The sequence below is a fragment of the Novosphingobium profundi genome, from assembly GCF_018491765.1.
In the GTDB taxonomy this organism is placed as follows: Bacteria; Pseudomonadota; Alphaproteobacteria; order Sphingomonadales; family Sphingomonadaceae; genus Novosphingobium; species Novosphingobium profundi.
In genome coordinates, this window is record NZ_JABWCU010000005.1 from 283,443 (window position 1) to 341,113 (window position 57,671).

General features: G+C 66.4%; 45 protein-coding genes (2 of these 45 cut by a window edge). 21 read left to right on the plus strand and 24 right to left on the minus strand.

Annotated elements, in window-relative coordinates; translation table 11 throughout:
* The 3 genes in view from HT136_RS06465 to HT136_RS06475 are tightly spaced (at most 1 nt apart) and all read right to left on the minus strand, a layout consistent with a single transcriptional unit that may run on beyond the window.
* On the minus strand, positions 1-1,279 hold the 5' end (the start) of the coding sequence (locus tag HT136_RS06465; protein ID WP_214198741.1) for a DUF3131 domain-containing protein. 1,433 nt of this gene lie to the left of the window's left edge; only the first 1,279 of its 2,712 coding nucleotides appear in the window; it begins with the start codon at positions 1,277-1,279; its stop codon lies off the left edge, out of view.
* A 1-nt stretch (position 1,280) separates the two neighbouring features.
* Entirely contained in the window at positions 1,281-1,649 is a 369-nt protein-coding gene (locus HT136_RS06470) for a hypothetical protein (protein WP_214198742.1), read from the minus strand.
* Entirely contained in the window at positions 1,646-3,130 is a 1,485-nt protein-coding gene (locus HT136_RS06475) for a glycosyltransferase family 2 protein (RefSeq protein ID WP_343222121.1), read from the minus strand. Before HT136_RS06475 ends, HT136_RS06470 begins: the two co-directional genes overlap by 4 nt.
* Positions 3,131-3,553: 423 nt before the next feature.
* Here HT136_RS06475 and HT136_RS06480 point away from each other — a divergent pair, with 423 nt between their 5' ends.
* From HT136_RS06480 to HT136_RS06495, 4 genes are read left to right on the plus strand one after another with little or no spacing between them, the layout of a single operon-like run.
* Positions 3,554-4,519, plus strand: coding sequence for a hypothetical protein (locus tag HT136_RS06480; RefSeq protein WP_214198744.1), 966 nt, complete (start codon positions 3,554-3,556; stop codon positions 4,517-4,519).
* Entirely contained in the window at positions 4,516-5,850 is a 1,335-nt protein-coding gene (locus HT136_RS06485; protein WP_214198745.1) for a DUF3131 domain-containing protein, read from the plus strand. Before HT136_RS06480 ends, HT136_RS06485 begins: the two co-directional genes overlap by 4 nt.
* The gene (locus HT136_RS26480; protein WP_214198746.1) at positions 5,847-6,374 is read left to right on the plus strand and encodes a GAF domain-containing protein; all 528 of its coding nucleotides are present in this window, start codon (positions 5,847-5,849) and stop codon (positions 6,372-6,374) included. The genes HT136_RS06485 and HT136_RS26480 overlap by 4 nt, the downstream gene beginning before the upstream one ends.
* A complete protein-coding gene (locus HT136_RS06495; RefSeq protein WP_214198747.1) occupies positions 6,371-7,597 on the plus strand; it encodes a sensor histidine kinase in 1,227 nt (408 codons plus the stop codon). Before HT136_RS26480 ends, HT136_RS06495 begins: the two co-directional genes overlap by 4 nt.
* A gap of 16 nt (positions 7,598-7,613) precedes the next feature.
* Here the strand turns inward: HT136_RS06495 and HT136_RS06500 are convergent, their stop codons facing one another.
* The 3 genes from HT136_RS06500 to HT136_RS06510 are packed head-to-tail and all read right to left on the minus strand — an operon-like array spanning position 7,614 to position 9,569.
* A complete protein-coding gene (locus HT136_RS06500; RefSeq protein ID WP_214198748.1) occupies positions 7,614-8,048 on the minus strand; it encodes an ATP-binding protein in 435 nt (144 codons plus the stop codon).
* Positions 8,032-8,355 carry an STAS domain-containing protein gene (locus HT136_RS06505; protein ID WP_214198749.1) on the minus strand — a complete coding sequence of 108 codons (324 nt, stop codon included), beginning with the start codon at positions 8,353-8,355 and terminating at the stop codon, positions 8,032-8,034. Before HT136_RS06505 ends, HT136_RS06500 begins: the two co-directional genes overlap by 17 nt.
* A complete protein-coding gene (locus tag HT136_RS06510) occupies positions 8,352-9,569 on the minus strand; it encodes a PP2C family protein-serine/threonine phosphatase (RefSeq protein WP_214198750.1) in 1,218 nt (405 codons plus the stop codon). The genes HT136_RS06505 and HT136_RS06510 overlap by 4 nt, the downstream gene beginning before the upstream one ends.
* 160 nt (positions 9,570-9,729) lie before the next feature.
* Between HT136_RS06510 and HT136_RS06515 the strand changes: the two genes are divergently transcribed.
* From HT136_RS06515 to HT136_RS06525, 3 genes are read left to right on the plus strand one after another with little or no spacing between them, the layout of a single operon-like run.
* Positions 9,730-12,267 carry an ATP-binding protein gene (locus HT136_RS06515; RefSeq protein ID WP_214198751.1) on the plus strand — a complete coding sequence of 846 codons (2,538 nt, stop codon included), beginning with the start codon at positions 9,730-9,732 and terminating at the stop codon, positions 12,265-12,267.
* Positions 12,264-12,635, plus strand: a complete 372-nt coding sequence (locus HT136_RS06520; RefSeq protein WP_214198752.1) for a response regulator — start codon at positions 12,264-12,266, stop codon at positions 12,633-12,635. The genes HT136_RS06515 and HT136_RS06520 overlap by 4 nt, the downstream gene beginning before the upstream one ends.
* A complete protein-coding gene (locus HT136_RS06525) occupies positions 12,619-12,909 on the plus strand; it encodes a hypothetical protein (protein WP_214198753.1) in 291 nt (96 codons plus the stop codon). Before HT136_RS06520 ends, HT136_RS06525 begins: the two co-directional genes overlap by 17 nt.
* Positions 12,910-12,930: 21 nt before the next feature.
* Here the strand turns inward: HT136_RS06525 and HT136_RS06530 are convergent, their stop codons facing one another.
* The 4 genes from HT136_RS06530 to pdxR all read right to left on the minus strand — a co-directional run bounded on the left by HT136_RS06530 (position 12,931) and on the right by pdxR (position 18,599).
* Positions 12,931-13,605 (minus strand): hypothetical protein, encoded by a 675-nt coding sequence (locus HT136_RS06530; protein WP_214198754.1) that lies wholly within the window; start codon positions 13,603-13,605, stop codon positions 12,931-12,933.
* Between the two features lie 109 nt (positions 13,606-13,714).
* The gene (locus HT136_RS06535; RefSeq protein ID WP_214198755.1) at positions 13,715-14,668 is read right to left on the minus strand and encodes an alpha/beta hydrolase; all 954 of its coding nucleotides are present in this window, start codon (positions 14,666-14,668) and stop codon (positions 13,715-13,717) included.
* 84 nt (positions 14,669-14,752) lie between these two features.
* Positions 14,753-16,906 (minus strand): TonB-dependent receptor, encoded by a 2,154-nt coding sequence (locus HT136_RS06540; protein ID WP_246543404.1) that lies wholly within the window; start codon positions 16,904-16,906, stop codon positions 14,753-14,755.
* A 229-nt stretch (positions 16,907-17,135) separates the two neighbouring features.
* Positions 17,136-18,599 (minus strand): MocR-like pyridoxine biosynthesis transcription factor PdxR, encoded by a 1,464-nt coding sequence (gene pdxR / locus HT136_RS06545; protein WP_214198757.1) that lies wholly within the window; start codon positions 18,597-18,599, stop codon positions 17,136-17,138.
* Positions 18,600-18,789: 190 nt separating this feature from the next.
* Between pdxR and HT136_RS06550 the strand changes: the two genes are divergently transcribed.
* From HT136_RS06550 to HT136_RS06560, 3 genes are read left to right on the plus strand one after another with little or no spacing between them, the layout of a single operon-like run.
* Complete coding sequence (locus tag HT136_RS06550; protein WP_214198758.1) at positions 18,790-19,434, plus strand: FMN-binding negative transcriptional regulator; 645 nt, start codon at positions 18,790-18,792, stop codon at positions 19,432-19,434.
* A 17-nt stretch (positions 19,435-19,451) separates the two neighbouring features.
* Positions 19,452-20,633 carry a PepSY-associated TM helix domain-containing protein gene (locus tag HT136_RS06555; RefSeq protein ID WP_214198759.1) on the plus strand — a complete coding sequence of 394 codons (1,182 nt, stop codon included), beginning with the start codon at positions 19,452-19,454 and terminating at the stop codon, positions 20,631-20,633.
* Entirely contained in the window at positions 20,630-23,851 is a 3,222-nt protein-coding gene (locus tag HT136_RS06560) for an amidohydrolase family protein (protein ID WP_214198760.1), read from the plus strand. Before HT136_RS06555 ends, HT136_RS06560 begins: the two co-directional genes overlap by 4 nt.
* A gap of 31 nt (positions 23,852-23,882) precedes the next feature.
* Here HT136_RS06560 and HT136_RS06565 read toward each other — a convergent pair whose 3' ends face one another.
* The 5 genes from HT136_RS06565 to HT136_RS06585 form a co-directional block, all read right to left on the minus strand.
* Complete coding sequence (locus HT136_RS06565) at positions 23,883-24,977, minus strand: MlaA family lipoprotein (protein WP_214198761.1); 1,095 nt, start codon at positions 24,975-24,977, stop codon at positions 23,883-23,885.
* 230 nt (positions 24,978-25,207) lie between these two features.
* A complete protein-coding gene (locus HT136_RS06570; protein WP_214198762.1) occupies positions 25,208-26,371 on the minus strand; it encodes a glycosyltransferase family 4 protein in 1,164 nt (387 codons plus the stop codon).
* Positions 26,372-26,451: 80 nt separating this feature from the next.
* Positions 26,452-29,232 carry a M14 family metallopeptidase gene (locus HT136_RS06575; protein WP_214198763.1) on the minus strand — a complete coding sequence of 927 codons (2,781 nt, stop codon included), beginning with the start codon at positions 29,230-29,232 and terminating at the stop codon, positions 26,452-26,454.
* 219 nt (positions 29,233-29,451) lie between these two features.
* Positions 29,452-30,741, minus strand: a complete 1,290-nt coding sequence (locus HT136_RS06580) for a M20/M25/M40 family metallo-hydrolase (RefSeq protein ID WP_246543405.1) — start codon at positions 30,739-30,741, stop codon at positions 29,452-29,454.
* 24 nt (positions 30,742-30,765) lie between these two features.
* Positions 30,766-33,123 carry a TonB-dependent receptor gene (locus HT136_RS06585; RefSeq protein ID WP_214198765.1) on the minus strand — a complete coding sequence of 786 codons (2,358 nt, stop codon included), beginning with the start codon at positions 33,121-33,123 and terminating at the stop codon, positions 30,766-30,768.
* A gap of 341 nt (positions 33,124-33,464) precedes the next feature.
* Between HT136_RS06585 and HT136_RS06590 the strand changes: the two genes are divergently transcribed.
* From HT136_RS06590 to HT136_RS06600, 3 genes are all read left to right on the plus strand, one after another.
* On the plus strand, positions 33,465-34,127 hold the full coding sequence (locus HT136_RS06590; RefSeq protein ID WP_214198766.1) for a response regulator: 663 nt from the start codon (positions 33,465-33,467) through the stop codon (positions 34,125-34,127).
* The gene (locus HT136_RS06595) at positions 34,127-35,668 is read left to right on the plus strand and encodes a sensor histidine kinase (RefSeq protein ID WP_214198767.1); all 1,542 of its coding nucleotides are present in this window, start codon (positions 34,127-34,129) and stop codon (positions 35,666-35,668) included. Before HT136_RS06590 ends, HT136_RS06595 begins: the two co-directional genes overlap by 1 nt.
* Positions 35,669-35,763: 95 nt before the next feature.
* Positions 35,764-37,065, plus strand: a complete 1,302-nt coding sequence (locus HT136_RS06600; RefSeq protein WP_214198768.1) for a dicarboxylate/amino acid:cation symporter — start codon at positions 35,764-35,766, stop codon at positions 37,063-37,065.
* Positions 37,066-37,327: 262 nt separating this feature from the next.
* On the opposite strand, the gene HT136_RS06605 is transcribed toward HT136_RS06600, so the two are convergent.
* Genes HT136_RS06605 through HT136_RS06625 form a run of 5 tightly spaced genes read right to left on the minus strand, consistent with a single transcriptional unit; the run spans position 37,328 to position 44,449 of the window.
* Positions 37,328-38,197 carry a kinase gene (locus HT136_RS06605; RefSeq protein ID WP_214198769.1) on the minus strand — a complete coding sequence of 290 codons (870 nt, stop codon included), beginning with the start codon at positions 38,195-38,197 and terminating at the stop codon, positions 37,328-37,330.
* A complete protein-coding gene (locus tag HT136_RS06610; protein ID WP_214198770.1) occupies positions 38,197-39,165 on the minus strand; it encodes a 2-hydroxyacid dehydrogenase in 969 nt (322 codons plus the stop codon). The genes HT136_RS06605 and HT136_RS06610 overlap by 1 nt, the downstream gene beginning before the upstream one ends.
* Positions 39,166-39,174: 9 nt before the next feature.
* On the minus strand, positions 39,175-40,089 hold the full coding sequence (locus tag HT136_RS06615) for a TauD/TfdA dioxygenase family protein (RefSeq protein ID WP_214198771.1): 915 nt from the start codon (positions 40,087-40,089) through the stop codon (positions 39,175-39,177).
* Between the two features lie 14 nt (positions 40,090-40,103).
* The gene (locus tag HT136_RS06620; RefSeq protein ID WP_214198772.1) at positions 40,104-41,525 is read right to left on the minus strand and encodes an MFS transporter; all 1,422 of its coding nucleotides are present in this window, start codon (positions 41,523-41,525) and stop codon (positions 40,104-40,106) included.
* A 23-nt stretch (positions 41,526-41,548) separates the two neighbouring features.
* A complete protein-coding gene (locus HT136_RS06625) occupies positions 41,549-44,449 on the minus strand; it encodes a TonB-dependent receptor domain-containing protein (RefSeq protein ID WP_214198773.1) in 2,901 nt (966 codons plus the stop codon).
* Positions 44,450-44,657: 208 nt separating this feature from the next.
* On the opposite strand from HT136_RS06625, the gene HT136_RS06630 reads away from it, so the two are divergent.
* The 4 genes from HT136_RS06630 (at position 44,658) to HT136_RS06645 (ending at position 47,202) form a co-directional block, all read left to right on the plus strand.
* Positions 44,658-45,188, plus strand: coding sequence for a MarR family winged helix-turn-helix transcriptional regulator (locus tag HT136_RS06630; RefSeq protein WP_214198774.1), 531 nt, complete (start codon positions 44,658-44,660; stop codon positions 45,186-45,188).
* 242 nt (positions 45,189-45,430) lie between these two features.
* On the plus strand, positions 45,431-45,934 hold the full coding sequence (locus HT136_RS06635; protein ID WP_214198775.1) for a sigma-70 family RNA polymerase sigma factor: 504 nt from the start codon (positions 45,431-45,433) through the stop codon (positions 45,932-45,934).
* On the plus strand, positions 45,924-46,568 hold the full coding sequence (locus HT136_RS06640; RefSeq protein WP_214198776.1) for an NrsF family protein: 645 nt from the start codon (positions 45,924-45,926) through the stop codon (positions 46,566-46,568). The genes HT136_RS06635 and HT136_RS06640 overlap by 11 nt, the downstream gene beginning before the upstream one ends.
* 136 nt (positions 46,569-46,704) lie before the next feature.
* The gene (locus HT136_RS06645) at positions 46,705-47,202 is read left to right on the plus strand and encodes a hypothetical protein (RefSeq protein ID WP_214198777.1); all 498 of its coding nucleotides are present in this window, start codon (positions 46,705-46,707) and stop codon (positions 47,200-47,202) included.
* Between the two features lie 136 nt (positions 47,203-47,338).
* Here HT136_RS06645 and HT136_RS06650 read toward each other — a convergent pair whose 3' ends face one another.
* The 4 genes from HT136_RS06650 to HT136_RS26485 all read right to left on the minus strand — a co-directional run bounded on the left by HT136_RS06650 (position 47,339) and on the right by HT136_RS26485 (position 51,198).
* Positions 47,339-49,309, minus strand: a complete 1,971-nt coding sequence (locus HT136_RS06650) for a thioredoxin domain-containing protein (protein WP_214198778.1) — start codon at positions 49,307-49,309, stop codon at positions 47,339-47,341.
* A 15-nt stretch (positions 49,310-49,324) separates the two neighbouring features.
* The gene (locus HT136_RS26595; RefSeq protein ID WP_343222122.1) at positions 49,325-49,615 is read right to left on the minus strand and encodes a ferredoxin family protein; all 291 of its coding nucleotides are present in this window, start codon (positions 49,613-49,615) and stop codon (positions 49,325-49,327) included.
* Positions 49,616-49,712: 97 nt separating this feature from the next.
* Complete coding sequence (locus HT136_RS06660) at positions 49,713-50,192, minus strand: ferritin-like domain-containing protein (RefSeq protein ID WP_214198780.1); 480 nt, start codon at positions 50,190-50,192, stop codon at positions 49,713-49,715.
* Between the two features lie 88 nt (positions 50,193-50,280).
* On the minus strand, positions 50,281-51,198 hold the full coding sequence (locus HT136_RS26485; RefSeq protein WP_214198781.1) for a 2Fe-2S iron-sulfur cluster-binding protein: 918 nt from the start codon (positions 51,196-51,198) through the stop codon (positions 50,281-50,283).
* Between the two features lie 273 nt (positions 51,199-51,471).
* On the opposite strand from HT136_RS26485, the gene nifA reads away from it, so the two are divergent.
* The 4 genes from nifA to istA form a co-directional block, all read left to right on the plus strand.
* A complete protein-coding gene (nifA, locus tag HT136_RS06670; protein ID WP_214198782.1) occupies positions 51,472-53,253 on the plus strand; it encodes a nif-specific transcriptional activator NifA in 1,782 nt (593 codons plus the stop codon).
* Positions 53,254-53,686: 433 nt separating this feature from the next.
* Positions 53,687-56,248: an arylsulfatase gene (locus HT136_RS06675; RefSeq protein WP_246543406.1), complete on the plus strand. Its 2,562-nt coding sequence runs from the start codon at positions 53,687-53,689 to the stop codon at positions 56,246-56,248.
* Positions 56,249-56,344: 96 nt separating this feature from the next.
* On the plus strand, positions 56,345-56,893 hold the full coding sequence (locus HT136_RS06680; protein ID WP_214198783.1) for a DUF3604 domain-containing protein: 549 nt from the start codon (positions 56,345-56,347) through the stop codon (positions 56,891-56,893).
* Between the two features lie 104 nt (positions 56,894-56,997).
* A protein-coding gene (gene istA, locus HT136_RS06685; RefSeq protein ID WP_214198784.1) for an IS21 family transposase crosses the window boundary here: on the plus strand, positions 56,998-57,671 show its beginning. The gene runs 847 nt beyond the window's last position; only the first 674 of its 1,521 coding nucleotides appear in the window; its start codon is at positions 56,998-57,000; its stop codon lies beyond the right edge, outside the window.

Sequence of the window (57,671 nt, forward strand, 5' to 3'; positions counted from 1 at the left end):
TGCCGTTGTTGTTGGCGGTGAAGGCGGGGATTCGCTCGCCATTGCTCTCGAGCAGGCCCTCGTAGAAGCCCTTTTCGGGATCGAAGGCCGAGCGAACGTGGGCGAACAGGGCGTCGGTATAGGGGGTGTCCCAAAGCGCCCAGAGGCCAAGCGCGCCTTTCAGCGAGACCGAGGCGTACTGGGGATAGCTCTCACCGGTGTCGGTGATCGTGGCCCAGGGCACGCCGTCGCTGAACACGGTGTCGTAGACGAAGTAGGGCGCGCCCGCGAGCTGGTGCTCGGTGCGCGCGGTGAAGATGCCGGTGCGCGCGTAGCGCTCTTCCTGCGCCTGGTAGACGCGCTGGGCCGAGCGTGCGATCCAGCCGTTGGTGAAGGTGAAGGGGCCGCTGGTGGCGTCACCCGGAAGGTCCCAGCCCATCTCGATCCCGTCGAGCGCGTAGCTTTCGGTGACGACGTAGTTGTGCGCGCCGAACAGCTTGGGGTCGCGCGCATCGTAGGGCAGCTTGACGCCGTAGAGGGAGACGAGGCCGTAAGGCGCCGCCGCCGCCGCCTTGGCGGTGTCGTAGCCCCACAGGCGAAAGGCACTGGCGGCATACTCCTCGTAGCCCAGGCGCCCCTCCTGGAGGAACTGGATCTGCCCCTTGTCGTCGAGCGCGGTGCCGTAAAGCTCACCGGCGCGCACCAGGCTCGGCACGTTCCAGTGCGCGACGGCAGCCCCGACGGCGGGGGCAAGGTCGGGATAGCGCTGCTCGAGAATGCGCATCCACAGCAGCAGGCGCCCGACGTCGAGCGCCGAGCAGCCGATCTCGCCCGGCTCGTTGGTATAGGTCACGCGCTGCGCGGTCTGCGTGTTGTAGGCCTTGTTCGGGCAGGTCTGGCGGAACAGTTCGATGCGCGCGAGCGTGGCGAGGATCGCGGAGAGGCGGCCTTGGGCCTCGTCCGGTCCGATCACGCCGAGCTGGTTGGCCGAGACGATGGCGGCGATCGAGCTGCCGATGTCCCACAAGGTGGTGGAGGGGAAGGCGTCGACCGCATTGACGAGGCCGGTCGCGCCTTGCGTGTTGTTCTGGAAATAGCGCCAGGCGGTGCGCGCCATGGCCAGCTCGTCCTCGCTGAGCGGTCCGCTACGGCCCGGGTGGGCCTGTGCGGCGGACTTGGGGGTGAGCGAGAAGGTCCCGGCCACGACCGGATCGGAGGCGGTTTCCGCCTGCGCCGGGGCGATCGTGCCCAGCGTCAGGAAAATGGCGAGGAGACGCAGCAGCACGCGAGAAGGGGACATCTCAGTGGGCCCCGACCTTCGCCTTGGCCCCGGCTTTCGCTTTGTCTTGCGCCTCGCGCACGGCGAGCGTGCGCAGCAGCGCCTCGGCTTCCTTTGGGCCGAGTGCCGGGGCGGGCGCGGTCTCGGCCCCGAGCCGCGCGGCGATCTGCTCGAGCTCGGGGGTGCGCTGTTCGGCCGGGATCTGCGCCCAGGCATAAGCGGCGGCCCGCTGCGTCGCAGGATCGAGCGCCGAATGCCCGAAGGTGCGCAGCGCCAGCGTGCCTGGCTCGTTCGCCTCGATCGAGGCGATCAGCGCGCTGGCGGTGATCAGTCCGGCGACGATGACGAGGTGGCTGCGGGCCTTCACGAGGTTGGCGGCAAAGGACATCATTCGCTCTCCCAATCGGGCTTCCAGAACGCGGCGCGTACCATGATCGCCATCGCCGCGATATTGTTGAGACCCCAGAAGCCGTTCGCGATCAGGCCGCCGAGGCTGTAGGTGGGGTTGGCCAGGGCCACTTGCAGGCCCGCCCAGGCGAGCCCGGCCAAAGTGGCCAGCGCCAGCGCGAGCTGGGGCCAGACGAGGTGCACGAAATTGCCCGCCTGGCGCTCCTTGGGGGTGACCGGGAACTTGATCTGCTTGCCCCGCACCACCGCCCAGAGCGCGCGCAGGTTGAGCGGGAACGAGGCCAGGTAGGTGACTTTGCCCTTGTAGCCCGAGACGCCCCAGGTGCCGACCATGAAGGCCAGCTCGTTGAACACCAGGAACGGCAACGCGTGCGCGAAGAAATCGCTGGTATAGGCGCTGACCGGTGCGACGCCGAAGAACAAATAGATGAGCGGCGCCACCAGGAACACCAGGTTCCACACCGCGCCAAGGTACGACCAGAAAGTGGTCAGGTACATCAGGCGCTGGGGCAGGGTGAGGCCGGGCTTGGTCACCGGGTTGTCGTTGAAGAAGATGTCGAGGCTGCCGCCGGCGTACTTGAAGCGCTGGATCGTCCAGGTCAGCAAGTCCTGGGGCGAGAGCATCTTCGATTCCACCTCGGGGTGCAGCACCGACTTCCAGCGGCGTTCGGTGTCGCGATGGAGCACGATCGAGGTGTAGATGTCTTCCGAGACGTGGAACTTGTAGGGGGTCAGTTCCTCGGCCTGGGCGGCCTGCCAGCGCGCGAGTGCGAGCGCGGCCGGATCGGACTTGCGGCCCCGGATGCGGTCGAGCAGCGAACGCTTCTCCGCGCTCGCCCCGGCGATGCTCTGGGCATAGGCGCGAAGCGCCACGAACATCACCGCCTCGCGCCGGTGGAGCGAGGCCGCGCCGCAGCAGAACGCCGCGTTGGCGCGGTTGCGACGGCGCTGGATGACGTCGTAGAACATCGCAGGGTCGTTGACGAAGGGGTCCTCGCCGACGCGGATCTCGCCGAAGATGCGCTCGATCCCGCGGGCGAGCAGGCGTCCGGGGGCTCCCGCCGCCGCGCCCCAGGTCTCGGTGAGGGTGCGTCCCTCGGGCAAGTCGTAAAACCACTGCGGGGTCTGCACGAAGGCGACGTCGGGATCGCGAAAGTAGCCCAGCGTGCGTTCGAGCAGGGTCGGGAAGGGGCGCGTGTCGGCGTCGCAGATGACGATGAAGTCGCCGCTCGTCTGCTCCATCGCGTTGCGCAAGTTGCCCGCCTTGAAGCCGACGTTGTTGGTGCGGCTGATGTAATTGACGCCTTCCTCGTCCGCGACCGCGCGCATCGTCGCGCGCCGTCCGTCGTCGAGGACGTGGACGGTGAGGGTCAGCGGATGGGGGTAGCGCATCGCCTTGGCGTCGCGAATCGAGAGCCGGACAAGCTCCTCGTCCTCGTTGTAGGTGGCAATGAAGATGTCCACGCTGAGCGGGCGGGTGTCCTCGGCGCTATCAGTACAGTCGCCGATCGTGGCTGGCGGCGGGCGCCTTTCGTAATCGTTTGTAGACCAGAGATTATATGTAAAAAGCACCAGGCCAACAAAGGCGAGGCTTTCGGCAAGTACTAGGGGTAGGGAAAACCACAGCGCATCATAATTGAGCGAGTGCATCCAGCGCCACCACAAGTACCAAATGCCTAAGATCAAATTTATCGTCGCCAAATACTGCCACGATACTTCATTGAATGCAGACTTGGGTAGCGGTTCGGGAGGGCGACGACCTTCGAACCGTTCAAAGTAAAATGTCATTAACCCTACCTATGACATCTTGAGTGCGTCTAAACTGTGGAGACACCTTGCGGGCGACGCAAGATTTAATAGGGTGGGAAGATGATTATTTACAGGGCCTTGAAGTGGCCCCTTGTGTCGGCTTGTGCGCTTGGCGTCGGGAGCATCGCTTCCGGCGGACCTCTGGCTGCGCAAGAGGCGTCCCCGCCCGTCGCGGCGCAGGACGGTGTCCTGGGAGGCGACGTCCAGGCCAGCGTGGAGGGCGATCCGGTGGTGCGCGGCGCCGAGAGTTCGTTCGCGTTTCCGCTCGACGACCTCTACGCGCGCAAGCACGACAGCGAGGCGCGCGAGATGCTCGACGGCCTAACCGTCACGCCCGGCTTCTACATGCCGTTCAGCTCGCGCTCGGTGGGGCAGGGCGCCAATGGCGTCGCCACCTCGACCAGCCCGGTCGCGCGGCTGGACCTGCGGTATCAGCCGGTCGGCTACTGGTTCGCCCAGATCGCGCTCAATCGCTATCTCGACAGCTCGCGACGGCAGGATTGGGACCCGGACTTCACCTATAGCTTCGGCTACGACGACTGGCACCCCTACACCTTCAGCCTGGTCTATTCGAACTACACCAACAACCGCTTCGATCCCGCGCCGGGCGAGCCGGTCACCCGGCTCGATTACGGGACGGTGGCCTTTGGCTACAAGGCCCCGCTGCCGCGTGCGCTGGCCGAGCCGCTGCTCCTCGACGACACGCTTTCGATCGACTGCCGGGCCAACCTCAACGTCACCCCGCGCTACGATCGCAACGACGGCGGGGTGGGGCACTGGAAGAACAATGTCTCGCTGGGCTGCCGCTATCCCTTTACCCGGCGGCTCTACATCGATTTCACCGCCTATGCCTGGGGTCACGGCCAGCAACCGTGGGATCCGGACTTCACTTATGGTTTCGGGCTTTTCGACTACCGCTCGAACCATGTATCCCTGCAATACGCCAACTATTCGGGCAATCGCTTCCCCTGGCGCACGGCGCGCGAGGGCACGGGGCGGTTCCGCAACGGCGGATTGCTGCTTTCCTGGAGCCACGCGTTTTGAGCCCACTTGCCACTCGCCGCGCTAGCCTCACCCGGTTGGGAGCGCTTGGATTTGCCGGGACCGCGCTGGCCACGCTCGGCGGCTGCGGCACCGTGGTGCGCGCGCTGCGCGAGGAAACCCGCGGCATGGCCTCGCCCGGCCCCAGCGACCGGCGCCGGGCCGAGACCGCCTGGCGCTATTTTCGCAGCACCCGCAATGGCGCGACCGGCCTTTGCGAGGCGGTCGCCGGCGCCGGTTTCGCTTCGGCCACCAGCATCGCCGACCAGATCGCGGCGGGCCTTTGTGCCTATCGTCTGGGCGTGGTGTCGCGGGTCGATTTCGACGCAGCCATGAGCGCGCTGCTCGCCTTCCTCGCGCGTGCACCGTTGGCCGGAGGCGCACTGCCGGGTCGCTTCTATGCGGTGGCGACGGGCGCGCTGATCGATCCGCCGGCGGCCTCGGGCGATCCGGGCTGGTCGGGCATCCAGCTCGGACGGCTGCTGCTGTGGCTGCGCGCGCTGACCGACCGTTTCGAACAGTACCGCGTGCCGGTCGCCACGATCGTCGCGCGCTGGCGGATTTGCGATGCGCTCGACGACGAAGGCCGGATCTGCGAAGGCCTGCCCGGCAATCCGCAAGGGCTCGCCCGCCAGCCCGAGATTGGCGCGGGCTATGCGATCTACGCCGAGCAGGGCTACCGCGCCTGGGGGCTCTCGCCCGCGCGCACGGTGCCGCTTGCCAGCGATTTCGCGGTTACCGTCGAAGGCCAGGACTTCGCGATTGGCGGTCTGGGTTCGAAGCGTCCGCCGCTTCAGATCATGCCCTATGCGCTGCTCGGGCTGGAGCTTGGCTGGAAGGGCGTTTCGGGCAGCGATCTCTCGGCCGAGAAGGCGCTCCTTGCGCGCATGTTCGACGTCCAGGACCGCCGCCGGGCGCGGACCGGCATCCTGACCGCGCGCGCCGATTTCAAGCGCACCAGCGCGCCCTATGCGCTGATCGGCGGCATCGTCGCGGGCGGCACGCCCTGGGGCACGGTGGGTGAGGACGGCACCGCCTTCCCCGAATTCGGCCTGCTGGCGACCAAGGCGAGCTTCGCGATGTGGGCGCTGGGCGCGCCTGGCGCCAAGGAGACCATGGCTGCCACCGATACGCTGTTCGACGGCGGAGGCGGATGGCTGGAAGGGCGCTATGAGACGAGCGGAGCGCAGGAGTGGACGCGCAGCGCGGCGACCAACGCCGTGGTGCTCGAGGCGCTGCTCTACCGCGAGCTCGGTCCGGTGATCGACAAGGCCGAGCCGGCTGCGCTGACCCCCGACGGCACGGCCGGCTTCGCCTGCCCGCAGGCGCGATGAAAGTCCGCACCTTCACGGTTCCCGGCGAGGCCGGGGGGGAGGCGGGGGAGGAAGCCCGGCGCCTCGCGATCGTGGACAGCTTTCCCGTGCTGCACGAGCCCGTCTCGCTTGACGTGCAGTCGCTCGTGGCCGAGACCGCCGAGATTTTCGAGGTTCCGATAACGCTCATCTCGATCGTCACTCGCGACGAGCAGTGCTTTGCCGCGAGCCGCGGCCTCGACGTGCCTTCCACCCCGCGATCGATCTCGTTTTGCGGGCACGCGGTGGCGGCCGGAGCGACGCTGGTGGTCGAGGATGCCCTCGAGGATCCGCGCTTCGCGGGCAACCCCCTGGTGATCGGGCCGCCGCATATCCGCTTCTACGCGGGCGCGCCGCTGTTCGCGGCCGAGGGCCTCGCGATCGGGACCTTGTGCGTGATCGACACCGCGCGTCGCCGTTTTTCGGTGGACGACATCGCGCGCCTCGAACTCCAGGCTTCGCGGGTCATGCGCCGTCTCGAAGCGGCGCGAAAGGCGCATCCGTGAGCCGCGTGCGCAGCCGGGCGGTGCACGCCGTGGCGTGCTTCGTCATGCTGCTGGCGCTGGCGAGCGCGATCGGGCTGCTGCGCGCCGGGCATCCGATGCTCGCGCTGGGGCTGGGCATGACCCTGGCCTCGCTGGCGATCATGGTCTGGCAGGTCGAGGCGCGTGCGAGTTTCGCCTCCGAGGCGCGGGCCAACGCGGCGCTGCTGCGCGCCACGCTCGACAACGTCGATCACGGCATTGCCCTGATCGATGCCGAGGGTGGCTTGCTGGCCTGGAACGCCCGGCTCGCCTCGTTGCTGGGCGTCATTCCCGAGCCGGGCATGCCGATCCACGCGATGATCGAACAGGCGCCCGGCTGGGCGGGCGAGCTCGAGGAAGTGCGCGCGGTGCGCAGCCGCAACCCGCTTCGTCTCGAGCGCGCGCTCCCGCTCAGCGAACGCTTCGTCGAAGTGCGCGGTGCGCCCGTAGAGGACGGCCTATACGCGCTGACGTATACCGACATCACCGAAAGGCGCGCGCAGGAGCGCCTGACCAGCGATTTCATCTCCAGCGTCAGCCACGAATTGCGCACGCCGCTGACTTCGATCCGCGGCGCGCTGGGGCTGATGCAGGCGGCCGGGGAGGAACTGCCGCCGCGTGTCGCCAGCCTCGCCGCGCTTGCCGGTCGCAACGCCGAGCGCCTGCTCACGCTCGTCAACGACCTGCTCGACGTCGAGAAGATCGAGAGTGGACGGCTCGATTTCGATTTTGCGCCGGTCGACCTTAACGCGATCGCGCTTGAGGCGGCGGAGGTGAACGCCGCCTACGCCCAGCGGCGCGGGGTGACCCTGACGCTGGGACGCGAGGTTCGCCCGGTGATGGTCCGTGCCGATGCCGGACGCCTCCAGCAGGTCATGGCCAATCTCATTTCCAATGCGGCCAAGTTCTCGCCGCAGGGCGGGATCGTGACGATCACCGTGGAACTGCGCCTGGGCGAGGCGCTGATAACGGTGCACGACCACGGCGAGGGCGTGCCCGAAGCCTTCCGTTCGCGCATCTTCGGCAAGTTCGCGCAGGCGGCGAGCGGCGACCAGCGCCAGACCGGGGGTAGCGGCCTGGGCCTCAACATTTCGCGCGCGATCGTCGAGCGTCACGGCGGCACGATCGGCTTCACCAGCGAGCCGGGCAACACCAGCTTTCGCGTCGTCCTGCCGATCATGGCGGCGGCCAGCCAGGCCGCCTGAGTCCTCGCCGGTGGCTTCAGCCGCCCTTGGTGAGCACGAGCCGATTGACGCCGTCCCGGCTTTCGTAGGCCACTTCGTCGGTGCAGCCGTGAATGATCGCGGCGCCGCGCCCGCTTGTGGCGTGCCCCTCGGGCAGCGCGGTGTTCGCGAAGAACGCGGGGGGAACCGGTGAGCCGGTGTCGGTCAGGGTCAGGTGCACCCGCCCACTCTCGATGGCGATGGCGAGGGTGATCGAGCCCGCGTCCTGGCCGACGTAACCGTGTTCGACGATGTTGTTGGCCGCCTCGACGAGCGCCAGTTCGAGCTCGAACAAGGCCATGTCGTCGATGCCGGCCCGGGAGCAGGCCTGGCGCAAGTGCTCGGCCAGCGCGCGCACCGAGGCGAGGTCGGCGGGTACGACCAACTCGCCGGGCGGCGTCGGCTCGTGCCTTGCGTCAGGCGAGGATGGCACGGGCCTCGTCCTCGCTGTCGCACAGCCGAAACAGCGAATCGAGGCGGGTCAGCTCGAACAGTCGGCGCACGCCCGGCGCCGCGCCGACAACCGCGACGCGCCCGCCCGGCCCCATGCGCTTGAGCATCGAGACCAGCACGCCGAGCCCGGTGCTGTCGATGAAGCCGACCGGGGTCAGGTCGAGCAGGATCCGGTCGGGCTGGTCGACCAGCAGGGGATCGAGCGTGGCGCGAAACGGCGCGGCGGCCATGGCGTCGAGGCGCGGCTGCTCGACCGTGATCGTGAGCGGGGAGGCTGGGGCGGTCATTGCGGTCCTTTCAGGGGGGCATTCTCGATAGCGATGAGGGAGAGGTCATCGTCGTTTCCGGCGCGCCCGCAAAAGCGGGCGAGTTCGGCCTCGATGGCCTCGACCGATGCCGGGAGCGACAGCGCCCGGCCGGCCTCGACCCCGGTGCACAGGCGCTCGAGGCCGAATTCCTCGCCAGCGGTTCCGGTGCTCTCGGTGACCCCGTCCGAATAGAGGACGAGCCGCGATCCCACCGGGAAATCGAAGCGTACCGGCTCGTAGGGCGTGTCCGGGAACCAGCCGACCGGCATCGCCCGGCCGCCGGTGAGGACCTCGGTCCGGTCCGGCCGGGCAAGAACGGGCGGGGGATGTCCGGCGCAGATCAGCCAGCCTTCCTCCCACTCGGGCAGCAGCAGGCAGGCCGCGATGGTCGCGTAGTCCTCGTCGCCGCGCTCGCAGACTTCGGCGTTGAGCAGGCCGAGCGCCTCGGACAGCTCTTCGGGCGTCTTGGGGCGCAGCTGGTTGAGGCGGTGATGAAGGTGAAAGGAATCGAGCGCGGCCGGGACGCCGTGCCCCTTCACGTCGATGAGGAACAGCAGCACGCCGCCCTCGCGCAGCGGCGCCGCACCGATCGTGTCGCCGCCCAGTTCGGCGGTCGGGCGGTAGATCAGCGCCAAGTCGAGAGTGCCCATAGTGCCCGGCTCGGGCAGCAGGCGACGTTGCAGGCTGTGCGCGGCCTCGAGGTCGGCGCGCACGTGCTGGAGCGCTTCGCGGGTGCGCTGGTGCGCGCTCGCGAGCATGTTGTTGCGGCGCTCGAGCTTGCGGTGGAGCAGCCGGTTGCGCCGTGCGGTCTCGACCGCGAACTCGAGCTTGATCGCCTCGACCGGCTTTTCGATGAAGTCGTCGACGCCGGCCTCGACCGCGCTGCGCATCGCCTGGGCATCGCCGCGGGCGGTCATCATCAGGATGTGCAGGTAGCCTTCGCGACGGCGCGCGGCGCGCGCACGGCGGACCAGCTCCATGCCGTCGATCCCGGGCATCTGCCAGTCGGTGACGACCATGTCGAAATGGGCCTCGGCCAGGCGCGCAAGCCCGTGGCCGCCGTCACAGGCGGTCTCGACCGAGCAGCCGAAGCCTTCGAGCTGTATGGCCAGCACTTCGGCCATGAGCTCGTCGTCGTCCACGACAAGCACCTTGAGGCGCGAGGAAGGCCGGTTCGGGGAGGGGGGTGCCATCAACGTGATCCGCAATCTGCTTGCCCACGCTTGTAGGGGCCAAGCGTAAACATTTGCAAACCTGCTTGCGATAAGCAACGTGGAGCTACCTATAAGGTTTGTAGGCTGCGAGCCGTTCGCGGCTTCATTCCGAAATTTCAAGAATCTGGCAAGGTCGCTGATGGAAGAAGCCCGAGGTATTCGTACACGTATCAAGGTCGAGAACTGGCGGCGGCGCATCGCGATCGGCGGTGTCGCGCTGGCGCTGCTGGTCATGGCCGGGATCGGCACGCTGCTCTCGAGCGAGGCGCGGCTCTCCGAGGAACTGCGTGTCGAGGAGCTCGCCGCGCAGGATCGCCGGGCGCTGATCCAGTCGGTTCTGTCCGCGCACCAGGACATCGAGACCGGCTCGCGCGGCTACGTGATCACAGGCAAGGAAACGTTTCTCGAGCCTTACCACAGGGCCTTTGCCGACCTTGGCCGCATCGAGCCGGCCTTGCGCCGCGCCTTCCTCGATTCGGGGCAGGAACGCGGGCTGGTCGAGAGCATTTCCGAGCTTTCGCGCCAGAAGCGCCTGTTCGCGCAAGCGACCATCGACGCGCGCCGCGCGAATGACGAGGCGCGGGCCGACGCGATGATCTCGGCGGGCAACGGCAAGCGGCTGATGGACGGCATTCGCGCTAATATCGCCGATCTCGAGCGCCTCCAGTCGGCCGATCTTGCCGAGGCGACAGCGCGCGCGACCCAGGCGCTCGACACGCAGCACACCATGAGCATCACCCTGCTGGTCGTGCTCGCGATTTTGCTCATGGTGGCCTGGATAGCGCTACAGAGCACCAGCGCGAGCCGCGACAAGGTGCTGATCTCGCTCCAGGACCTCTCCTCGCGTCGCAAGGCGATCCTCGAGGGGGCGATGGACGGGATCATCATGATCAATCCCAGCGGCAGCATGGAAAGCGTCAATCCGGCGGTCGAGCGCATGTTCGGCTACGAAGCCACGCAGCTCGAGCGGCGCGACATGGGCATGCTCTTCGCCAACAGTCCGGCAGTGGGGCGCGTGGCGCAAGCGCTCAAGGGCCTCGATCTGCCCGACGATGGGCCTGGCAAATCGCAAGTCTACGAGGCGATCCGCCGCGATGGCTCGGTCTTTCCGATCGAGGTCTCGATCTCGCGCACCCAGCTCAGCGAAGGCGAGCGCTACGTCGCGGTGCTGCGCGACGTCACCGAGCGCCAGCGCATCGAGCAGATGAAGTCCGAATTCGTCTCAACCGTGAGCCACGAACTGCGCACCCCGTTGACCTCGATCGCCGGCTCGCTGGGCCTGCTGCGGGCCAGCGCCAAGGGCATGGACGAGCGCGCCGGCCGGTTGGTCGAGATCGCGCACGGCAATGCCAATCGCCTCGTGCGCCTGATCAACGACATCCTCGACATCGAGAAGATGGAAGCCGGGCGCATGCCCTTCACGATGCGCCTGATCGATCTCGACGCGGCGATCGGCAACGCCATGGAGGCGATCGACAGCTACGCGAGCGAATACGGCGTGAGGGTCGAACGCGCCAAGGGCAGCGCTCCGGGGCCGGCGATGGTGTCGGCCGACCAGGATCGCCTCGGTCAGGTCTTCGATAACCTGCTTTCGAACGCGATCAAGTTCTCCCCGCGCGGCGCCGCGGTCACGCTCGGGATCGAAACCCTTACCGATGGAAGCCAGACGATCGGTTACCTCGTCTCGGTCACCGACCGGGGGCCGGGCATTCCCGAGGAGTTCCAGAGCCGGGTCTTCACGAAGTTCGCGCAGGCCGATTCGTCCGACACCCGCCAGCGCGGCGGCACCGGCCTTGGCCTCAGCATCGTGCGCGAGATCGTGCGCCGGCTCGACGGCGAGGTCGACTTTGTCACCCAGCCCGGCGAGGGGACGACCTTCCGCGTGCGGCTCCCGGCCGCCAATGCCCCCAAGGCCGATCTCACGCGGGCGTCGTCCTCGCCGACCCTGCTGGTCTGCGGCAACGGCGCGGCGACGACGTTCACCGGAGCCTTGCGCAGCGCGGGCTATGGCGTGCGGCTGGTGCACGACCTCGAGGCGGTCAAGGAAATCGCCCGCCACGAACGCTTTGACGGTGTGGTCGTCGACATGGGGCTGCCCGATGGCGGCGGCATTGCGATGATCCGGGCGGTCCGCGAGACTTCGGTCAACGCCCGCACCCAGATCCTCGCCATCGGCGCGCAGCCGGGCGAAAGCGAACTCGACGGGGATGCGGCGGTCGTGCTCGACTGGCTGCGCAAGCCGGTCGACGTGGGCCGGTTGATCAGCAGCGTGACCGCCGCCGCCGACGGGCAGGGCGGGGCCTTGCCCTCGGTCCTGCACGTCGAGGACGACCCCGACGTGGTCAAGGTGATCGACGCGGCGCTCGAAGGGCGGGCGGTGGTCATTTCCGCGAATTCGCTCGAAGCCGCGCGGCGCGCCTTGGCCGAGCACCGCTTTGACCTTGCCGTGCTTGATCTCGAGCTGGCCGACGGCAATGGAACTTCGCTGTTGCCCGACCTTACCAGCGCGGGCAACGGGCCGGTGCCGGTCGTGATCTTTTCCGCCCAGGACGCCGATCCCGAAGTGGCGGACCGTGTCGAAGCTTATCTCACCAAGGCCAGGACCCCGATCAGCGACCTCGTCGCGACCGTCGAGGCCCTGGTCGCCAAGCCCCGCCAGCAGGAGCCGATTTCATGAACATGCGCGTGCTGTACGTCGACGACGAGCCGGATTTGCGCGAAGTCGCGGTCATGTCGCTTGAACTCGATCCCGACCTGGAGGTGCGCGCCTGCGGGTCTGGCGCTGAGGCGCTGGTCCTGCTCGAGAGCTGGGAGCCCGATCTCATCCTGCTCGACCTGATGATGCCCCAGATGGACGGTCCCTCGACCCATCGGGCGATCGTCGAGCGTTTCGGGGACCGCTTCCCGATCGTCTATTTCACGGCGCGGGCCGAGGAAAAGGAAAAGGAGCGGCTGATCGGCCTGGGGGCGCTCGGCGTGATCGCCAAGCCCTTCGACCCGATGAACCTCGCCTCGCAGGTGCGCGCGCATGTCGAACGGGCCTGAGGGTGTCGACCGCCTTGCGGCGGTGCGCGCGCGTTTCCTGGTGCGCCTCGCCGAGGAGCGCGCGGCGCTGGCCTCGGGGGCGCTTTCGGGCGAGGATACGATCATGCTGGTCCACCGCATGGCGGGGCTTGCCGGTACGCTCGGGGCCGACGAGGTCTGCAGCAAGGCGCAGGCCTATGAGCGCGGCCTGCTCGACGCGGACGGGGACGCCGGGGCTCGTGCGCGCAGTCACGCCGAGCTGATCGCGGCCATCGACGGTTATCTCAAGGCCTGAACCGCCCGCGCGGGGACGGGCTCAGCGCCCCCGGCGGAGCTCGACGAGTTCGTAGGACGCCGCGATCATGCCCCAGTCCATGCGGATGAACAGCGCCTCGGGCCCGTGTACCCACAAGTCCGCAGGCTCCCATTCGGGATGCCAGCGCAGCGCGTAGCGCGAGGTGGCGAACGTGCCGGCGGGAACCGTCACGGTCTCCTTGCCGCAATAGGCAACGTCGATCGCGGTGGGCATGGCGTGGAGCCCTTCGTCGCCATTGGCCGAGACCGAATTGGCAATCCCGTGAACGGTGCAGTAGGTGCCCACCGCGTCGGTTCCGCGCGCGAGGGCAACCAAGGCGTCGCCCACCAGCGGATGGAGGCCGAGGTAGGGCGTGCCGCCGGCAACGGGCTTGCGCTGCGAGAGGCGACCCAGCGCGGCGATCTCGCCTTCGCATTCCACCCCGTCCTCGTCGCACAGGAACAACGTCGTGCCCGCGCGTTCCTCGTGGCGCATCACCCGGCAGAAGGCGTCGCGCGGGCGCCCATCGGGGGCGAGCAACATCGAGACGTCGCGGGTGAGGCCGAACTCGTCCATTTCGCACAGCGCGCGCAGCGTGCGCCCACCTGCGCCATGGTCGATCATCTCGAACCATTCGCGCCCGGTTTCCACACCCTTGCTGAGGTACCGGATGCGTCCGGAAACGAATTCACCCACGTCGGCTTCTCCTTGGCTCTTCGCTGATCTGGCGCCGAGGATGGCACAGGTGCCTGCGTGGTGCGCGGCGTGATGCGCGCGCTATCCGAAAGGCGAAAGGGACGGGCGATCAGCCCAGTTCGTGGGCGAGCCAGTCGCTCGCCTGTGCGATCGCCGTCTCGGCCAGCGAGGACATCGCGACGGCTTCCAGGAAGCTGTGCGTCGCACCTTCGTAGACGCGCGTTTCGACACGGGTGCCTGCCTCTTCCAGCTTTCGCGCCATCGCGAGGTTCTCGTCGAGCAGGACGTCGCATCTCGCCACGCATAGCCAGGCCGGGGGCAGGCCGGAGAGGTCGGCGAGCATGGGAATGGCGAGCGGATCGCGGCTGGGCGCAGGGCCGAGATAGGTGTCCCAGAACGCGGCCATCTCGGGTGCGGTCAGCATGTAGCGCTCGCCATCGCCATAGCGCGCGTAGCTCGGGCGCTGGGCGCGGTCGAAGGCGCCGTAGTTGAGCAGCAGTGCGCGCGGCAGGACCTTGCCGGCATCGCGGCGCATCAACGTCGCGGACAGGGTCAGGTTGGCGCCCGCACTGTCGCCGCCAATCGCGAGGCGCGCCGGATCGAGACCATGCGCGGGGCCCTCGGCGTCGAGCCAGTCGAGAACCGCGGCGACGTCTTCGAGCGCGGCGGGGAAGGGGTGTTCGGGCGCGAGGCGGTAGTCGACCCCGAGCACCGCCACTCCCGCGCGTGCGGCGTATTCGCGCATCAGCCGGTCGTGCGTGTCGATCGAGAACAGCGACCAACCCCCACCGTGGAGGTAGACCAGCACCGGCAGCGCCGGATCGGCACTGGGCCGGTGAATGCGCACGCGGATGGCATCGGGGCCGATCCGCAGGTCTTCGCTGGCGTGCATGACCGGCCCGCCGCTGCGCCAGGGCTCGCGCTGGCGCTCGCAGATGGCGCGCAACTCCACGACATCGATCCCCGGACCCGCGCCCAACCTGCGCGAGGCGGCGAACATGCGCGAAAGCCAGTCGCGCACTTCGGGATCGACGTCGTCGTCGGGAAATACGGGTTGGGTCATCGGCAAAGCGGGTCCTTGCTGGCAGCACACGCGGAGCGAATCCGACCGGGCCGGCCGGCCTCGCTCCGCGTGCGCAGGGATCGATCAGAAGTCGGCGGAGACCGACGCCTTGAAGGTACGCGGCTGGCCCTGCAGGACGGCCGAGGAGAAGCTGTCGAAGGCCGAGGCCCAGTAGGCCTTGTCGGCGATGTTATCGACGTTGAAGCGCAAGGTGACCGGCACCTCGCCCGCCGCGAAGACATAGCGCGCGCCGGCGTTGAAGATCGTCCAGCTCGGCAGCTTCAGCGTGTTGGCGGCGTCCACCCACTGCTCGCCGGTGTAGGTCACGCGGCCGGTGAGAGTGAAGCCGGGGAGCGGGGTGTCCCATTCCAGATTGGCGTTCGCGGTCCAGTCGGGCACGCCCTTGGGGGTGGTCCCGGCCAGCGCGTCGGTCGAATCGCGCAGCGTGGTGTCGACGTGGCTGACGCCCGAAATCAGGCGCAGGCCCGGCACGATCTCGCCGTTCAAGGTGAATTCCACGCCCTGGTTTCGCTGCGTGCCGTTGATCGCGTAGACCAGCGTGTCGGCGTCGGTGTAACCGTAGGGCTTGTCGATCTGGTACCAGGCGAGGCTCGCGAACATCGGCCCGACCTTGACCTTGCCGCCTACCTCGTACTGGGTCGAGACATAGGGCGGGAACACGTCGCCGTAATTGGTTGCGCCGAAGCCCGCGGTCGGGCCCTGCTGGAGCGATTCGATGCGGTTGGCGTAGAGCGAGAGCCCGTCCACCGGCTTGACCACGACACCGATCACGGGCGTGATCTTGTCGAGTTCCTGCGATCCGGTGAAGGCGCCGCCATAGGCCGAATAGCTCTTCGTCTCCAGCTTTTGCAGGCGCAGGCCGCCGGTTACGAGGATGCGCTCGTCCCACAGGCCCACGGTGTCCGAGGCGAAGGCCGAGAACGTGGAGATCTTCGAGATCGGGTAGGGATCGTCGAGATCGCCGCCCACCAGCAGCGAGGCAGGCAGGTCGATCTGCTCGACATCGTAGTAGTTGGCCGGCACGCCGGCATAACTGGTGTCGGTGCCGTAGCGGAAATCGTAGGCGTTGCGGTTGACCTGCCAGCTGGCGTTGGCGCCGAACACGATTTCCTGCGTCACCTCGCTGCCCAGCTTGACGCGCGCGCCGGTCTCGACCGCTTCGTTGTTGTCGGTGCGCGGCACGTAGAGCGCGGTCAGGTGGCCATCGCCGGTCTCGGCGTCATCGAGGCGGAAACCGCCATAGATGCCTTGCTCGGAGCCATCGCGTGCGCCCGCCTTGAACCATACGGTCGCGTTGGGGGCGAAGTCGTATTCCGCGTTGAAAACGCCGAACAGGTCGCGCAGGTCGGTGTAGGTGTAGTCTTGCGCGAAGTTGTAGCTCGACGAGGGAATCTCGGGCAGTTCGCTGGTGTAGAGCGTCAGCTTGGGGCGCAAGTGGTCGACGCGCATCTTCTGGTAGGCGACATCGAGGCTCAGGCGCACGGGGCCCGAGTTCCAGTCGAGCCCGACACCCAGGACCTGCGTCTTGCGGTCCTCGCGGTCGATGCCGGTCTGGCCATCCTGGTAGTTGCCGTTGATGCGCACGCCGAAGTCGCCGAAACGGCGCGCGACGTCGAAACTGCCGCCAAAGTGCGAATCCGAGGTGTAGCCCAGGGTTACGCGGTTGAGGTCTTCGTTGCCCGCGTGCTTGAGGAGCAGGTTGACGCTGCCGCCAAGACCCGAGCCGCCGGGCGCCGCGCCGTTGAGGAAGGCCGAAGACCCGTTGAGCACCTGCACCTGTTCGAACAGCTCGGGCGCGATCAGCTGGCGCGGGGTGATGCCGTAGAGGCCGTTGAGGCCGACGTCGTCGCCGTAGAGCTCGAAGCCGCGGATCACGAAGCTCTCGGCCGCGTTGCCGTAGCCGTAGGTGGTGCGCACCGTGGGGTCGTTCTCGAGCACTTCGCCGAGCGAACGGGGCTGCTGGTTGAGGATCAGCGTCTCGTCGAAGCTGCGCAGGTTGAAGGGCAGGTCTTCGGCCGCCTTGGTCCCCAACACGCCCGCCGAGCCGCCGTTCTCGACATGGGTGGCGTTCTCGCGCTGGGCGGTGACGACGATGTCCTGCGCGCTCTTCGTCTCTTGCGCAAAGGCTGGCGCGGCGCCGAACGCAAGAATGGCGGCGAGCCCGATCCGGCTGGCGTCGCCAAGCTGGCCCAGCGTGCGCGTGGAAGTGGTCGGCATGGTTTGATCCCTCATCTGGGCACCCCCTGTGGTGCAAACGGCTGCAGCGCCGGGTGTCTCCCCCCGGAGTCCCGTCATGGCACGCAGACTGGACAAGCACTAGTCCATGCGAAACATCCAGTTTGCGACGTTCTGGGGGGCCAAGTGCCTCTCGTTCGGCGGGGCGCCCGTCGACCCGGTGCCCTCCGGACCGGCCGGTCGGGGCATATCGCCTGCGTTCAAGCGGGAGCTATCCGTGCACGGCGGCCGCGAGCGTGGCGATGGCCCGGCGCGCCTCGCTCGCATCGAGGCTGGCGAAGCCGAGACGAAGGCCCTTCTGCGCGCTTTCGCGGCTCATGAAGGAGCGGTGGCTGGCAAAGCGCAAGCCCGCCGCACGCGCGCGCTCCTCGATCGCGTCGAGGTCACCAGCGAAGCGGACCCAGAAGGCGAGACCGCCATCGGGCAGGGTGAACTGCGCCGCGCCGGCCAGTTCCTCCTCGAGCAGCGCGGCAAAGGCGCTGCGACGTTCGGCGTAGACCCGCCAGGCCTTGCGCGCGTGGCGGCGCACCTCGCCGCTCTCGATGAGGTCGGCGCAGGTCTCCTCGGTCACGGTGTTGCCCATGCCGTCGGTCAGCGAGACGCGGTGCGCAATCGCGGCGATCACCGGCTCGGGCGCGGCGAGATAGCCGATGCGCAGCGCGGGCAGGAGCAGCTTGGACATCGAGCCGAGATAGATCACCTGTCCCGGCGCGTAACCGGCCATGGGCAAGAGCGGCTGCGACTGGAAGTGGAACTCGTGGTCGTAGTCGTCCTCGATGATGGCGACGCCGAACTGACGCGCGACGTCGAGCACCTGGAGGCGACGTTCGGGGCGCAGCGCGACCGTTGTCGGGAACTGGTGGTGCGGCGTGAGGAACACCGCGCGCACCGCATGGCGCCGGCACGCGGCAACCATTTCGGCGACGTCGATCCCTTCCTCGTCGAGCCCGACCGGGATCACCACCCCGCCGAGGGCACGGATCGCGGCGACGGCAGGTTCGTAAGTCAGTTCCTCGACGATCACCGCGTCGCCCGGGCGGATCAGCACCTGCAGCGCGAGGAACAGGCCGTTCTGGCTGCCCCGCGTGATGCAGATGTTGTCGCAAGTGAACGGGAGCCCGCGCTGCGAGCGCAGCATCTCGGCAATCTGTTCGCGTAGCCGCTCGGTCCCGCGCGGGTCGCGGTATTGCAGGCGGTTCCCGCGCGAGGCGCGCTGGACCGCCGCGCGATAGGCGCGCGCGAGCTGGTCGGCGGGGAACAGGCGACCATCGGGCGCCCCTTCGTCGAGCTTGATCCCGGCACCGCCAGGCAGCGCCAACGGCCGCGCGGGCGGCGGCGTGAAGCGGTACTGCGGCTCGTCGTCGAGCAGGGCGGGCATGGCCGCGCTGGGCGCAGGTGTCGGCGACTTGGGCAGGGCGCGCGAGACGACGGTGCCGCGCGTGCCTTCGGTCGAAAGCCAGCCTTGCGCGATCAGGTCCTCGTAGGCGAGCACCACGGTCTTGCGGTTGACCCCGAGCGCCGCGGCAAGGTCACGGCTGCTCGGCAGGAAGGTGCCCGAAGGCAGCCGCCCGGTCTCGATGTCGCGGATGAGCGCGTGGACGATCTGCATGTACATCGGCGCTTCGCGTCCGGCATCGATTCGTTCTCCGAGCGAGATCTGCCAGGGGCGAAGCATGGGCGGTGTCCTGTATCGGGAAAGTGGAGTGGGGCGCGAAATGTCTTGGACCATGGTATTAACGTCAATTGGTTCTTGTCTAGGGTCCATCTCGCCGCAATCCTGTCACTCTCGATCCGGCACCTCTCGTGGAAGACGAAGGGGGCCGGTCCCATCCCTTGCGCGCAGGCCCGGCCTGCAGGAACGTGCCATGCTCAACCCCAAGTTCGCCCGATACGGCGCCGAGGATCTGCGCCGCCTGATCGCGGATTACCCCATGGCCTGGGTCCTGGCGCCGGGCGCGCCGATCGAGACGGCGACGCTGCTGCCACTGCTCGGATCCTACGACGCCGATGGCCGGTTGACGGGCCTCGTCGGCCACATGGTCCGCCGCCGCGAACTCTTGGCCCGGCTCTCGCAAGACCCCCGCGTCCAGGTCCTGTTCACGGGGCCTCAGGGCTACGTTTCGCCCGAGCACGCCGGGCGGCGCAACTGGGGGCCGACCTGGAACTACGCCGCGCTGCGCATCGAGGCGCAGGTGCGCTTCGATGCGGCGCTGACCGGACCCGCGATCGCGCAGCTGGTCGATCAGTGCGAGAAGGGGCGCGGCGCGCCCTGGACGAGCGAGGAACTCGGGAGCCGCTACACCGGCATGCTCGAGGCGGTGATCGGCTTCGAGATGACGGTCACCGCGCTCGACGCGACGTTCAAGCTGGCGCAGGATGAGGATGACGCGGTGCTGGCAAACCTCGTCGAGGCTCACCCCGATCCGGCGCTGCGCACGTGGATGCGCGCGCTCAACGCGGACCGCCTCGCACCGGATATGGGGCGGACGGAGCACGGGAACGCGACTTGAGGAAGGGACGAGAAGCGATGACGGGGCGCGAATTCTGGATGGCGGTGCACCGCTATTCGGGCCTTGCCATTCTCGTTTTCCTCGGCTTCGCGGCGTTGACCGGATCGCTGCTCGTGCAGATGCACCCGCTCGACCGATGGCTCAACGCCGATCTCTTCGCGCAGGAACGTGCGCCCACCGCGCCGTCGGTGGCGCCGCTCGTTGCCGCGTTCGTCCGCACCCATCCCGAGTTCGCCGTGCGCTCCTTCCCGCTGACGGTCGCCGCCGATGCGCGCATTCCGGTAAAAGTCGAGGCGGGTGAGGGCGCGGCCGGCGTGGACCAGGTCTTCCTCGACCGGACCACCGGGGCACTGGCCGGCACGCGCTCGACCCGGGCCGCCTTCACCCGGCGCGGGGCCGCCGAACTGCTTCACGATGTCCATTACACGCTGCTGATGGGAACGGGCGGGCGCTGGTTCATGGGGGCGATGGCGCTCGTCTGGCTGATCGGCAATCTCGTCGGCGTCTATCTGACCTTGCCCGAACGCGGAGCCTTCTGGGCGCAGTGGAAGCGCAGCTGGCGCTTCAGCTTCAAGAGCGTGTTCGCGCGCCAGATGCTCGATTTCCACCGCGCTTCGGGCTTGTGGCTGCTGCTTCCGCTGACCTTGCTGGCGTTGACCTCGGTCTGCCTCAATTTCTTTTCCGAGGGTTATGGCCCGCTGGTCGAGCGCCTCGTGCCCGAGCGTGCGCAGCCGCTGCCCGCCAGTCCGGCGACAGGGCCGCTCGATTTCCCGAAGGCGGTCGCGGCCGCGCGGGAGGTGGAGCAGGGGCTTCGCGGGCACTGGCGACCCGCGAGCGTCATCAACGATTTAAATCACGGGCGGATCGGCGTGACGCTGACCGAGAGCGGGACCCTGTCCTACGATGATCTCGGGCCGATCTACCTCTATTTCGAGGCTGCGAGCGGCCGTCTCGTCGAAGTCGACGATCCCTATCACGGCAATGCCAACCTGGCGATGTACCGCTGGCTCTATCCCGTCCACAGCGGCCATGTCGCAGGGGTGGCGAGCGAGATCGCGGTGTTCCTGCTGGGGCTGGTCGTCTTCGCGATGTGCGTGACGGGGATCTACCTGTGGTGGAAGAAGCGGCCGGGCCGTCTCCGGCAACGCCGGCGGCGCAAGGCAGGTCCGAGGGGCAGGCCCGAGGGGAGCATGACGTGAGGAAAGTGATCGGGCGCGGGGTTCTCCTTGCAGGTGTCGGACTTTGGGCCGGGCTGGGGGCCGCGACGGCGCAGGCGCAATTGCCGATCACCCCCGAGCGCGTGATCGAGGTGCACCCCGATCGCACGACCTGGTCCTCGCTCGACGTCGCGCCCGACGGCAAGACGATCGTGTTCGACGTGCTGGGCGACCTCTACACGATGCCGGCCAGCGGCGGGAAGGCGCGCCAGCTCAGCGAAGGCCTCGCCTTCGACAGCCAGCCGCGTTTTTCCCCCGACGGGCGGTGGATCACCTTCACCAGCGACCGGAACGGCTCGGAGAACGTCTGGATCGCGCGCGCCGACGGGACGGGCGCGCGGGTCGTCTCGAGGTTCGACGACGAGACGGTGCTGGTCTCACCCACCTGGAGCGCGGACGGCACGTCGGTCTTCGCCAGCCGCTTCCGGCCTGACCTCAACAATTACGAACTCTGGCGCTTCCCGCGCGAGGGTGCGGGCGAACTCGTGGTGCCGGTCAAGCCTTCGGCCGAGGCCCCGCGCGAGGCCTGGCGCTCGACGCTCGACGCCTCGGCCTCGGCGGATGGGCGCTGGCTCTACTACGCGCGCCGGGTGGGCGGGCTCGAGTTCGACGTGCCCACGCGCTGGACGATCCTGCGCCGCGATCTGGCCAGCGGGACCGAGCAGGAGGTGATCGCAGGGCCCTCGGGGCGCGGCACGCAAGAAGACGCCTATTTTGCGCCGCGCATTGCGGGTGATGGGCGCCATCTCGCCTATGTCACGCGCCGCGAGGGCAAGTCGATGCTGCGCCTGCGCGACCTTGCAACGGGCGAGGACCGACCGCTCGGTGAAACGCAGCTCGATGCGATGCAGGCCTCCTCGTGGCAAGGCATGGTGCCGGGCATGGCCTTCACGCCCGATGGCGCGGCGCTTGTGTTGAGCCGCGACGGCCACTTCGAGCGCCAGCCGACCGATGGCGGCGGGGCCAAGCTGCTCCCCCGCATGATCGACGCGCGGATCGCGCTTGCGCCCTCGACGCGGTTCTCGATCCGCGAGGAGACGGGACCGGTCGTGTCGAAGCTGGCGATGGATCCGGCAACCTCGCCCGACGGGACGCGGGTCGCCTTTGCGGCGCTCGGTGGCCTGTGGATCCAGACGCTGGGGGAAAGCGCCGCGCACCGCCTGCCGATCGATCTCGACCTGCCGATGCAGCCCGCCTGGCGACCCGATGGGCAAGGGTTGGTCTTCGCGACCTGGTCCGAGGCCGAGGGCGGCGCCCTGTGGACGGCGCGCAGTGACGGCGAAGCGGCGCGCAAGCTTCCCGCGCTTCCCGCCTACTACCGCGATCCGGTCTATACGCCCGACGGCGCGCACATCCTCGCGCTGCGCTCTTCCATCGACGAGCGGCGGCAGAACTTCTTCGAATACGGACCCTTGCGGGCCAGCGATCTGGTCGCGATCGATCCTGCGAGCGGCGCGGCGCGGGTCATCGCGCATGGACGTTTCGGGGGGCGCGCGCAATTCACGGGTGAGGCGGACACCGCCTACCTCTTCAGCGGGCAGGGACTGGTGCGGGTGAACCTTGGCACCGGGCGCGTCGACCCGGTGGCGCAAGTGACGGGCCCGTCCTACTATTTCGTCGAGGGCAATTCGCCGGTCGATGCCATGCGCATCAGCCCCGATGGTCGGTCGATCGCGGCCAGCATCGGCGATCGCCTCTACGTCCTGCCGCGCCCGGCCGATCCGACCACGACGCTCGACGTGCTTGCGAAGGACAGTCCGGCACGGGTCCTGCCGGGTTCGGGTGCGGACTGGTTCGAATGGAGCGCCCCCGGGCAGCTCGACGCGACGCTGGGCACCGGGTGGACCCGCTACGACACCAGCGGTGCCACCGGGCACGAGGCGATGCGCCTCGTCGCCCGTCTGCCGCGCGCGGTGCCGCGAGGCTCGCTCCTGCTCCACGGCGCGCGGGTGCTGACGATGGCCGATGACGACCGCGTGATCGAGAACGCCGACGTGCTTGTCACCGGGGATCGGATCGCCGCGATCGGTCCGGCCGGAACGCTCGAGGTGCCCGAGGGGACCACCGTGCGCGACGTCACCGGCAAGACGATCCTGCCTGGCTTTATCGACGTCCATGACCATATCGGCGAGATCCGCCGCACCAACTGGTCAAGCGAGCAATGGGGCCTGCGCGCGCGCCTTGCCTATGGCGTGACTACCAGCTTCGACCCCTCGACGCTCAGCATCGACCACATCGGCTACGAGGGACTGGTCGATGCCGGGCTGATGCTGTCGCCGCGCCTGCGCTCCACGGGGCCGGCGGTCTTCTCCAAGGTGCGCATCGCCTCGCCGGACGACGCGCGCCGGGTCCTCGCGCGCTATTCGGATGGCTATCGCCTGTCCAATCTCAAGGAATACCGCACCGGCGACCGCGAGGTGCGCCAGTGGCTGGCGATCGCCGCGCGCGAGCAGCATCTCCTGCCCACCACCGAGGGGGCGCTTGCGCTCAAGCTCGACCTCACGCAGATCCTCGATGGCTACGCGGGCAACGAACACGCCTTGCCCGCCCCGCCGCTCGGCGATGATCTGATCGCGGTGTTGAAGGCGATGCGCACGAGCTACGACACCACGCTTTCGATCACCAATTCGGGTTCGCCCGCGACCGACTGGTTCGTCGCGCACGAGGATCCGGTGGTGGACGACAAGCTGCGGCGCTTCTGGCCCGGCAACGCGCTGCGCCAGCGGCTGGAGCCGAGCCGGTCGTTCGTGCCGCTGGCGCAGGAACGCTTTCCCGTCATCGCGCGCGACCTTGCGCGGCTGGCCGAGGCGGGGGTGCTGGTGGGCATGGGCTCGCACGGCGAAATGCCCGGGATCGGCTACCACTGGGAAATGGAGGCGCACGTGCTGGGCGGCATGAGCGCGCCGGCGGTGCTCCACGCCGCGACCGCAGGTTCGGCCGAGACGATCGGACGGCTGGCCGACCTTGGCACGCTCGAGCCGGGCAAGCTCGCCGACCTGCTCGTGCTCGACGCCGACCCGCGCGCCGACATCCGCAACGCGCGGCGGATCGCCTCGGTGATGCGCGGCGGCTTTCTCTACGAGGGCACCACCTTGCGCGCGCTCTGGCCGGTGGCCGGGTCGGCGCCCCACGCCTGGTTCGAAGGCAAGGGCAGCGAGAACTGGCTGGCGACCCCGATGCCGGGGCACCTGCCGGATTGAGGCGGGTGCCCGGGCTGTCGTCCGCGCAGGCTCAGGGCTGGGCGGGCTCGGGCTCGGCCTGCAGGGCGGGTTCGACGGCAGTCGGCGTGGTCGCGGGAGCCACGGGGGCGACTTCGCTCGTGGATGTGTCGGTTTCGGGCGGCTGGGCTGCGTCCTCGGCGGGCGCGTCCTTCGTCTTTCGCGCAGTGGGCATCGTCGGCCCGTAGACCGGCACGACATCGGGCAGGATGCGGCCGTGGAGCGCCTCGATCTCGGCCTTGCGCTGGCGCAAGTAGAGCTCGCGGTAGGTCGCGTAAGGGTTGTCCTGCTCGCGGATGCGGCCGATCTCGTCGTCGAAGGCCGCGCGCTCGCCGAGCTGGTTGAGCACGATCATCGGGATCGCGACTTCGGGCTTGGTGAAGGGCTTGCCGAGCAGCGCAGGCGAGACGAGGTTGTCCACCGTATCGCCGATGAGATCGCGCACCGTCGTCGGCCCGATGATCGGCAGGTACATGAACGGACCGGGGCCAACGCCGTAGTAGCCCAGCACGTTGGCAAGGCCGTTGGCGCGGTAGGGCAGGTTGAACGGCTCGCGCTTGGCGACGTCGATCAGACCGGCAAGGCCAAGCGTGGTGTTGACGAGGAAGCGCCCGGCGGTCTCGAAGGCCTTGCCCGGCTTGAGCTCGAGCATGAAGGCGAGGAACACCACCGGTTCGCCCAGGTTCGTGAAGACGTTGCGCAGGCCCTGGCGGACCGGGCGCGGCAGGCCCTTGTTGTAGACCTTGGCGACCGGCTCGACGAGCGCCTTGTCGACGCCCTGGACGATCGAGAACGATTGTTCGTTGATGCGTTCGAGCGGATCGCCCGGCGGCGGGGGTGAGCGGCGCATGACGATGATCTCGCCGCCGACCGTTTCGGGCGGACTGTCGTCGCCGGTGCCGGGGTCGGGCACGACCGAGGGATCGGGCTCGAGCAACAGCGGCTCGGCCGGAGCGGCGTCGACCGAGGCGGGCGGTGCCACGTCGGGAAGGGGGGATGCCGGTGCGGGAGCCTGCGCCGTTTCGGCGCTTTGCGGTGCCTGGGCAAGGGCGGCGTCCGGGCTGGCGGTCCCGATCATCAATGCGACAGCAGCGGCCGTCAGACTCATTCCATCGTCCTTGTCAGACAGTGCGCGCGGCGCGCATGGGCCGGCCTTGCTGAGTGCACCGTGCATCGGCCGCGGGCTCGAGCGGGGATCGAGGGGGTGGATCGCGACCTGACGGGCATTCTCCAATGCCGCTATGCAACAAAGCCAGTTTCGTCAATCGCGCGAGACTTCGCAACCCCTCTCGTGCGACGAACCGAGCCTTGGAGTGCGACCGGAATTCCCTCGCGCAATCAGTTCTCTTGGCAGGTCCCCTGGCGCGCGGCCTCGAGGATCGCCGCACCCATCGCCTCCCAGTCGTAGGCGGCCCGGGCGTGCGCCACCATGGCGGTGGTGTCGGGCGGGTCGGCGAGCAGGACGCCGAGCGCCTGTGCGCAGCGCCGGGCGGAGGCCTCGGGTTCGGCGGGGTCGATCTCGATGCCGTGGATCCAGCGGGCGGCGTCCGGGTCAGCGCGTGCGCTATGTTCGTTGCACAGGACCGCTAGGCCGCTCGCCATCGCTTCCTGCACGACGAGCGGGAAGCCTTCGCCGACGCTGGGCAGGACGAGGGCATCGGCGCTGCGGTAGAGCGCGGCCAGCGTGGCGCGGTCGAGCGCGCCGAGCGGGTGGACGTTGGCGAGGCCCCATTGCGCAGGGTCGAGCGGGCCGGTCCCGGCCAGCGCGAAAGTGACGTCCGGGCGAAGCCTGGCCAACGCCCGCAGCACCGGGAGCCCTTTCTTCTCGACCAGCCGGCCGGCGAAGAGCGCGAGCGGGCGATCACCGGGCAACCCGTGCGCGGCGCGCACGTGCGCCATCCGTTCGGCGCGCTCGTCCGGGGCGAAGGGGTGGAAGAGCGCGGTGTCGACCCCGTTGAAAAGCAGCTGCGACTGGCGTGCAGGGCGAGGGCCAAGGAGGTCTTCGCGCACGCTCGCGCTGATGAAGACGAGCGTGCGCGCGGCGCGCAGCATCGGGCGGGTGACGAGGGTGTTGGCAAGGCGCATCAGCGCGCGCAGGGCCGCGCTCTGGAAGGGGATCGCGGAGATGTGCTGGATCAGCACCTCGGGTACGTGCGCGCGCCGCGCGAAGATCAGCGCGGCGATCGAGGTGAGGTAGAGCGAATCGTGGATCACCACGAGGTCCGCGGCACGAACTTCGGCGCGCAGCCGCGCGAGCGCGCGCGGCGAGGGGAGCAGAAGGGGCAGGCCGTTGATCCGCTCGAGCGGGTTGGCGCAGTCGAGGGCGAGGGTGCGGTAGGGCGCCTTGTCCGGTTCGTTGGCGCCGGCTGCCCCGGCTTGCGCGCAGGCCGCCCAGGTGACCGCGTGCCCGGCTTTTGCGAAGACCCGGCACAGTTGCCCCGCGACGCGCTCGATCCCCCCACCGTGCGCCTCGTGGAAGTTGCTGACCATCAGGATCTTCACGGGGGCGAGGCACCTTTGCGCGTGGGGCGAGGTGCCTCTTTTCCCGCTCGCATCCGCGGCGTCAAGCGCCGCCGCAGGACCTACGGCGCATCCGAACCCGCCAGCAGCACGCCGTTGAAGAGGAACTTGAAGGTGGCGAAGGGCTGGCCGCGCTGCGTCACCTCGGGGGCCATGAGATAGACGTGGCCCTTGCCGAGGCCGCTCTCGACGATGCCGGCCCCGCCATTCAGCCGCTTCTGGCCCCAGGCCCAGCCCGAGACGAGCGGGTCGTCGCGGTCGAACCAGCTGACCGCGTGCACCGAGGCGTCGTCGGGGCGGAAGACCGGGTTGTTGTTGTAGAACAGGTTGACCCGGGGTGCGACGCCGAAGGCGAGCGGATCGGTGCTGTCGACTTTTGCGCTCAGGATCGATCCGGGGACGTAGAAGCTGTTCGCGGAGACCTTCTGCACCTTGCCGTCGGGCCCCTTGGGCGCAAGCAGGTTGGTGACCGGCACGCCCAGCGCCTCGCCCATGCGCGTGGCGTTGCCCACGGCGATGACCGTGCCGCCGGCCCTCGCGAAGGCGGCGACTTGCGGGAAGGTCTTCTCGGGCGTGATCGTGCCCAGCATCGGCCGGTAGGCGGCGGGGATCGTCGCGGCTTCGGGCTGGGGGCGCGAGGGTCCGCCTTCGCGGCCGAGGACGTCGCTCTGGAACACCAGCGCGTCGTACTTCGCGGCAAGGCCGCCCTTGTCGAGCGCCTGGGGATAGACCAGCTCGTAGGGGAATTCGTATTGCTCGAAGATCCAGCGCGTCCAGCCCGAGGCCATCGAACCGCCGTAGACGTCGACGAGGCCGATCTTCACCGGCTTGATCGCGATCGCCGTGCCCGAGGGCCTGGCCTCCTGCGCATAGGCGTCGAGGCCGAGCGGGCCGACACCGGCCGCGACGATGGCGGCGGCCTTGGCCGAGGCCGGGATCCACAGCGCGCCCGGCGCGAGCGTACGGCCCGCGACGCTTGCGCCCTCCTTCAGCCAGAACACCGGCAGGCCCGCCTTGAGCAGGCGGTTGGTGAGCGTGAAGCTGGTGTTGACGCCGTGGTCGACGATCCAGCCCGCCTTGCCGTCGCCCACAACGCGGCCCGGCGGCGGGGCGGCGATTACCTCGCCCACGAGCGGGAAGGCGGGCGGCGGCGCGTCGAGCACGCGATCGAAGGCGACGTTCATCTGCAGCGCCAGCGTATAGCCGGTGACGTCGTAGGGCTTGATCGGCGGGCCGCCTTCATATGCGAAGTCCTGCGGGTGATCCTGCGGCTCGAACATGTCGAGCACGTGCGGGCGGAAGGCCTGATCGGTGCGCACCACGTAGCTGCCCGCGGGATAGCTCTTGCCCGCGAAGGTGAAGGCGGCGGGCGCCTGCTGCACCTCGATGCCGGTCTTGATCAGCGCGTTCACGAAGCGCACGGTAGTCGGCATGTCCTGCTGAGCGTCGGCGGGCAGGATGTAGGCGCGCGGCGCGCGCGTGTCGGGGGCGTGGAGCACGCTTTCGTAGAGACTGGCGGGCACGATCTTCTCGGTTCCCCAGCTGAAGGTTCCGGCGGTCTCCTCGGGGCCCGGCGGGGGCATTGTCTTCGCAGCTTCGCGGACCGCCTCGAGCCGCTTGGGGGTGACGACCCAGGCGTCGGTGCTGCCCTTGGCGATCTCGTTGCGGCCCATCACATAGCGGTTGTACTGGATCGTCTCGCGGTAGCGCGAGGCGTAGTCGAGGATCGCGCGGTCCATCTCCTTCACGTAGTCGAGCGACTGCTGGAAATGCCATTCCTGCGGCGCGATCGGGAGCACCTCGTCCTGCCGGGGAAGCTGGTTCTCGGGCACCAGCGGGATCTTGAGCGGGGTCGGGTTGCCGATGATCTCGGTGAGGATGCCGATCTGGTTGTGGAAGTAGCCGATGGTGCGGATGCCGCCGTTGAACCAGGTCGAATAGGGTGCGGCCGAGCGCATGGCCGAGCCGCCCATGCCCTTGGCGACGAGCCGGGCGTGCATCATCTGCCCGACCACGTCGGTCTGGTTGATGACGAGCGGCTCGTTGTTGAAGTTGTAGGGGTCGCGGAAAGGCGGGATGAACACCACCGCGCCCAGCGGGCCGGTCTGGTGCTGGTTGTAGAGGATCTGGGGGAACCACTCGCGATAGCCCGCGCGGTTCATGTTGGTCGTCTCGGGCTGGGTCGAGGCGAAGCTGTCGCGGTTGTTATCGTGGCCGATGTACTTCTGGTAGAGCACCGGGATCGAGTCCGTGGTGCGCTTGCGGGGATCAGCCATGTACCAGTCGGCGACGAGTTCGAGCCCGTCGGGATTGGCGAAGACGAAGAGCATGATGTCGTCGCCCAGCAGGCGCAGTGTCTCGGGATCGTTGCGGGTGAGCATCTCGTGGATGATCTGGACGTGGCTCTGCGCGTTGACGACTTCGCTGGCGTGGAGTCCGGCGTCCATCCATACCATCGCGCGCCCTTCGGCGGCGAGCGCGTGGGCGGCCTCGTCGTCGAGCCCCTTGGCGAGCGCTAGCTTCTGCGCGATCGCGCGGTACTTCTCCAGGTCGCGGATGTTCTCGGGCGAGGAGACGACGGCCATGTACTGCTCGCGCCCCTCGGCGGTCTTGCCGATCGAGACCAGCTTGATGCGGTCGCTTTCCCTGGCCACCTGCTGGAGCCAGGCGGAAATGCGCGTGTAGTCGGCGAGGAAGTAGTCCGCGCCGACCGTGCCGCCCACCATCTTTTCGGGCGGCGTGATCGCGGCGCTGGTGGCAGGTGCGTCCTCGGCCGCGACCGGGGTGGCACCGAGCGGAAGCGCAAGGCAGGTGGCGGCAAGCAGCAGAGGGCGAAGGGTCATCGGTCAGCTCCTGTCGGCCGCCGCGGCGGCGTGGTCGAATGGGATGGGAAAAAGGGAGGGCAGGCCGGGGTCGGGCCTGCCCGCCAGGATGGGTCGGGTGAACCGGGGGCCAATACCAACCGGCGTTGAGCTTGACTCATCGCAGGTTGCTCAAGCCCGCGCGGCGCTTGAGCGTTTCAAGCTGTTGATGCGTCAGCATCACTGCAGCTTGATATAAGGTCAGCGCGCCTCGGCGAGGGTCAGAACGGTGGCAAGGCCGGTCGCCATGTTGGCGAGGTCTTGCGGCGGGTTCATGGTGAGCCCTTCGTCGAGCGAATGGGCGCGGAAGGTCTCGAAGCCGGAGCCCAGCGTGACCGCCTCTATGCCCAGGCTCATGGGGATGTTGCTGTCGGTCGATCCGGCGCCGAGGCGCGGTTCGAGCCCGCTCTGGCGCACCACGGCCGTGGCGACCTCGACGATATGCGCGCTCTCGGGGGTATTGCCGACGGGGCGGTCGCCGATGAGCTGCGCATCGTAGGTGATCTTGCCGTTGGCGGTCGAGCGGGCGGCGTTCTCCTTGTCGACGGCGGGCTGGAGCATGGCGAGGAACTGTTTCTCCTCGGCCGCGAGTTCGGCCTTGCCGTTCGAGCGCATGTCGATCGTCATGGCGGTGGCGAAGGGGATCGAATTGACCGAGGTCCCGCCCTCGAGAATGCCCACGTTGTAGGTCGTCTTGGGTTGGGCCGGGGCCTGGATCGTGGCGAAGTCGACCATTGCGTTGGCCATGGCGTAGGCCGGGTTGACGAGCCCGAAGGCGCCGAACGAGTGGCCACCGGGACCCTTGAAGGTGACCTTGTAGCGGCGCGATCCGGTGCCTGCGTTGGTCACCCGGCCCGCTTCACCCGGCTCGAACGAGATGAAGTATTTGATGGCGTCCTTGTACTTGCCCTTCTGGAACAGGTAGCGGCTGCCGCGCAAGTCTCCGGGGCCTTCCTCGCCGACATTGCCCATGAACAGGATGTCGGCCTTTGTCGTGTAGCCGGCCCGGTTCATTGCGCGGATGAAGGCGAGCAGGACCGGCAGGCTGGAGGTGTCGTCGCCGATGCCCGGTGCATAGAGCTTGTCGCCCTCGCGCCGCACTTTCACGTTGGTGCCGCCGGGGAACACCGTGTCGAGGTGCGCGGTGACGACGATGAGCGGACCGCCCCCGGTGCCCTTGCGCAGGCCCATCACGTTGCCGACCTCGTCGCGTTCGACATCGCTGAGGCCCTCGGCCTTGAGCATCGCCATGTAGGCCGCGCCGCGGGCATCCTCCTTGAACGGCGGAGCCTCGATCTCGGTGAGGGTGATGATGTCCTGGATGATGCGGTCGTAGTCGCCTTTCAGGGATTCCTTTGCCTTGGCGAACTTGGCGCCCTTCAACAGCGTGGCGGCAGCCTGGTCCTCGGAGGTGGCGGCTCGCGCGCCGGTGGCGGTCAGCGTGCCCGTGGCGGCCAGCGCGAGGGCGGCCGTGGCGGCCAACAGTGTCATTCGCATGGTATCAAGTCCCCTGGATCAGAAGTTGCTGTAGAGCGTGGCGCCCAGCGTGCGCGGCGCGGTGGTCGCCCAGTAGTCGGCGACGCCCGTCGCGCTCGAGATGCTGTTCACGCCCACCGTGTTGAACAGGTTGCGCACATAGAGGAAGACCCCGAGGCGCTCGCTTTCCACGCCCGCGCGCAGGTTGACCAGGCTGTACTTGCCGAATTCGCGGTAGTTGCTGTTGGTCGGGCGGATCTGCGAGGTCATCTTGCCGGTGTAGGTCCAGTCCGCGCGCAAGAGGCCGTTGAAATCCTGGAAGGCCGGGAAGCTGTACTCGGCGCCCGCGCTTGCGGTGATGCGCGGGATCAGCGGCAGGATGTCGCCCTTCAGGCCCGATGCGGAGACTTCGGCGCTGACCTGGTCGGCGGTGAGGCGCGGGTAGAGGTAGTGGAAGCTGCCGTTGAGGTTGAGGCCCATGACCGGCCGGACGCTGGCTTCGGCCTCGACGCCCTCGATCCGCGCCGAACCCACGTTGCCGATGTAGGAGAAGTTGCCATACGTCGCGCGCACCGAGGTCTGCAGGTTGTTCCAGTCGATGCGGTAAGCATCGATGTTGAAGGTCAGCTTGCGGTCGAACCACTGCGTCTTGAAGCCGGCCTCGTAGTTCCACAGCGAGTCCGCCGCGTAAGTCTGCGCCGATTCGGGAATGCCCGGGGTCAGGTTCGCGCCGCCGGGGCGGAAGCCCTGCGAGGCGGTGGCGTAGAACATGATGTCGGGGGCGACCTTGAAATCGAGGTTGTACTTCTGGATGAACCCGTTCGCGTTGGCCGAGACCTCGCGGTAATCGGTGGGTTCCTGGCCGTTGAAGTAGTTGTAGCCCAGGTTCGCGCCGCCCACGGTCTTCTTGTAGTCGTAGTAGCGCAGGCCCGCGGTCAGCGTCAGCGGTTCGAACAGGCGGTAGCTTACCTCGCCGTAGATCGCGGTCTGCTTGACCTCGTCGGTGACGTAGCGCGAGCCGAGGTCGATCACCGGGCTCTGCGGCTCGCCGGTCGCGGGAACGCCCGCGAAGACCATCGTGTCGACCCGGTCGTTGCGGTCCTCGCGGAACAGGCCAAGCGTGTAGCCCAGCGGGCCACTGCCGTTCGAGCTCAGGCGCAGTTCGTTGACGTAGTTGCGCACGAAGCGGGGTTGGTAGTTGCCGATCGGCTGCTGCGCGGCGGCCCAGGTCTGGTAGTCGGCCTGGAGCTGCGCCGAGGTGTACCCGCCGGCATCGCTCGCGCAGGTGCTCGAATCGGTCGAGGCGCCCGCGCTCGTGCCCTGCAGAAGCGATCCCGCATAAGTGTTCTGGTATAGGCCGCAGTAGCGGTTGGAGGCCGCGATGCTGGCGTAGTTGTCCGAGTTGTCGTTGGTCTGGCGCACGTCCCAGCGGTAGAACGAGTTGTTGAGCGCGAGCGTGCCGATCGGGGTCTCCCACTTGGTCTCGAGCGCGTAGAGCTGGAGCTTGTCGTAGGCGGGCGAGGCGATCTTCTGTTCGGACTGGAACTTGCCCACGCTGGGCGCCCACTGCGAGGTGCCGTCGAACTTCTGCGTCTGCACGATCGTCATGAAGTTCATCGCGAGCGTGTCGGTCGGCTCGAAGCCGAGCTGGAAACGTGCGCCTTCGAGCACCGAACGGTTGAGGTTCTTCTTCGAGATCGTCGCATCGTCGACATAGCCCGGGTTCTGCTGGCGGTAGAGCACCAGCCGCGCGCCGAGCACGTTCTCGAACAGCGGTACATTGACCACGCCCTTCATCGAGTAGCCGAATTCCCCGTGCTCGACCGCTTCGCCGCCCAGTTCGGTGGCGCCTTCGTATTCGGCAAGGTCAGGCTTCTTGAAGATGACGCGCAAGGTGCCGCCCATCGAGCCCGAGCCGTAGAGCGTGCCCTGCGGTCCACGCAGGACCTCGACGCGTTCCACGTCGAAGAGATTGAGGTTTGGCGTCACGCCCGAAGGGTCGGAACTGGTGCCCGAGGGGCCGGTCAGCGGCGTTTCGCCGTAATACAGGCCCACAGTACTCTCGCCCGCGGTCTGGATGCCGCGGATCGAGATGCGGGTGCGGCCCGATTCGCCCGCGATCAGGTTGAGGCCGGGCACCTGGCGCACGACGTCGGCGATCCCGGTCGCGCCCAGGCTCTGGAGCGATTTCTCCGAAAGCGCGGTGATCGCGACGGGTGTTTCCTGGACGCGGGTCGAGCGGCGCAGCGCCGTGACGATGATGTCGTCGCCACCGCCTTGCGCGGTGTCCGCCGGTGCAGCGGCCGGAGCCATTGCGTCCTGGGCCTCCGCGCCCATCGGCAGGGCGAGCAGGGATACCGATAACAAGAATGCAGCGCGACCGAAGTTCGTGGCCATGAGATTGCCCCCTAGTGCAGCCGACCTTCGCTCCCGCGCCGCGCCGCCGTTGCTTCGGCGGTCTGCCCACGCCGGGAGCCGGGCCCGGATCGTTGTCGAGGTTTCCCCTCCCGACACGAGCAAGGCTGACGGCGACCACCTGTCATCAAGCTGTCACCGCACGGGGCGGGGTTTAAAAATAATCTTGCGATCCGCGACAGGTTCATGACAGGTTGCGTTCACACAGTGCCGTTTCGGGCAAAAGGAAATTACACGGCAGGCCAATCCTGACCGGCTCGGAACGACAAGCAGAGAAGCAGGGGGCAGGGGGTGCCGTAACGCGACTGTGAGGGGAACAGCGGGTGCGGATACTGATCGTGGAAGACGACGCGCGACTGGCGCGCGGCATGGATGCATCGATGAGCGCAGCCGGATTTGCCGTCGACGTCGTGAACAGCGGCGAAGAGGCGCTCGATGCGCTGGGCACCGAGACGTTCAACGTCGTGGTACTCGATCTCGGCCTTCCCGACATCGACGGGCTCGAAGTGCTCCAGGAACTGCGGCGAGGGGGCGACGCCACCCCGGTGCTGATCCTGACCGCCCGCGACGCCCTGTCCGACCGCATCGCCGGTCTCGACCGCGGTGCCGACGACTACCTCGCCAAGCCGTTCCACCCGCGCGAACTGGAATCCCGTCTGCGCGCCCTCATCCGGCGCAGCCAGGGGACGGCGGATCCGGTGCTGCGGGTGGGCGATCTCAGCCTCGACAGGTCGACACGCGTGGTGGAACTCAAGCGCTCGGTGCTCGACTTGCGCCGGCGCGAACTGGCCGTGCTCGAAACGCTGATGGGACGGCCCGGCAAGGTCGTAACCCGGCAGCGTCTCGCCTGCGAGGTCTTCAATTTCGCCGATGCGGTCGCGCCCAATGCGCTCGAGGTCTACGTCGGTCGTCTGCGCCGCAAGCTCACGCCCGACGGGCCGACGATCCGCACCATCCGGGGGCTCGGCTATATGCTCGAAGCCTGATGGCCTCGTTGCGTTCGCGCCTGACCGTCGCGGTCATGGTGCCGCTCCTCGGGCTGGCGATCACCTTCGGGGGCATCACCTGCTGGATGATCGCGCAGTCGACCGCGACGACTTCGGACCGCATCCTGATCGGTTCGGTGCGGCTGATCAGCCGCGCGGTCGATGCCAGGGACGAGCTGCGCGACGAACTGATGCCGCTTGCGGTCCACCTGCTTCAGCGCCGGTCCGCGCCGATCACCCACTACAGCATCTGGGAGGGAAACCGGCTGGTGGCCGGCGATCCCCTGCTTGCTCCGCCCGGCCATTACGATCCCCATAGCGGTCGCCTCGCGCAGCGCTTCGCGGCGGCGAGCTTTCCGCGCACCTACCGCAACACGCCCTTGATCGCCGGCTACGTCGATCCCGCCGATGCGATCGGTGTGCTGCAGCCGGCTTACCTTCGCGACGGCACCTTGCGCGGCAAGCCGGTGCGCGTCGCCACCGAGATCCGCCAGTTGCAGCGCAATGGGCACGTAGTGGTGGTGCAAGTGGCGGACTATGTCGACGACCGCCGAGCTTACATGGAAACCTACTTCCTGCGCGTGCTCGGCGCGGGCGTGCTGATCGCGATGACCGCGGTGCTGCTGTTCTACTGGGCGATCACCTGGGGCTTGCGCCCCTTCGTCTCGCTGACCGGCCAGATCGAGACCGCCCGGCGCGATCCCCCACCCACCTTTCGCCTCGCGCTCGAGGAGCGGGCGCCACGCGAGGCGTTGCTGCTGGCCGGCTCTTTCAACGCGCTTCTTGCCCGCACCGAGCGGGCGCTCGATTCGCTGCGCCACTTCACCGCCAACGCCTCGCATCAGATGCGCACGCCGCTGGCCATCGTGCGCGTGCACCTCGACGTGCTCGAACGCTACGGCGCGGCGTCCGAGCGGGGCGCAGCCGCGCTCGAGGACATCGCCAATGCGGTCACCTCGCTCGAGCGGCTGCTGCTCCAGTTGATCACGCTGGCGCGCACCGAAGAACAGGTGATCGCCGCCGACGCGCACTTCGATCTTGGCTCCGTCGCGGGCGATCTCATCGCCGCGCGCCTCGAGCAGCCGGGCCTCGAGAGCCTCGACGTCGGCTTCGAACTGGCGCACGAAGGCCCGCTCCTGGCGCTCGGCCACCCGATCCTGGCGGGCGAGATGATCGCGAACCTGTTCGACAATGCGGTGCGCTATAACCGACCCGGAGGCCGCGTGACCGTGCGGGTGCTGTCGCACGCAGGAGCGCCCCGCATCGAGGTGGAGGACGAGGGCCCGGGTATCGCACCCGGCGAGCGCGAGCGCGTGTTCGAGCGCTTCTACCGGGGCCGGGCGGAAAGCACGCCGCCCGGAAGCGGTCTTGGCCTCTCGATCGTGCGCGCTCTGGCCGAACGGATGGGCGCGTCGGTGCGTCTCGAGGCCGGGGCGGGCGGGCGTGGGACGTGCGCGATCATCGTTTTTCGCGAAGCGCGAGTCCACGCGCCTGGGACGGCGCAACTGGCGGAGCGCATGCTCTTCGTGACAGCTTGCTGACAGCCAGCCCCGCGCATAGCCGATCAGGTGGACCAAGCGCCTCGCGGCGCCAGGAAAGGACCGCACGACATTCCTCACACTGACATCCGGTCCCTATGATGATCGACACCGATTTTGGAGTACCCTCGCCGTCTCCCTTGCCGAGCGGCGCGCAAGGGCGGTTCTCCGCCAGGTTGCAGGTTCCCTTGCTTGCCGGTTTGCTGCTGGGCATCGGCGGCGGGACGCTGGCGGGGCTCTACGCCCGGAGCGCGGAGGCGACCGTGTTTCTCATGCGCTGGGTGGTGAAGCCGGTGGAGCAGGCCTTCATGCTGGCAATGTTCCTGCTTATCGTCCCGCTGCTGGTATCGGCGCTCGTCAGCGGCGTGGTGCGTTTGCGCACAATGGCCGGGACACGGCGGCTGCTCCTGTCCATCCTCGTCCACATGTTCGCCGCCTCGCTCGCCGCGGCGCTGATCGGGCTGGCGATGGCCAACCTGTTCCGGCCCGGCGACGTGGTCCCGGCCGAGATCGGCCAGCAACTGCTGTCGGTCAGTCCGCCGGCGGTATCCGGAACCTGGCTCGATGCGGCCTTTTCCTACACCCAGGCCCAGCGTTGGGTGGTGCTGGTCATTCTGGGCTCGGGGCTCGCCGGGCTCGTCCTCACCTTCCTGCGCTCGGGGCAGAGTGGCCGGGCTCTCGCGCGCAGCGAGCGGGTCTACGCGGCGGCGATGCGCATGCTCGAGCGCATCGCGCGCCTGACCCCGCTCGTCGTCGCCTGCTTCATGTTCGACCTCACGCTCGTCTTCGGGTGGCACTTGCTGCTCTACCTCAGCGCTTACGTCGCCGTGGTGGTGGCTGCGCTGTTGTTGCAGGTGGGGCTTACCTTCTTCGCCGTAGTCTGGATGCGGGGCGGCCTGCTTCCCCTCGCGTTCCTGCGCGGGGTGCAGGAGCCTGCGGTGATCGCGTTCTGCACCTCGTCCTCGAATGCCACTTTGCCCAGCGCCTTGCGGGCGGCCGAGCAGGATCTCGCCTTGCCCGCGCGCGAGGCCCGGCTGGTGATGAGCGTGGGAACGATCGCCAACCAGGGCGGAACGGCGATCTACACTGCGGTGACGGTGCTGTTCATCGCCCAGTTCTTCGGCATGGACCTGTCGCTTGCCGAGCAAGGGCTGGTGCTGGGCGTGGCGACGCTGGCGGGCATGGGCACGATCGGCGTGCCGGCGGGCTCGCTGCCGACGGTGGCCGGAGTTCTCGCGCTGACCGGGCTGCCCGCAGGCGGGATCGGGCTCGTCGTCGGGGTGGATCGGCTGCTCGACATGTTCCGAACAATGGTCAACGTGGTGGGCGACATCGCCATCGCCATCGCCGTCGCGCGCGAACCGCAAGCGAGCAACCGCTCGCTGGAGGAGCGCGGATAGCGGCCCCGTGGGTGCGGCACCATGTCATGTGCTAGGCGGCTCATCGTACGAGATTTCCGCCCTTGGCGACGGGCCGCATGGCCTGCGAGACCTCGACGCGATTCCCGTAATCGCGGACCAGACGACGCCATGGGATCATCCGGCCATGAAAACGGTGAGGCCTTCGTTGCGCCCGAAGTCCTGAAGGGTCTTGGGTGATCCTTCGCGGTGCGTCCGGCGGATCTGTACCCCCATCCACATTCTTACTTCCGGAATGTATGGTTCACGGGTGGCGGTCGACGACGTTCTGCGCGCGATCGAGATCGAAGACGATATCCGCGCGTCGTGGCATTTCTGCAAACATGTGGCGAGTCAGCCGTTCATAATGACGGACGAAGCGCCGCACGGCTGGCTCGTCCATCACCGCCGGCGCATCGGGCGAAGACCTGCGCAGCTTTTCCTCCTGAAGCAGGCGGTTGCTCAGCACATGGTCGAAGGAGGGTGGCTTGAGCATGATCAGCCGGTCGATCCGCGAAAACCACTGCGCATAGGAAGTTTCAAGCAGGGCATTGGCGTGGCTGCGCCAGATGCCGTCTGCATCCTCCTGCGCTTCGAGTTCGTTGAGCGGCTTTGCCAGATCGGCGCGCAACTGCGGGGTCGCGCCGATGCACCAGCCTTCGAGCAAGACGATGTCTACGGGCGCTGCGTATCGCGTCCAATCGGATACCGGCAGCCGATCGTCCAGCGCCTTGCTGAAGCGGGGGATCGCGGTGTCCCGCCCGGCGACAAGATCGTCCATGACCGAAAGCGCCAGTGCCACGTCATGCGTGCCTGGGACACCGCGCGTGCGAAACAGCGGGTGGATATCCCGCGCCATCGCTACGCGTTCGGCACGCGTCAGGTAGAAATCGTCCAGCGAGAGGGTGACGGCGGCCAGTCCGCACTCAGGCAGCAGCGCTTCCGCAAGGAAACGGCAAAGGGTGGACTTGCCGCTGCCCTGGGCACCGTTGACCCCCACGATCAGGGGCTGCCCGGCCTCAGCATGCCAATCGCCGATCCGACGTGCGAGCGGTCGCCACCAGCGATCGACGATTTGGGTGTAAGTCGCTGGTAGGCGTTCCGCCGCCATCAGATCGGCTATCGTCTTCGCCATCAAAGACTGTCCCGCGGCACCCGTCCTGCATGCCAGTCATCCAGATTGGCGAGTGCGCGCATGCCCATCGCTTCGCGTGTTTCGCGCGTCGCGCTGCCCAGGTGGGGCAGCAGCACGGTGTTCGGCGCGACGAGAAGCCGTTGCGACACATCCGGCTCGCCCACGAAGACGTCGAGAGCAGCCCCCGCAATCCCGCCACTTTCCAGTGCATCGGCCAGCGCGACCTCGTCTACCACGTCGCCTCGCGCGGTGTTGATCAGGACTGCGTGGGAGGGCATCTGCGCCAGGACGGCTGCATTGATCATGTTGCGCGTCTCTGCGCCGCCCGGAATATGCAGCGACAGGAAATCGCACTGTTGCGCCAGTTGCGTCAGCGAGGCGAAATAGCGTGCGTCGAACCGCTTCGCATCCGCAGGTTTGGCCCGGCGCGAATAATACGCCACGTCCATGCCGAAGCCGAACCGTGCCCGTTCCGCCATGGCCTGTGCGATCCGGCCGAAGCCGACGAGGCCCAGCGTCTTGCCGCGCAGGCCAGTGCCCAGCAGATGCGTGGGGCGCCAGCCCGTCCATTGCCCGGCGCGCAGTTCCCGCTCACCTTCGCCCGCGCGGCGTGCGGCCATCAGCATGAGCGTGATGGCGATGTCTGCGGTGGCATCGGTCAACACCCCGGGAGTGTTGCTGACGATGATGCCCGCAGCCTTTGCCGCAGCAAGATCGACATGTTCGAACCCTGCACCATAATTGGCGATCATGCGAACCCGCCGTCCTTCCACCGACAGGATGCCGGCAGGCAGTTTGTCCGTGATGGTGGGCAGGATCGCATCATATTCGCGCATGGCAACGGTCAGTTCGGCTTCGCTGAGCGGGCGGTCATCGGTGCTCAGCGTCGCGTCATAGCGCTCGGCCAGCAGCGCTTCGACGCGCTCGGGCCAGCGCCGGGTAAGCAGAATACGGGGTTTTGCAGACATTGGTAAGGCTCAGTTTGTGGGGGTCGAGGCAGCGAAATAGGCTGTGAACGGATCGTCCGCGTGCTCGGGCGCATCGCCTTCGCGCACAGTGGTGCGGCGCATGTCGCGACGCTCGTTGAAGAGATCGAAATCGCCGCCGCGGTGCATGGTGGTAAGGTTGTCCCAGATGACGAGGTCGCCCGGTTCATAGGTGACGCCGAACGTATATTGCGGTTGGGTGGCGAATTCGATCAGATATTTGATGAGTGCGCGGCCTTCATCGCGCGGCATGCCCACCACATCCATGGCATGGCTGCCGATATAGATCGCGGTGCGGCCCGTGGCTTCCTGCGGCATGATCATCGGTTGAAGAGCCTTGGGGCGCTCGTCGATCTCTTCCTCCGTGATTGGGAAGCCGGCAAGCAGGCGCGAATACCAGAGCGAATGCTCGGCCTTGTGCGTCTTGATTATCTCACGGATCTCGGCGGGCAGATCCTCGTAGGCCGAACGCATGTCGGCAAAATAGGTCAGTCCGCCCTTCTTGGGCACTTCATAGGCCAGCAGCAGCGAATAGGCCGAGCGCAGTTCCATGAAGGAACTGTCGGTGTGCCAGAGACGGTCGCCCTTCTTGTGCAGCACCATGTTCTCGTCGACCAGGATCTCGCCGGCGGGGGTCAGATTGCTGGCGTCGAAGATCTCCGGCGTATCGGGATGGCGGCGAGGACGGTTTTTGACTGCCGGGGCTGTTTCCAGATGGCCCAGGCTACGGCTGAACGCGACATGGGTTTCATTGTTGAAGCCGGTGTCGCGAAGGACGCACACGCCCCATGTGTTCATCGCATCGATGAGTTCGGCAAGAGCCTCCTCGCTCAGCGGCTTGCTGAGATCGAGGCCGGAGATTTCCGCGCCGAAGCGCGGGGTGATGGGTGTTGCGGTAAGAGCCATGTGCTGTTCCTTGTTTACGGCTTGGTCGCCAGCGCCTCAGCGGGCAGGGCGATGTTGTCGGTGGAGGGGGGGACGGCGGGGTTCGACGTGCGGCGGCCTGCGCGGGCGAGCAGGACAAGAGAGACGGCGGTCAGAAGCGGGGTTGCCGCCAGCAGTACGAACAGGAAGCGCGGTGCTACCTGCGTGGCGAGCAGATAGCCGCCCAGCAGTGGTGCGAAGATGGAGCCGATCTTCGCGACGGAAGTCGCCCAGCCTGCACCGTTCGCCCGGATCGCGCTGGGGTAGTAGATGCCCGCGATCGAATGCATGCCGAAATGCGTTCCGCTGATCATCGCCATGCTGAGCAGGGCGAAAATGGCCAGCCCCTGCAAGGAGACAGGCGCCAGCCCCATGAGCAGCAGAAGCGGTGCTGCCAGCATGGGATAAATGGCGATCGCGATCGGCCCGAAGCGGTCCGTGAAACGCATCAGCACAAGGCCCGCAAGTGATCCGCCGATCGAGCTGACCGACATGATCATCGTCGCCTGCGTACGCGTGAAGCCTACATCCTCAAAGATGATCGGCCCCCAGTTGGACTTGAAGTACACCGCCATCGAACTGCCGATATAGGCAAGCCAGAGCAGGGAGGTCATCAGCCGCAGATTTCCCTGAAACAGGGACGACAAACGGAAATCCTTCCCCACCGCCGCGCTCGCCTCGTCCGGCACGACGAACCTGTCCTTGGCACGCGCGCCCAGCCCCGGCTCCAGTGCATTGAGCGCCTTGGCAATCTTGTCGGGAGAGCGCCCCTTCACGGCCAGGTGGCGCGCGGATTCGGGCAGCAGCAGGACCAGCACGGGTACCAGTGCCAGCGTGACGATACCGGACAGCAGGAAAACCGATTGCCAGCCGAACTGCGGCGCCAACCAGATCGTGAACGGCCCCGCTACAATCCCGCCGAGAGTATATCCCATCATGATGATCGTGACGGTCGTAGCGCGGTAACGGCTTGGCGCGTATTCGATGTTAAGCGCCCAGGTCAGGGGCATCAGCCCGCCAAGTGCGATGCCATTCAGAAACCGCAGGATCATCAGCGTATGCATTTCCGGCGCCAGTGCCATCGCCACGCTGGTCGCCCCGAAAGCGGCGACGGACGCGATGATGATCGGCCGCCGGCCAAAGCGATCTCCCAGCCATCCGAACGCGATGCCGCCGAGCATCGCGCCGAACACACCGGCTGAAAACAACTCGCCCAGCGAAATCGCATCCGCTCCGAACCCCTCGCGCAGATACGGGGCCACGAACGAAATGACGAGCATGTCGAAGCCGTCGAGGAACGTGACAGTCCATGAAATCGCGATCAGGCGGATGACGAACGCATTGATCCTTTGGCGCTCGATCACATCGGTCACCTGAATGCTGACGGGTGGTGAGGAATGCTGCGTTGCGTACGTCATCCTGGCTATCCCGATCCCGTGCCTTACCCGCCGAAGTGGAAGCGGGCGCCGACCTTGAACGCGCGGCCGACCGGATCGAACAGGATCTGGTTCGTGCCACCCGAAGGGCCGGGGATCGCCGGCGGATCGCGGTCCAACACGTTGTTCATCGTCGCGAAAAGCTGGAAGGTCTGGCCATTTCCAGTGTCGATGTTCAGGCGTGCCGTCAGGTCGAGATAGAAGCGGGCGGGCACCTTGTTGTTGTCGACGCTGTTGGGCAGGGTGGGCGAATAGCCCTCCTGATCCGGCCCGATGAAATTGGTCCAGTAAATGCCCGAGGGGATATACCGGCCATGGCCCGTCAACTGGAACTTGCCCTTCGTCCAGGTTACGACGCCGTCCAGCACATAGTCCGGAACGCCGGGGATGGTCCCGGTGCGCACGCCGGTCTGCCCGGCGCGGTCGACGGCCCCCAGCGAGTCCACCGTCGTCAGTTCCTGCGTAATGTTCGCGATCAGCTGGGCGTTGAGGTCGCCCAGCGAGCCCAGCGGCTGGCGGTACTGCATCTCGATGTCAAAGCCGCTGGTCTTGAGCGCATTGGAATTGAGGATGACGTCCCGAACTTCGACGATCTGATTGTCGGCATCGCGGGTGATCTGGCTGCAGAAGCTGGTCGCCCCTTGCGCACAGCGGTTCACCAGCGTCTGCGCGCCCAGCGCGCCGATGGCACCTGCTACCTTGATGCTGTAGTAGTCAACCGACAGGCGCATCCGCTGCAGGAAACCGGCCCGCGGCGTGATGACGGCACCGAGGGTCCAACTGTCCGCCTTTTCGACCGAAAGATCGGCATTGGATCCGGTGACGACGAAAGGGTTGGTCTGCAAACCGCCGTTGAGCGGGTCGGACAGGCCGATCGAGCGGCGCGTCTGGGGCCCAAACAGCTCGAAGATGTTCGGCGCACGGATATCGCGCGAGCGCGTGCCGCGCAGGCGGATGCCGTCGATCGGTTCGTAGACCACGCCGGCCTTCCAGGTCGTCACCGATCCGGTGGTGCTGTAATTCGTGCGGCGCACCGCCCCGTTCAGATCCAGCGCATAGCCCACCGCCGATTCACGCAGCAGCGGAACGGCGACTTCACCAAAGACCTCCTTGACGGTGACGCCGCCTTTCAGCGCCGAGCCGTTCAGCGAATAGAACCCGTTGGCGGCCGAAATCGCATCGGCCGTACCGTCCACCGTATCGCGTCGATATTCCGCACCCACCGCGACGGTAACCGCACCCGCCGGCAGTTCGAACACATCGCCGCGCAAGTCCACGCCCGCCACATGCTGTTCGTTGACCGTGCGCTGCAGGCCGTCTCCGGTGATGTAGCCGGCCGCAGCCTGGCTGTACTGCCCTTCGCCAAAGGGATTGAACGGCACACACGCGGGATCGTCGTTGGCCGTGCTGGAATCGGCGTTGACCCGGCAGACGATCTGCCCGCCCGATTCCACCGCATCGGTTGCCTTGCGCAGATTGGCGAGGTTTACGAGGTTGGTTGCGCGCTGGGTGAAGTTGGTGCGGCCATACTGATAGAACGCGCTGGCGGTCCACGTGTCGCTCAACCTGGCTTCAAGGCCGAGAACTCCGCGGTAGGTTTCCGTCGTGGAGGTCGCGCGGCCGGGGCCAAGATCGAATGCGGCCTTGCCCAGCACGAAGGAATCCACGCCGTTGGCGTCCATCACGTCTGCTACCGCCTCAGGGATGAACGGGTTGTCCCGCGTGATCCGTCCCATCAGCGAACCGTTGAAATCCCTGAAGATCGCGCCGTTGACGGTGCCTTTGACGCGGCCATAGGACACGTCCGCCGTCAGCGTGACATCATCGCTCAGTTCCGCGGTCAGCGCGCCATAGGATGACACGCGTTCCAGCGGTACCTTCAACTGCAGCGCGGAAATGAAGCCGTTGCGGCCTTGCCCTTCGCCGCCCAGCATGAACAGCGGGCCAACCAATTCGCCATACTGGAACTGGCCGGGCGTGCCATCGGCGAGGAACTTCGTGCCGCGCAAGGGGTCGGTCGCGGTCGTGCCGATCACCTGACCGGCCGCATCGTAGGAACGGTTGATCAGACCACCGGGCGCCATGGTCGATGTGTTGACGCCGCCGATGATGAGGTTTGCGGGCAGGCCGCCCGCGCCGGGCGTGTTACCCAGGATCAGCGTCTGGCTGTTGCACCAGCTACGCGTGGTGCAATCGCCCATCCCTGCCAGCTTTTCATATTCCACCGCACCGATCACGTGGATCCGGTCCGTCAGGCTGGTGCCGCCCGAAAGGCTGGCGAACACGTTGCCATCGTCGCCGCGCTGGGAGATGCCCGCGCTGAATTCTCCGTCCAGCCCTTCCTTCCTGCGGTCCAGCACGAAGTTCACGACACCGGCAACGGCATCCGAACCATAAGCCGCCGACGCGCCGCCCGTCACCACATCGACCGTGCGCAGCAGCGAGGACGGGATCAAATTGGTGTCGACCGAACCTTGGGTCGTGCTGGGCACGAAGCGCTTGCCGTCAACCAGCACCAGCGTGCGCTGGGGATCAAGGCCACGCAAGTCGAGCAGGCGGGCACCGATATTTCCGCCCTGATTGGTCTGCGCGGCCGGGCCGCTCGATGCGCGGAAGCTGGGAAGCTGGTTCAGCGCTTCACCCGCGTTGTTGATACCCAGCGCATCCAGTCGTTCGGCACTAATGGACGTGACTGGCGTGGGCGCCGAGAAATTGGAACCCAGGCGGGTTCCCGTCACCACGATATCGTTTGCCGACACGGCAGCTTGTGGCGCTGCCTCTTCCGGTTCCGACTGTGCCGCGGCGCTATCCTGCGCTGGTGCCACATTCGGGGACAACGCCATCGTGGTACCGATAATGGCCAGGATACTCACACGTGTACGCATCGTTTGCGCGCTCGGTCGCATACTCCAACTCCCTCTCCCGGCCTTCTCTTGCGGCCTTATGGAGCGAATTTATGTATCTAGGTACATATCTTGTCAACACATACGTATCACGGTACCAATTGCCCGAGGAAATCGGCGTGTGGCAGAAGTCCGCCAGTGCCGTTAAAGGCAAGAGACATGAGGCAGTGTTCGTGGACGTGCGGAGGTCTGCCTTTGCAATGGAGCCCAAATGCCTTCTGACTCACCGGATGCAGCCTCTCCCTTCGACATCACAACGCCGCAATATCGCGCCTATTTTCCGGAAGGTTCGCGCGACGATGTGGAGTTTCGCCTCACCCGTATGCTGTCTTTGTCGGCAAGGCGTTGGGGCACGTATGTCGAAAGCCGAATGCTGGCCGCGACGGGCGAATCGCGATCGCGGTGGCAAACACTGTTCGTGCTCAGCGTGGCAACGCCGCCGATCACGACGTCGCTGCTGTCCGCGCGTTTGGCCATTCAGTGGCCGCCACTGATCAGAACGTTGAATTCGCTGGAGGAAGACGGTCTCATCCGGCGGATCGAAAACCCCACCGACAGACGCTCGCGCTATATCGAAATCACGCCTGCCGGGACCGAGGTCGTCAACAAAGTGCAGCCTGTGCTGTCGCAAATCCGGAGCGCTGTGTTTGGCAGCCTGAGCGAAGAGGACATGCGCCTCGCCACCCGCGTGCTGGAAGCGATCGCGGTTGGAATTTCGGACGTACAGGAAGCCTCGGGCTGACACGGGCATCGTAAAGATGAACGACGAGCTCGACGAAGAAACATGCCCGGCCCGCGCCGCGAACTGCGAGCAGGCCGCAACCGTCTTCCACGAAATTTCAGCTCGACTGTGACCAGGCCGGACAATGGTCCGTACAAGGGGTCATGCAACGCAACCTTCTTCCCGCTTTGAGCGCAGGGCGATCACGAGGTTCGCCTCGGCCGACACCCGCGGCGAGCGCCCCGGATGACTGGGGCAAGCTGATGGTTGCGGCGCAAGATGGGCACGGAGGGGCCTATCGCCGTTTGCTGGGGGAGGTGTCACTCTGGTTGCAGAGATATTTCCAACGGCGCCTGCCCCCGGGCGAGGTCGAGGATGCGGTTCAGGAGGTCCTGCTTGCGATCCACCGACGTCGGCACACTTACGATCCGAGACACCCCTTCGGGCCATGGCTTGCCGCGATTGCCAAGAACAAATGGATAGATCAGCTGCGCGTTCTGGGCCGCCGCCAAGCCGAAGATTTGTCCGAAGACCTGCCGGTAGGTGACCATGAGACTTCGGTGATCAGCGCGTCGGTTCTCGCCCGATTACTCGACGAGTTGCGGCCCGCGCAGGCGCAATCGCTCATGCTCGTCAAATTGCGCGGACACACCATTGAGGAAACGTCACAGGAAACCGGCCTCTCCGCCTCGGCGGTGAAAATGAACATCCATCGCGGCCTCGCCCGATTGGCCGCACTTGTAGAGAGCTCGCACGATGTCGAATGATGCGCTGATCCTGGACTTGTCGACGGACCTGCCTCCTGTGCGACGGCGCAGTGTCGCGCGTGAATCCACATTGCTGCTCGGACTTTGCAGCGCCGAGCTAGGGATCCTTCTGGCGCTGGGATTGATGCGGCCCGACATGGGCGTGGTGATAGGCTCCTCCTACATGATCTGGAAGCTGGGCAGCCTCGCGGCGCTGGCAACGGTCAGTTGCGCCATTGCGATGCGCTCGTTCTCACCGGCAGCACCGCTCTATGGCGGCTTGATGAGCGTGGCAGGGCTGAGCCTTGCGGCGATCCTGATCGGCACCGTCATCATCGGGCAACCACCCGCGAGCGGCGAGCAATTGCTTGCCCGACTGTCGCCCGGTCATGGCATCGTTTGCGCGGTTTCGATCATTGTCCTGTCCCTTCCGATCATCGCGTTGCTGGGGTGGTTGATGCGAAGAGGGGCACCGACCCATGTCAGGCGAAGCGCGCGCGCCTCGGGAATTGCGGCCGGCAGTTGCGCAGCGCTTGTCTTTGCCGTCTGCTGCCGGATGAACGATCCGCTCTACATCGTCGTGTGGTATGGCGTGGGGTGTGGCGCTGCCATGTCGATGGCGCGCTGGCTCTTGCCCGCGCGGTTTCGCCTCTAACCAACCGCTTTTCCCATCCAAGCGACTGTGCCTCGGCCCCGTGCTTCGGGCGCGTAGAGGCGCGTGCGCCCGGCCGACCGGGTCTTTGGAGCGGTGCAATCGATCACCTGTTCGCGTTCGTGGAAAGGATATTACGATGTTTGGAATTTCACCGCTTGGCTGGGTTCACACGCTTGGTAGCCTGCCCGCCATTCCGCTCGCGGCTTACATGTTCGCGCGTCATGGCCGGATCACGCCACGTTCGGGCGCTGGCCGTGCCTATCTCGCATTCATGCTGATCGGAGCGGGCAGCGTTTTTTTGATAGCGCATCAGCCGGTGAGCTACGCCATTGGCGCTGCGACGATCGGATTGCTGGTCACGGGCTTTTGCGTCGAGCAATTCTTGGGAACGACCAGGATCAAGGCGCTGATCGAGACGATCTGTCTCAGCCTGACGGTATTCCTGTTGATGCTGCCGACTGCCACAGAAATCCTGCGGCGCGTTCCCGATGGCCACCCCTTGGTCACCGATCTGCACTCGCCGCTTCTCGTCGGCACGCAAGTCTGCCTGTTGGCGATCCTCGTCGTGGGCCTGTCTCTCCAAATCGTTCACCTGTATCGACACGACATGCAATCCTCGACGACACGGCGTTGAAGGAGAGGTGATATCGACCTGCCGCCCACCCGCGAAAAATGCCGGGCGACATCGCCGCTCGCAATCGAAAGGCGCTTCCTCCAACCAAAGTGGCGGGCCGCTTCTGGGAAGGGGAAAGCGGAAAGCTAGGAATTTCCTAAAATTCATCTCCATCCAGCGGCTCGTTACGCAAGGCCTTCGAGATTGAATGATTGAAAAAGGGCTCGCGGGCACTTGGGAAAGTCCAATCGGATTTCCGATTGTCTTGCGACGCGGCTTCAGGCCTTGCGGGACTATCGTGCTTGAGCGCGGCAAGGGCTTCCGTGGCGGTGAGAAGGCCTTCGAGCCCCAGGATGCCACGAAGGGCCTCGCTGTGCAGCGAGGCCGCGGTTTGGCAGGCGGCTTCGAGATGCGCGGATTGTCCGGTGACCCGGTAAAGCTCGCAGTGCACGTCGATCATGGCCGCGTTGCCAGAGGGCACATGCGTGTCGCGCATGTTCTTCGGTCGAACGCACAAGGCCTGCCCATCGTGCGGTGTCAGGAAATAGCCGCCGCCATTGCGGTCTGCGAAGTGCCTCTCGGCGAGCTCCGCCCACCTTTCAGCCCAGCGCAGGTAGTCTGCTCCTGCGGTCACGGCATGAAGGGCGAGGGCGGCGCGGGCCATTTGTGCATAGTCGTCGAGAAAATCGCAGCCGGAGGAATTCTCGCCCGCGGCAACATGCAAGAGGCGGCCCTCGCGCCCGCGCGAGGTGCCGGCGATAAAGGCAAAGGCCCCGGCGGCAAGTTCGATCCAATCCGCACGCGCGAACGCCTGGCCCGCGGCGGCGAGCGCGGCGATCAGCATGCCGTTGGTGTCGGCAAGGACGCGTTCGTCGCGGGCCGGGGGTATCCGCTTTTCGCGCACCCTCAGCAAGCTTGCCCGGGCGGCGGCAAACTGCGACTCCTCGCTCGCGCCGGGCCGCTCCGGGTGATCGAGGCGGTGAAGGATGTGGCGCTCCTGCCCGTTGCCCGCCTCCGCAATTGCGTAGGCCCGCATGAAGCAGGGCGCGCCTTCGCCAAGATGCGTCCGGATCTCTCGGGCTTGCCAGAGGTAATGCGCGCCGTCCTGGCCATCGCTTTCCGCGCCAAGGCACTGCGCGAAGGCGCCCCCGGACACGCGCATCTCGCGTGCCAGCCAGGCGACGGTTTCGCGGACACGCGCGGCATGAAGCGGATTTCCCTCGCTCAGCCACACTTTGGTCAGAAGTTCGATCAGGAGCGCGTTGTCGCTCGCCATCTTCTCGAAGTGGGGCACGCGCCAGGCCTCATCGACCGCAAAGCGCGCAAAGCCACCTCCCAGGTGATCGTACAGACCTCCCAGGCACATGCGATCGAGCGAAAGCAAGACGGCCTCGCGCGCGCGGACATCGCCGTGGCGCCGCCGTCCTTCCCACAGCAAGTCCAGCGCCGGGACTTCGGGAAACTTGGGACCCGCGCCAAATCCCCCGTTCTGCCAATCGACTTGTTCCAGCAGCGAAACGCGCGCCCACTTGACGATTCGATCGGGGGGCGTCCAGCGCGAAGCGGAAGGCGCCAACTGTGCCAGCCCGCGCGACAGCGCAGCGAGATTGTGCGCGCGAATACCCTCCTGATCGAAGGCCTTGAGGGCCTCGCGCAAGGCATCCCCAAGCGAAAGGCGACCATTTTCGCTCTGGAGCGGGAAATAGGTTCCCCCCCAGAACGGGCGCCCTTCGGGATCGAGGATCATCGTGAGCGGCCAGCCTCCGCGCTGTCCCAGCAGGCCGAGCGCGGACTGGTAGACATAGTCGATGTCCGGCCGCTCGTCCCGATCGACCAGAACCGGAACGAAAGAGGCGTTGATGAAACGCGCCGTGACCGGGTCCCGAAAGGCCTCCCGCGCCATTGCCGCGCACCAGTGGCATGCGCCGAACCCGACCGAGAGAAGCACGGGCGTGCCGTGCTGCCGCGCGAGATGAAAGGTTTCGGGGTTCCAGCATTGCCAGGAAATGGGTCCTTGCGCATGCAAGCCCAGGTAGGGGCTGGCGGGAAGGCGCTGGACGGGACGGCTCGGGGCGTGCGGAAACGCAGGCGAACGGGTGGATTGGGATGGGAGGAAACCATCGGCCATGGCATCCAACCCCGATCACCCGAACTTGTAGAGAATGCCGAAGCCGCCGCGCGGGTAATGCCACTCGACTTCGCCGGTGCCGGCCGTGACGATACGACAGGTGCCGCATTCCAGGCATCCATCGGGAATGATCTCGATCGTGGCCGCTTCGGTTTCGCCGTAGCAACCGGCCGGGCACATATAGACCAGCGCCCGCAGCTGCGCGGACGGCGTCGCGTGGGGCTTCACGGTTATGTGCGGCCTTCCCGCGTCAACGACATAGCGGTTGAAGAAAAGCTTGTTCTCGACATTGACGGTTGGATTCACGGGTAGCCTCCCTGGCCTTGTGTTCGGCGCACCAATGGGCATCCCGCGCCACGGTCTGGACCGGCGGGCTGCGTTCGTCTGGCGATGGCCGAATGGGTTACGTCGTGATCGGCATGCGCAGACCGGCGGCCCTGGCCGCGATCCAGCGGTTGAGTTCGGCGACATGGCCTTCCTCTTCCGCAACGAAGGCCTTGGCGAACGCGATGATCTCCGGGTCGGTGGCCTTGGCCAGGACCTGGGCATAGTAGCTCAGGCCCGCGCTTTCGGCCGCGAGCGCCGTCGCCAGCGCCTCGTCGGGGCCGACCAGTGGATCGGCCGCCCAGATGGCGGCCGATTCCGGGCTTTCGGCATCGGGCCACTCGAAATCGTCGGGTCCCAGTACGGGAATGTCGCGAAAGCCGGAACGTTTGCGGGCATCGGCCAGGTGCAGGCGCGAATAATGCGCGAGCTGGCGGAAGAGCTTGCTGACCTCCTTGTTGCCGCCTGCGTCCATCGCATCGGCCAGGTGGGCAAAGCGGTCCGCCGCCTCGCGCTCGAGTTGAATGGCATGTGCCAGAAATTCTTCGACGGTTTCCATGGCCTTTCTCCATCTGCAGGATCTGCGAGGCTTGGCAGAGCGGGGCGGCGGGGCGCGAAGACCGGGCCGCCGCCGCCCCGCGCGTGCGTCAATCGAGAGCGGGAACCTCGGGGTTGGCGAGAAGCCACTCTTCGCGCGTGATCGAGGCTTCCAGGATCTTGAGGTGCTCGGCTTCTTCCCGGGCAAATTCCTTGGCGAGGGCGGTGACCTCGGGATTGCCCGAGGTCGCACCCATCGCCACGTAGAATTCGTAGCCGCGCCGTTCGCCCAGGATTGCGGCCTTGAGCGCGTCGAGACGCGACAGGGCAGGGTCCGCCGCCATCAGCGAGGTGCGCTCGGGCGTTGCCTGGTCGGGCCACACGTAGTCGGGCGGAAGCACGGCCTCGACATCGAGCGCGCTTGCCCGTTCGCGCGCCTCCTTGAGGTGCTGGCGCGAAAACCCGGCCAACTGGTAGAACAGCTTGGCCACTTCGGCATTGCCGCAGGCCTTCATGCCTTCGGCAAGGTCGTAGAAATGGGCCGCGGCGTCTTCCTCGATCTTGACGGCATAGCCCAGGAACTCGTCCACCGAAGCAGCCTTGATGCCGCCCTTGAAGATTTTCGCGGCCGGGGTGACGTGGGGCGCTTTTGCGGGCAGGGTTTCATCGCCGACGAAGCGGACCATGATGTCCTCGTTGCGCACGAAGCACTGGCAGGCCAGGCGATGGCGGGGAGGCATGTCGTTCACTTCGGCCTCGTAGATCTCCTCCTTGGTGATCTTGCCGAGCTGCTTGAGGGTTTCCTTTTCCTCTTCGGTCAGCGCGATGCCGTACTTGCTGTATTTGGTCGGCGCGTAGAGATGTTGGACTTCGACAACGCACGAACCGCAGTTGCCGTCCTGGCAATCGAAGGGGATGGGAATCTTGTGTTCCTTGGCAAGCGCGAGAATGGTGCCCCGATCGCCGGCGACCGCATAGACCGTCACGTCTCGCGCCATCGAAGGGGATGAAAATGTTACGTTGGCCATATAAAACTCCTGAAATTGACATTGCGACGTTATTAAACGCCAAATCTAGGTCATTTCAGGCAATGATCGTGCCATTTGAAGTTCTGCGCGCTTTTCGTGGGCTGATTTGACCCACATCAAAAAAGAATTGATACAATTGGGGTCTTTACGACAAACGCCGCCGTGTTCACCGCGTTCGCCGTCGCAAAAGGTGGCAAAATTCTGCGCTCGCAGTATGAAATTGCAACGTGATTACTTGTAATGCGTCCGCCGCACGCTTGAATCGTTTCGCAGATGCGAATAGACTTGAATGGTCGGGTAACAAGCCGATCGAGCCAGGATCCTGCGAGATTAGGCCCTAGCCAGATAGCAAGCCGTATTGTTGCCAACACAGCCAGGAGATCCGGGTTGGGTGCATCGTTACTTTGGGGTTGCGAACCGCCAGGCCAGAAGCGTGCCCGTTTCGCGGAGCGCGAGGCGCTCTACGCGATCACCAGGCTGCTGGTCGGTCGCAAATCGAGCCTCGATGGCCAACTGCGCGAGGTTCTGGGTGTGCTTTCCAGCTTTATCGGCCTGGAACGCCCCGCGATCGTCCTTCTCGGCAAGGACCGGTTGCCCACCCGGGTCCTCACCGAAGGGGCCCAGTGGCACGTGGCGGCACGTGAGGGAGGGCTTGGTGCGCTGCCTCATCGTGCGATTACCTGTGTGGTGGCCATGGGCATGCCCATGGCGTTTGCCGATATCCGCCGCAACGCGCTGTTCCGGGTCGATGACACGGCGGGCTGGGGGCCGGACAGGCGCCCTCCCACCTCGTGGATCGGAATTCCGCTTTGCGTGGAGGAGGGCATTTGTGGCGTGCTTGTCGCGAGCCGGGCCTGCACCCCGGCCCGTCGGCAGGCGGACGATGTGTGTTTCCTGACGATCGTTGCGGGACTGCTGGCGCAGAACCTGGAATTGCGCGGCGGCGCCGGATCCTCGCCGCAAACAGGAGAGGCGGGGAAGGTCACCTTGCATCCTCTCCGCGGCGTACCGGCCATGCCCCTGCAGCCGGGCGGCATCGAGGGCATCATTTCCGTTAGTCCCGCGACCCGGAAGGCCTTGGGCCTCGTCCAGCGCGCCGCGCGAACGAACAGCACGATCATGCTGCGGGGCGAAACGGGATCGGGCAAGGAAGTGTTTGCCAACTGCGTCCACCGGCAATCGCGCCGCGCGCAACGCCCGTTCATCAAGCTCAACTGCGCCGCCGTGCCCGAAACAATGCTCGAATCCGAACTCTTCGGACACGAGCGCGGCGCGTTCACCGGCGCCGTCACGCAGCGCAAGGGGCGCTTCGAACTTGCCGACGGCGGGACGCTCTTCCTTGACGAGATCGGGGAAATATCGGCCGCCTTCCAGGCAAAGCTCCTGCGTGTCCTTCAGGAACGCGAATTCGAGCGTGTCGGGGGAAGCAAGACCCTGTCGGTGGACGTACGCCTCGTCTGCGCCACCAATCGCAATCTCGAGCAAGCCGTGGCGGAGGGGACATTTCGGGCCGATCTGTACTACCGCCTCAATGTCGTGCCGATCTTCATTCCTCCGCTGAGCAAGAGGGAAGGGGACATCATCCCGCTGGCGCGTGAATTCCTGCGCCAGTTCAATGCCGAAAACGACTGCCAATTGCAGTTTTCGCCCGGCTTCCTCCAATCCCTTCTCCATCGCACCTATCAGGGCAACATTCGCGAATTGCGAAATCTGGTCTTTCGCGCCGCGACGTTCGCGCTCGATGGTGGTCTCGTCGATTCCGAAGGCGGCGACGACGCACCTTCGGAGGTGGGCAGTGCCCCGCAAGAGGCGCCGGTCACTTCGGAACTTTCGACCTCGCCGGAATCGACGTCTTCCATGTTCGCGCCGGACGAGGAGGGCGCAGGTGCGCTGCGCACCGTTGGCAACGACGTGATTCTGGAGCGCGATCGCCTTTTGGCCGCGCTCCAATCCGCCGGCTGGGTTCAGGCAAAGGCAGCGCGTCTGCTGGGTATTACACCCAGGCAGGTGAGTTACGCCTTGCAAAAGCATAACATAGAGATCCGCAAGTTTTAGGTTCGACAGACCCGTAATTCCGAGGGACGTGGTGCCTGGCTTTGTCGCGAAAGCCGTCGTTCAGGATGGAGCGCTGTGCATTTTCCAGCGAGGTGAAATCGCCTGACACTTCAGAAAATGCCTAAAGACAAAAGCCTGGAGCGGTCGACCTGATGCCGTCTGATTGACGGCCGTTCTAGTGGCGGCTTTGGAAGCCACATCTGGGTACTTCCTGCTGGCTTCTCTTCCAAGCCCCGCAAAAAGGGCCGCCGCACTGAGATTTACCGGTGTGACGCACACAGGGCCCCTTCTAAACTTCAGGGTTTATCCCAATTCCGCTCCATTTGCCGGCCTCCCATAGTGGCTTTTACGTGATCGACTGGCGTTCGAGGGATCCCTTCCTGGCCGGCATCGAAGGCACGTGTCCTTTCTCGAACAACCGCGAGGCCCGCAGATGGATCTGGATCGAGGCGATGAGCTGCCGTCGTTGGAGCACGATGCCGATGGGACTGGAAATGGTCCGGGCAGTCTGACCCGGCGCAAGTTGCTCGTCGGCACCAGTGCTCTTGCTTCGCTGCCACTGCTGGACTCGCTTGGCGTTACCGCCGAAGCCCGGGCGCAGACATCGTCGGGGCAGGCCGCGGCCTCCTCCGCGCAGGCCTTGGCCGGCAATGTCGATCGCACGCATCTTCCGCTCGCCGAGCCGCCGTTCAAGGGCAAGATCGGCAAGACCTACAAGGAATCGCAAAGCGCCTGGCCCGAACTGCCCACCCCGCCCAAGGGGGCGCCCAACGTCGTGCTGATCCTGCTCGACGACGTGGGCTTCGGACAGGCCAGCACATTCGGCGGCCCGGTTCCCATGCCCGCGCTCGACAAGTTGGCGGCCGAGGGCCTGCGCTACACCCGCTTCCACACGACCGCGATCTGCGGCCCCAGCCGAGCCGCGCTGATCACGGGGCGCAACCACCACAATTGCGGCACCGGCTTCCTGTCCGAATGGGCAACCGGCTTTCCCAGCTACGACAACATGATCCCCCAGACGACCGCCAGCATCGGGAAGATCCTGAAGGAAAACGGCTACGCCACGAGCTGGTTCGGCAAGAACCACAACACGCCCGACTGGGAGAGCAGCGTGGCGGGCCCGTTCGACCGCTGGCCCACCGGCATGGGTTTCGACTACTTCTACGGCTTCATCTCGGGCGAGACGCACCAGTACTACCCGGTGCTGTTCGAGAACACCGTCGCCGTCGAGCCCGACACGTCGCCCGAGGAAGGCTACCACTTCCAGAACGACATGACCGAGCGCGCGATCAACTGGATCCGCTATTCCAAGTCGGTCGCCCCCGAAAAGCCGTTCCTGTGCTACTTCGCGCCGGGCGCCGCGCATGCCCCGCACCATGCGCCCGCCGAATGGCGCGACAAGTTCAAAGGCCAGTTCGACGCGGGGTGGGAGAAGGTCCGCGAGGAAACCTACAAGCGCCAACTGGCGAGCGGCATCATCCCCAAGGGCACCGAACTGACCAAGAAGCCCGAATGGGTGCAGGACTGGGCCGGGCTATCGGCCGACGAGAAGAAGCTCTACGCCCGCTTCATGGAGAACTTCGCCGGCTATCTCTCCTATGCCGACCATGAGTGCGGCCGCCTGATCGACGCCGTGAAGGAACTGCCCGACGCCGACAACACGATCATCATCTACATCGTGGGCGACAACGGGGCTTCCTCGGAAGGGGGCTTTACCGGCACCGTCAACGAGGTGATGAACCTCAACGGGGTCGCCTCCACGCTCGAGGACAACCTCAAGGCCTACGACAAGATCGGTGGGCCCGAGACCGAGCCGCACTATCCGCTGGGCTGGGCCTGGGCGGGCAACGCGCCCTTTCAATGGGTGAAGCAGGTCGCCTCGCACTTTGGCGGCTCGCGCAATCCCATGGTCATTTCCTGGCCCAGGGGGATCACCGACAAGGGCGGCATCCGTCCGCAGTTCACCCACCTCATCGACGTGGTGCCCACCCTTCTCGATGCGGCAGGCATCCGGGCGCCCAGCCATGTGAACGGGGTGCAGCAAAAGCCGATGGACGGCGTCTCGATCCGCTCGACCTTCGCCAGCGCCAGTGCCCACGCCGTGCGCGAACGGCAGTATTTCGAGGTATTCTCGAACCGGGCAATCTACGACAAGGGCTGGATTGCCTGCGCCCAGCACACCTTCCCATGGCGGCAGGACTATGCCCCGGGCAACTGGGACAAGGACAAGTGGGAGCTCTACAACATCGACGAGGACTTCTCCGAAGCCCACGATCTGGCCAGCAAGATGCCTGATAAGCTCGAGGCAATGAAGAAGCTGTTCGACGAGGAGGCCGTGAAATACGGGGTCTATCCGCTCGACGATCGCGGCGCCGGGCGCCTGGCGGAGCCCAAGCCGTCACCGGGCGGCGCCGACCCGAACCGGACCGAGTTCACGTACTACCCCGGCGCCTACCGCCTGCCCGAGACGGCATCTCCCAACACCAAGAACTGCTCGCACACGATCATCGCCCAGATCGAGAACCCGAACGGCAAGGTCGAGGGCGTGATCCTGGCCGCAGGCGGCGGCTCGGCGGGCTATGCGCTCTACGTCAAGGACGGCAAGGTCACCTATCACTACAACTGGTTCGAGCGCGAGCGGACCAGCGTGACCTCGCCCGCCGCGCTGCCCACGGGCAAAGTCAAGATCGAGGTTGCCTTCAGCTATGATGGCGGGGGGCTTGGCAAGGGCGGCGAGGCGGTCCTGCTCGTTAACGGCAAGGAAGTCGCCCGCGAGCGGATCGCGAACACCGTGGCCGGGCGGTTCGGCATCGACACCTTCGGGGTCGGCGGCGACAGCGGTTCGCCCGTCTCGAACGACTATGCGCCCCCCTTCAAGTTCAAGGGCGGCACGATCGAACGCATCGACATCAAGCTCGCGCCCAAGAACCTGAGCGCGGCCGAGGAAGACGAATTGCAGGAGCGCTATCTGGCCTTCGCGCAGCATATCGAGTGAGGCGCAGCCAGGCCGGCAGGCCTGTCATTTTTCTGGAATTTGGGAGTTTGGGAGGGCGTTATGAAGAATTTGGCTTTGGCGTCGGCGACATGCGCGATGGCCCTTTTGGCCGGATGCTCGCAAGAGGCGGCCGACAGTACGGCCTCGCCTTCGGCGGCATCGGACGTTGCCGAAACCTCGTTCCCTCAGCGGGCCTACTGGGGGGACGAGCACGTTCACACCGGTTGGTCGGTCGACGCCGGACTAAGTGGAACAAGGCTTTCGCCCGAGGACGCCGTAAGGTTTGCGCAAGGTGAGGAAATCAAGTCATCGACCGGGGTGATGATGAAGCTTCACAAGCCCTTGGACTGGATCGCCGTGACCGACCATTCCGACGGCATGGGAACGATCAGTGAGTTGATGGCGGGTAACGCCGAGTTCCTCGCCGACAAGCAGGCCAAGGCCTGGTACGACATGGTCAGCCAAGGTGATGCCCAGGCAACCAAGGCCATGCGCGAGATCATTCTCGCTCAGTCCGAAGGACGATTGCCCAAAGTGTTCATGGATTCCAAGTGGGTTGCCTCCGCTTGGGAGAAGAACGTCGACATCATGGAGAAATACAACAAGCCAGGCGCGTTCACGGCGTTCATTTCCTATGAGTGTTGATTGCCACTGAGAAGTGACCCGGGACGCGTATAAATTACCATTGAGAACTGACCCATGTTTCCCTCGCCTCCGACTGCCAGTCGGAGGGTCGTGGAGTGATCAGCATGGACTTACTCAGTGTGATCCGCCGGTGGCATTTCCGGCAGGGGATTTCCATTCGGGAGATCAAGCGCCGGACCGGCCTGTCCCGCAACACCATCCGCAAATATCTGCGCTCCGATACGGTTGAGCCCAGCTTCAAGGTTCCGTTGCGCCCCAGCAAACTCGATCCCTTCGCGGACAAGCTGACGGCCTGGTTACGAGTTGAATCGAAGAAATCTCGCAAGCAGAAGCGGACCGCCAAGCAACTCTACGCTGATCTGGTGAAGCTGGGTTACGATGGCTCCTATAACCGGGTGGCCGCCTTTGCCCGGCGTTGGCGGACCGAGCTTCAGTATGAACAGCAGACCAGCGGGCGCGGGACGTTTGTGCCTTTGGTTTTCCAACCTGGCGAGGCCTTCCAGTTCGACTGGAGCGAGGATTATGCCGTGCTGGACGGCAAGGTGACCAAGCTGCAGGTCGCCCATACCAAGCTGGCACATAGCCGCGCCTTCATCGTGCGCGCCTATCTGCTCCAGACCCATGAGATGCTGTTCGACGCGCTGACGCAAGCGTTCCGGGTGCTGGGTGGCGTGCCGCAGCGTGGGATCTTCGATAATATGCGGACCGCTGTCGACAAGATCGGGACAGGGAAGACGCGGCAGGTCAATGCCAGGTTCGCCGCCTTGGCTAGCCACTA

Bases quoted from the DNA above. Each gene is read 5' to 3' on its own strand.
- HT136_RS26480 (WP_214198746.1), top strand. From the start codon at position 5,847: ATGAAAGTCCGCACCTTCACGGTTCCCGGCGAGGCCGGGGGGGAGGCG.
- HT136_RS06575 (WP_214198763.1), bottom strand. From the start codon at position 29,232: ATGACCCTTCGCCCTCTGCTGCTTGCCGCCACCTGCCTTGCGCTTCCG.
- HT136_RS06625 (WP_214198773.1), bottom strand. From the start codon at position 44,449: ATGCGACCGAGCGCGCAAACGATGCGTACACGTGTGAGTATCCTGGCC.
- pdxR (WP_214198757.1), bottom strand. From the start codon at position 18,599: ATGCTTCGCCCCTGGCAGATCTCGCTCGGAGAACGAATCGATGCCGGA.
- HT136_RS06630 (WP_214198774.1), top strand. From the start codon at position 44,658: ATGCCTTCTGACTCACCGGATGCAGCCTCTCCCTTCGACATCACAACG.
- HT136_RS06520 (WP_214198752.1), top strand. From the start codon at position 12,264: ATGAACATGCGCGTGCTGTACGTCGACGACGAGCCGGATTTGCGCGAA.
- HT136_RS06620 (WP_214198772.1), bottom strand. From the start codon at position 41,525: ATGACGTACGCAACGCAGCATTCCTCACCACCCGTCAGCATTCAGGTG.
- HT136_RS06605 (WP_214198769.1), bottom strand. From the start codon at position 38,197: ATGGCGAAGACGATAGCCGATCTGATGGCGGCGGAACGCCTACCAGCG.
- HT136_RS06635 (WP_214198775.1), top strand. From the start codon at position 45,431: ATGGTTGCGGCGCAAGATGGGCACGGAGGGGCCTATCGCCGTTTGCTG.
- HT136_RS06510 (WP_214198750.1), bottom strand. From the start codon at position 9,569: ATGGCACCCCCCTCCCCGAACCGGCCTTCCTCGCGCCTCAAGGTGCTT.
- HT136_RS06675 (WP_246543406.1), top strand. From the start codon at position 53,687: ATGGATCTGGATCGAGGCGATGAGCTGCCGTCGTTGGAGCACGATGCC.
- HT136_RS06540 (WP_246543404.1), bottom strand. From the start codon at position 16,906: ATGCCGACCACTTCCACGCGCACGCTGGGCCAGCTTGGCGACGCCAGC.
- HT136_RS06550 (WP_214198758.1), top strand. From the start codon at position 18,790: ATGCTCAACCCCAAGTTCGCCCGATACGGCGCCGAGGATCTGCGCCGC.
- HT136_RS06515 (WP_214198751.1), top strand. From the start codon at position 9,730: ATGGAAGAAGCCCGAGGTATTCGTACACGTATCAAGGTCGAGAACTGG.
- HT136_RS06580 (WP_246543405.1), bottom strand. From the start codon at position 30,741: ATGACACTGTTGGCCGCCACGGCCGCCCTCGCGCTGGCCGCCACGGGC.
- HT136_RS06660 (WP_214198780.1), bottom strand. From the start codon at position 50,192: ATGGAAACCGTCGAAGAATTTCTGGCACATGCCATTCAACTCGAGCGC.
- HT136_RS06650 (WP_214198778.1), bottom strand. From the start codon at position 49,309: ATGGCCGATGGTTTCCTCCCATCCCAATCCACCCGTTCGCCTGCGTTT.
- HT136_RS06505 (WP_214198749.1), bottom strand. From the start codon at position 8,355: ATGACCGCCCCAGCCTCCCCGCTCACGATCACGGTCGAGCAGCCGCGC.
- HT136_RS06610 (WP_214198770.1), bottom strand. From the start codon at position 39,165: ATGTCTGCAAAACCCCGTATTCTGCTTACCCGGCGCTGGCCCGAGCGC.
- HT136_RS06585 (WP_214198765.1), bottom strand. From the start codon at position 33,123: ATGGCCACGAACTTCGGTCGCGCTGCATTCTTGTTATCGGTATCCCTG.
- HT136_RS06615 (WP_214198771.1), bottom strand. From the start codon at position 40,089: ATGGCTCTTACCGCAACACCCATCACCCCGCGCTTCGGCGCGGAAATC.
- HT136_RS06595 (WP_214198767.1), top strand. From the start codon at position 34,127: ATGGCCTCGTTGCGTTCGCGCCTGACCGTCGCGGTCATGGTGCCGCTC.
- HT136_RS06645 (WP_214198777.1), top strand. From the start codon at position 46,705: ATGTTTGGAATTTCACCGCTTGGCTGGGTTCACACGCTTGGTAGCCTG.
- HT136_RS06565 (WP_214198761.1), bottom strand. From the start codon at position 24,977: ATGAGTCTGACGGCCGCTGCTGTCGCATTGATGATCGGGACCGCCAGC.
- HT136_RS06535 (WP_214198755.1), bottom strand. From the start codon at position 14,668: ATGACCCAACCCGTATTTCCCGACGACGACGTCGATCCCGAAGTGCGC.
- HT136_RS06640 (WP_214198776.1), top strand. From the start codon at position 45,924: ATGTCGAATGATGCGCTGATCCTGGACTTGTCGACGGACCTGCCTCCT.
- HT136_RS06600 (WP_214198768.1), top strand. From the start codon at position 35,764: ATGATGATCGACACCGATTTTGGAGTACCCTCGCCGTCTCCCTTGCCG.
- nifA (WP_214198782.1), top strand. From the start codon at position 51,472: ATGCGAATAGACTTGAATGGTCGGGTAACAAGCCGATCGAGCCAGGAT.
- HT136_RS26485 (WP_214198781.1), bottom strand. From the start codon at position 51,198: ATGGCCAACGTAACATTTTCATCCCCTTCGATGGCGCGAGACGTGACG.
- HT136_RS06680 (WP_214198783.1), top strand. From the start codon at position 56,345: ATGGCCCTTTTGGCCGGATGCTCGCAAGAGGCGGCCGACAGTACGGCC.
- HT136_RS06525 (WP_214198753.1), top strand. From the start codon at position 12,619: ATGTCGAACGGGCCTGAGGGTGTCGACCGCCTTGCGGCGGTGCGCGCG.
- HT136_RS06470 (WP_214198742.1), bottom strand. From the start codon at position 1,649: ATGATGTCCTTTGCCGCCAACCTCGTGAAGGCCCGCAGCCACCTCGTC.
- HT136_RS06555 (WP_214198759.1), top strand. From the start codon at position 19,452: ATGACGGGGCGCGAATTCTGGATGGCGGTGCACCGCTATTCGGGCCTT.